Annotated in this window: 53 protein-coding genes and 1 riboswitch (1 of these 54 running past the window's edge); of the genes, 35 read left to right on the top strand and 18 right to left on the bottom strand. The window is 71.3% G+C overall.

The features are described 5' to 3' along the window. The first annotated feature begins 202 nt into the window (after positions 1-202). Positions 203-1,549: a cation:dicarboxylase symporter family transporter gene (locus tag AB0N02_RS33350; protein WP_363954538.1), complete on the top strand. Its 1,347-nt coding sequence runs from the start codon at positions 203-205 to the stop codon at positions 1,547-1,549. Here the strand turns inward: AB0N02_RS33350 and AB0N02_RS33355 are convergent. From AB0N02_RS33355 to AB0N02_RS33365, 3 genes are read right to left on the bottom strand one after another with little or no spacing between them, the layout of a single operon-like run. Next, on the bottom strand, positions 1,538-1,681 hold the full coding sequence (locus AB0N02_RS33355; protein ID WP_363954540.1) for a hypothetical protein: 144 nt from the start codon (positions 1,679-1,681) through the stop codon (positions 1,538-1,540). The genes AB0N02_RS33350 and AB0N02_RS33355 overlap by 12 nt on opposite strands. Positions 1,682-1,705: 24 nt before the next feature. Next, on the bottom strand, positions 1,706-2,239 hold the full coding sequence (locus AB0N02_RS33360; RefSeq protein WP_363954542.1) for a Clp protease N-terminal domain-containing protein: 534 nt from the start codon (positions 2,237-2,239) through the stop codon (positions 1,706-1,708). Positions 2,240-2,241: 2 nt separating this feature from the next. Then, positions 2,242-2,469, bottom strand: a complete 228-nt coding sequence (locus AB0N02_RS33365; RefSeq protein ID WP_363954544.1) for a helix-turn-helix domain-containing protein — start codon at positions 2,467-2,469, stop codon at positions 2,242-2,244. Positions 2,470-2,711: 242 nt separating this feature from the next. Here AB0N02_RS33365 and AB0N02_RS33370 point away from each other — a divergent pair, with 242 nt between their 5' ends. Both AB0N02_RS33370 and AB0N02_RS33375 read left to right on the top strand, forming a co-directional pair. Next, entirely contained in the window at positions 2,712-3,089 is a 378-nt protein-coding gene (locus tag AB0N02_RS33370) for a DUF2203 domain-containing protein (protein ID WP_363954546.1), read from the top strand. 42 nt (positions 3,090-3,131) lie between these two features. Beyond that, complete coding sequence (locus AB0N02_RS33375; protein ID WP_363954548.1) at positions 3,132-3,494, top strand: MmcQ/YjbR family DNA-binding protein; 363 nt, start codon at positions 3,132-3,134, stop codon at positions 3,492-3,494. On the opposite strand, the gene AB0N02_RS33380 is transcribed toward AB0N02_RS33375, so the two are convergent. Beyond that, a complete protein-coding gene (locus AB0N02_RS33380) occupies positions 3,478-4,431 on the bottom strand; it encodes a hypothetical protein (protein ID WP_363954550.1) in 954 nt (317 codons plus the stop codon). The genes AB0N02_RS33375 and AB0N02_RS33380 overlap by 17 nt on opposite strands. A gap of 139 nt (positions 4,432-4,570) precedes the next feature. Here AB0N02_RS33380 and AB0N02_RS33385 point away from each other — a divergent pair, with 139 nt between their 5' ends. Genes AB0N02_RS33385 through AB0N02_RS33400 form a run of 4 tightly spaced genes read left to right on the top strand, consistent with a single transcriptional unit; the run spans position 4,571 to position 9,271 of the window. Further along, positions 4,571-5,758 carry an LLM class flavin-dependent oxidoreductase gene (locus AB0N02_RS33385; protein WP_363954552.1) on the top strand — a complete coding sequence of 396 codons (1,188 nt, stop codon included), beginning with the start codon at positions 4,571-4,573 and terminating at the stop codon, positions 5,756-5,758. Beyond that, on the top strand, positions 5,755-7,077 hold the full coding sequence (locus tag AB0N02_RS33390) for an NtaA/DmoA family FMN-dependent monooxygenase (protein WP_363954554.1): 1,323 nt from the start codon (positions 5,755-5,757) through the stop codon (positions 7,075-7,077). The genes AB0N02_RS33385 and AB0N02_RS33390 overlap by 4 nt, the downstream gene beginning before the upstream one ends. After that, positions 7,074-8,147 (top strand): LLM class flavin-dependent oxidoreductase, encoded by a 1,074-nt coding sequence (locus AB0N02_RS33395; protein ID WP_363954556.1) that lies wholly within the window; start codon positions 7,074-7,076, stop codon positions 8,145-8,147. The genes AB0N02_RS33390 and AB0N02_RS33395 overlap by 4 nt, the downstream gene beginning before the upstream one ends. After that, positions 8,144-9,271 carry an MsnO8 family LLM class oxidoreductase gene (locus AB0N02_RS33400; RefSeq protein WP_363954557.1) on the top strand — a complete coding sequence of 376 codons (1,128 nt, stop codon included), beginning with the start codon at positions 8,144-8,146 and terminating at the stop codon, positions 9,269-9,271. The genes AB0N02_RS33395 and AB0N02_RS33400 overlap by 4 nt, the downstream gene beginning before the upstream one ends. A gap of 204 nt (positions 9,272-9,475) precedes the next feature. On the opposite strand, the gene AB0N02_RS33405 is transcribed toward AB0N02_RS33400, so the two are convergent. The 5 genes from AB0N02_RS33405 to AB0N02_RS33425 form a co-directional block, all read right to left on the bottom strand. Next, on the bottom strand, positions 9,476-10,465 hold the full coding sequence (locus AB0N02_RS33405; protein ID WP_363954559.1) for an alpha/beta hydrolase: 990 nt from the start codon (positions 10,463-10,465) through the stop codon (positions 9,476-9,478). Positions 10,466-10,779: 314 nt separating this feature from the next. Continuing rightward, the gene (gene pip, locus AB0N02_RS33410; RefSeq protein WP_363954561.1) at positions 10,780-11,745 is read right to left on the bottom strand and encodes a prolyl aminopeptidase; all 966 of its coding nucleotides are present in this window, start codon (positions 11,743-11,745) and stop codon (positions 10,780-10,782) included. Between the two features lie 106 nt (positions 11,746-11,851). Continuing rightward, positions 11,852-12,313 (bottom strand): cupin domain-containing protein, encoded by a 462-nt coding sequence (locus tag AB0N02_RS33415; RefSeq protein WP_363954564.1) that lies wholly within the window; start codon positions 12,311-12,313, stop codon positions 11,852-11,854. 314 nt (positions 12,314-12,627) lie between these two features. Continuing rightward, positions 12,628-13,785, bottom strand: coding sequence for a cation:proton antiporter (locus tag AB0N02_RS33420; protein ID WP_363954567.1), 1,158 nt, complete (start codon positions 13,783-13,785; stop codon positions 12,628-12,630). Positions 13,786-13,792: 7 nt separating this feature from the next. After that, positions 13,793-14,275 (bottom strand): cation:proton antiporter regulatory subunit, encoded by a 483-nt coding sequence (locus AB0N02_RS33425; RefSeq protein WP_363954570.1) that lies wholly within the window; start codon positions 14,273-14,275, stop codon positions 13,793-13,795. Between the two features lie 322 nt (positions 14,276-14,597). On the opposite strand from AB0N02_RS33425, the gene AB0N02_RS33430 reads away from it, so the two are divergent. Together AB0N02_RS33430 and AB0N02_RS33435 are read left to right on the top strand one after the other, a co-directional pair. Next, on the top strand, positions 14,598-15,746 hold the full coding sequence (locus tag AB0N02_RS33430) for an LLM class flavin-dependent oxidoreductase (protein WP_363954572.1): 1,149 nt from the start codon (positions 14,598-14,600) through the stop codon (positions 15,744-15,746). Positions 15,747-15,955: 209 nt separating this feature from the next. After that, positions 15,956-17,116, top strand: coding sequence for a saccharopine dehydrogenase NADP-binding domain-containing protein (locus AB0N02_RS33435; protein ID WP_363954575.1), 1,161 nt, complete (start codon positions 15,956-15,958; stop codon positions 17,114-17,116). On the opposite strand, the gene AB0N02_RS33440 is transcribed toward AB0N02_RS33435, so the two are convergent. The 3 genes from AB0N02_RS33440 to AB0N02_RS33450 all read right to left on the bottom strand — a co-directional run bounded on the left by AB0N02_RS33440 (position 17,025) and on the right by AB0N02_RS33450 (position 21,839). Then, positions 17,025-18,602: an MFS transporter gene (locus tag AB0N02_RS33440; RefSeq protein ID WP_363954577.1), complete on the bottom strand. Its 1,578-nt coding sequence runs from the start codon at positions 18,600-18,602 to the stop codon at positions 17,025-17,027. The two genes, AB0N02_RS33435 and AB0N02_RS33440, sit on opposite strands and share 92 nt — an antisense overlap. Positions 18,603-18,980: 378 nt before the next feature. Beyond that, positions 18,981-20,708, bottom strand: a complete 1,728-nt coding sequence (locus AB0N02_RS33445; RefSeq protein WP_363954580.1) for a M28 family peptidase — start codon at positions 20,706-20,708, stop codon at positions 18,981-18,983. 168 nt (positions 20,709-20,876) lie between these two features. Next, a complete protein-coding gene (locus AB0N02_RS33450; protein WP_363954583.1) occupies positions 20,877-21,839 on the bottom strand; it encodes a LysR family transcriptional regulator in 963 nt (320 codons plus the stop codon). A 287-nt stretch (positions 21,840-22,126) separates the two neighbouring features. On the opposite strand from AB0N02_RS33450, the gene AB0N02_RS33455 reads away from it, so the two are divergent. Continuing rightward, complete coding sequence (locus AB0N02_RS33455; RefSeq protein ID WP_363954586.1) at positions 22,127-22,597, top strand: hypothetical protein; 471 nt, start codon at positions 22,127-22,129, stop codon at positions 22,595-22,597. 34 nt (positions 22,598-22,631) lie between these two features. Here AB0N02_RS33455 and AB0N02_RS33460 read toward each other — a convergent pair whose 3' ends face one another. The 5 genes from AB0N02_RS33460 to nfi form a co-directional block, all read right to left on the bottom strand. Beyond that, complete coding sequence (locus AB0N02_RS33460; protein ID WP_363954589.1) at positions 22,632-22,820, bottom strand: hypothetical protein; 189 nt, start codon at positions 22,818-22,820, stop codon at positions 22,632-22,634. 54 nt (positions 22,821-22,874) lie between these two features. Then, positions 22,875-24,524: an NRAMP family divalent metal transporter gene (locus tag AB0N02_RS33465; protein WP_363954592.1), complete on the bottom strand. Its 1,650-nt coding sequence runs from the start codon at positions 24,522-24,524 to the stop codon at positions 22,875-22,877. 256 nt (positions 24,525-24,780) lie between these two features. Next, positions 24,781-24,955, bottom strand: a riboswitch (M-box (ykoK) riboswitch). A 52-nt stretch (positions 24,956-25,007) separates the two neighbouring features. Next, on the bottom strand, positions 25,008-25,532 hold the full coding sequence (locus tag AB0N02_RS33470) for a hypothetical protein (protein ID WP_363954595.1): 525 nt from the start codon (positions 25,530-25,532) through the stop codon (positions 25,008-25,010). A 36-nt stretch (positions 25,533-25,568) separates the two neighbouring features. Next, positions 25,569-26,552, bottom strand: a complete 984-nt coding sequence (locus AB0N02_RS33475) for an ankyrin repeat domain-containing protein (RefSeq protein ID WP_363954598.1) — start codon at positions 26,550-26,552, stop codon at positions 25,569-25,571. 34 nt (positions 26,553-26,586) lie between these two features. Then, positions 26,587-27,258: a deoxyribonuclease V gene (gene nfi, locus AB0N02_RS33480; protein ID WP_363954600.1), complete on the bottom strand. Its 672-nt coding sequence runs from the start codon at positions 27,256-27,258 to the stop codon at positions 26,587-26,589. A 255-nt stretch (positions 27,259-27,513) separates the two neighbouring features. Between nfi and AB0N02_RS33485 the strand changes: the two genes are divergently transcribed. From AB0N02_RS33485 to AB0N02_RS33515, 7 genes are all read left to right on the top strand, one after another. Continuing rightward, on the top strand, positions 27,514-27,762 hold the full coding sequence (locus AB0N02_RS33485; RefSeq protein ID WP_363954603.1) for a hypothetical protein: 249 nt from the start codon (positions 27,514-27,516) through the stop codon (positions 27,760-27,762). A 246-nt stretch (positions 27,763-28,008) separates the two neighbouring features. Continuing rightward, positions 28,009-28,308 (top strand): thiamine-binding protein, encoded by a 300-nt coding sequence (locus AB0N02_RS33490; protein ID WP_363954606.1) that lies wholly within the window; start codon positions 28,009-28,011, stop codon positions 28,306-28,308. Between the two features lie 298 nt (positions 28,309-28,606). Continuing rightward, on the top strand, positions 28,607-29,719 hold the full coding sequence (locus AB0N02_RS33495; RefSeq protein ID WP_363954609.1) for an MBL fold metallo-hydrolase: 1,113 nt from the start codon (positions 28,607-28,609) through the stop codon (positions 29,717-29,719). 367 nt (positions 29,720-30,086) lie between these two features. Then, positions 30,087-31,799 (top strand): cellulose synthase catalytic subunit, encoded by a 1,713-nt coding sequence (locus AB0N02_RS33500; RefSeq protein WP_363954612.1) that lies wholly within the window; start codon positions 30,087-30,089, stop codon positions 31,797-31,799. Then, a complete protein-coding gene (locus tag AB0N02_RS33505) occupies positions 31,796-33,820 on the top strand; it encodes a galactose oxidase-like domain-containing protein (RefSeq protein ID WP_363954615.1) in 2,025 nt (674 codons plus the stop codon). The genes AB0N02_RS33500 and AB0N02_RS33505 overlap by 4 nt, the downstream gene beginning before the upstream one ends. Positions 33,821-33,838: 18 nt before the next feature. Further along, a complete protein-coding gene (locus tag AB0N02_RS33510) occupies positions 33,839-34,858 on the top strand; it encodes a glycoside hydrolase family 6 protein (protein ID WP_363954618.1) in 1,020 nt (339 codons plus the stop codon). 108 nt (positions 34,859-34,966) lie between these two features. Continuing rightward, positions 34,967-36,922 (top strand): Xaa-Pro dipeptidyl-peptidase, encoded by a 1,956-nt coding sequence (locus AB0N02_RS33515; RefSeq protein WP_363954620.1) that lies wholly within the window; start codon positions 34,967-34,969, stop codon positions 36,920-36,922. A gap of 95 nt (positions 36,923-37,017) precedes the next feature. On the opposite strand, the gene AB0N02_RS33520 is transcribed toward AB0N02_RS33515, so the two are convergent. Beyond that, a complete protein-coding gene (locus AB0N02_RS33520; protein ID WP_363954623.1) occupies positions 37,018-38,082 on the bottom strand; it encodes a cobalamin-independent methionine synthase II family protein in 1,065 nt (354 codons plus the stop codon). Between the two features lie 214 nt (positions 38,083-38,296). Here AB0N02_RS33520 and AB0N02_RS33525 point away from each other — a divergent pair, with 214 nt between their 5' ends. From AB0N02_RS33525 to AB0N02_RS33610, 18 genes are all read left to right on the top strand, one after another. Then, a complete protein-coding gene (locus tag AB0N02_RS33525) occupies positions 38,297-38,977 on the top strand; it encodes a helix-turn-helix domain-containing protein (protein WP_363954625.1) in 681 nt (226 codons plus the stop codon). Positions 38,978-39,254: 277 nt separating this feature from the next. Then, positions 39,255-40,307 carry an acyl-CoA dehydrogenase family protein gene (locus AB0N02_RS33530; protein WP_363954628.1) on the top strand — a complete coding sequence of 351 codons (1,053 nt, stop codon included), beginning with the start codon at positions 39,255-39,257 and terminating at the stop codon, positions 40,305-40,307. A 2-nt stretch (positions 40,308-40,309) separates the two neighbouring features. After that, the gene (locus tag AB0N02_RS33535; RefSeq protein WP_363954631.1) at positions 40,310-41,437 is read left to right on the top strand and encodes an acyl-CoA dehydrogenase family protein; all 1,128 of its coding nucleotides are present in this window, start codon (positions 40,310-40,312) and stop codon (positions 41,435-41,437) included. A 185-nt stretch (positions 41,438-41,622) separates the two neighbouring features. Next, entirely contained in the window at positions 41,623-42,858 is a 1,236-nt protein-coding gene (locus tag AB0N02_RS33540) for an ABC transporter substrate-binding protein (RefSeq protein WP_363954634.1), read from the top strand. A gap of 7 nt (positions 42,859-42,865) precedes the next feature. Next, a complete protein-coding gene (locus AB0N02_RS33545) occupies positions 42,866-43,732 on the top strand; it encodes a branched-chain amino acid ABC transporter permease (protein WP_363954637.1) in 867 nt (288 codons plus the stop codon). A 2-nt stretch (positions 43,733-43,734) separates the two neighbouring features. Continuing rightward, positions 43,735-45,624: an ATP-binding cassette domain-containing protein gene (locus AB0N02_RS33550; protein ID WP_363954639.1), complete on the top strand. Its 1,890-nt coding sequence runs from the start codon at positions 43,735-43,737 to the stop codon at positions 45,622-45,624. Further along, entirely contained in the window at positions 45,624-46,373 is a 750-nt protein-coding gene (locus AB0N02_RS33555; protein ID WP_363954642.1) for an ABC transporter ATP-binding protein, read from the top strand. Before AB0N02_RS33550 ends, AB0N02_RS33555 begins: the two co-directional genes overlap by 1 nt. Before the next feature lie 17 nt (positions 46,374-46,390). Then, positions 46,391-47,137, top strand: coding sequence for a 3-oxoacyl-ACP reductase FabG (fabG, locus tag AB0N02_RS33560; RefSeq protein WP_363954645.1), 747 nt, complete (start codon positions 46,391-46,393; stop codon positions 47,135-47,137). Between the two features lie 2 nt (positions 47,138-47,139). After that, positions 47,140-48,300 (top strand): CoA transferase, encoded by a 1,161-nt coding sequence (locus tag AB0N02_RS33565; protein WP_363954648.1) that lies wholly within the window; start codon positions 47,140-47,142, stop codon positions 48,298-48,300. 136 nt (positions 48,301-48,436) lie between these two features. After that, positions 48,437-50,542 (top strand): acetate--CoA ligase family protein, encoded by a 2,106-nt coding sequence (locus AB0N02_RS33570; RefSeq protein ID WP_363954651.1) that lies wholly within the window; start codon positions 48,437-48,439, stop codon positions 50,540-50,542. After that, positions 50,535-50,981, top strand: a complete 447-nt coding sequence (locus AB0N02_RS33575; protein WP_363954654.1) for a MaoC family dehydratase N-terminal domain-containing protein — start codon at positions 50,535-50,537, stop codon at positions 50,979-50,981. Before AB0N02_RS33570 ends, AB0N02_RS33575 begins: the two co-directional genes overlap by 8 nt. Continuing rightward, complete coding sequence (locus tag AB0N02_RS33580; RefSeq protein WP_363954657.1) at positions 50,981-51,463, top strand: MaoC/PaaZ C-terminal domain-containing protein; 483 nt, start codon at positions 50,981-50,983, stop codon at positions 51,461-51,463. The genes AB0N02_RS33575 and AB0N02_RS33580 overlap by 1 nt, the downstream gene beginning before the upstream one ends. Further along, positions 51,460-51,843, top strand: a complete 384-nt coding sequence (locus AB0N02_RS33585) for an OB-fold domain-containing protein (protein WP_363954660.1) — start codon at positions 51,460-51,462, stop codon at positions 51,841-51,843. Before AB0N02_RS33580 ends, AB0N02_RS33585 begins: the two co-directional genes overlap by 4 nt. After that, positions 51,843-53,009, top strand: a complete 1,167-nt coding sequence (locus tag AB0N02_RS33590) for an acetyl-CoA acetyltransferase (protein ID WP_363954662.1) — start codon at positions 51,843-51,845, stop codon at positions 53,007-53,009. Before AB0N02_RS33585 ends, AB0N02_RS33590 begins: the two co-directional genes overlap by 1 nt. Then, the gene (locus AB0N02_RS33595; RefSeq protein WP_363954665.1) at positions 53,006-53,887 is read left to right on the top strand and encodes an enoyl-CoA hydratase-related protein; all 882 of its coding nucleotides are present in this window, start codon (positions 53,006-53,008) and stop codon (positions 53,885-53,887) included. The genes AB0N02_RS33590 and AB0N02_RS33595 overlap by 4 nt, the downstream gene beginning before the upstream one ends. Continuing rightward, complete coding sequence (locus tag AB0N02_RS33600) at positions 53,884-54,687, top strand: enoyl-CoA hydratase/isomerase family protein (RefSeq protein WP_363954668.1); 804 nt, start codon at positions 53,884-53,886, stop codon at positions 54,685-54,687. The genes AB0N02_RS33595 and AB0N02_RS33600 overlap by 4 nt, the downstream gene beginning before the upstream one ends. Positions 54,688-54,727: 40 nt before the next feature. Continuing rightward, on the top strand, positions 54,728-55,477 hold the full coding sequence (locus AB0N02_RS33605; protein WP_363954671.1) for an electron transfer flavoprotein subunit beta/FixA family protein: 750 nt from the start codon (positions 54,728-54,730) through the stop codon (positions 55,475-55,477). Between the two features lie 13 nt (positions 55,478-55,490). Beyond that, positions 55,491-56,412 carry the 5' portion of an electron transfer flavoprotein subunit alpha/FixB family protein gene (locus AB0N02_RS33610; protein WP_363954673.1) on the top strand. It continues 53 nt past the right edge of the window, so 922 of the gene's 975 nt are visible here — the first part of the coding sequence; its start codon is at positions 55,491-55,493; its stop codon lies beyond the right edge, outside the window.

A 56,412-nucleotide genomic window follows, 5' to 3' on the forward strand; every position in this document is an offset into this window, starting at 1 on the left:
CCGCGGCCCCGCGGTACGAAGACCCGCCGGCCGGGGCCGGGCGGATCGGCCGACCACCCTCCGGCGCCACGGGACGGGGCGGCGGGCCCGGGGCGGGATACCGCCGGAAGATGCGCATAACGGTGACGGTGAGTCACCGAATGGGTTCTCATGGTTACTTGACCGGAGTTTTCCCGTCGAGGCCAGGGGAGGCCGAGCGCCCATGTCCCGAGATCGAACCCGTTACCTGTACGTCGCCGTCATTGTGGCGGTGATCGCCGGTGTCGTCGTCGGCCTCGTCGCCCCCGGAGCCGGCCGGGCGCTCAAGCCGCTGGGCACCGCCTTCATCGCGCTCGTCAAGATGATGATCGGCCCGATCGTCTTCTGCACCATCGTGCTCGGTGTCGGATCGGTCGCCAGAGCGGCGAAGGTGGGCAGAATCGGCGGCCTGGCACTGGGCTACTTCCTGGTCATGTCGACCGTCGCGCTGGCCGTGGGCCTCGTCGTGGGCAATTTGATCGACCCGGGGCACGGCCTCCACCTCGCCGGCGGGCCGCACGGGAGCGCCGCGATCGGGGCCGCCGGAGGCGCGAAGGACACGGTCACCTTCCTGCTCGGCGTCATCCCGGCCACGCTGGTCTCCGCGTTCACTGAGGGGCAGGTGCTGCAGACCCTGCTGGTCGCCCTGCTGACCGGATTCGCCCTGCAGGCCATGGGGGAGCGGGGCGCCCCCCTGCTGGCCGGCGTCGGTCACGTGCAGCGGCTGATCTTCCGTATCCTCGCCATGGTCATGTGGACCGCTCCCCTGGGCACCTTCGGCGCGCTGGCCGCGGTGGTCGGCGAGACCGGCGTGGAGGCGCTCAAGGGCCTCGCCGTCATCATGCTCGCCTTCTACGCGACCTGCCTGGCGTTCGTGCTGGCCGTGCTGGGGCCATTGCTCTGGCTGGTCACCCGGGTCGGCCTGCTGTCACTGCTGCGCTATCTCGGCGGGGAGATCCTGCTGGTCCTGGCCACCTCCTCCTCCGAGCCCGTACTGCCCCGGCTGATCGCCAAGATGGAGCACCTCGGGGTGAGCCGCGCCGTCGTCGGTGTCACCGTGCCGACCGGATACTCCTTCAACCTCGACGGCACCGCCATCTATCTGACGATGGCCACCCTGTTCGTCGCCACCGCGACCGGCACGCCTCTCTCACCCGGCGAGCAGGCCTCCCTGCTCGTCTTCATGATCATCGCTTCGAAGGGGGCCGCCGGGGTCACCGGTGCCGGGCTGGCCACCCTCACGGGCGGCCTGCAGGCCCATCGTCCCGACCTGGTCGACGGCGTCGGGCTGATCGTCGGCATCGACCGCTTCATGTCCGAGGCGCGGGCGTTGACCAACTTCGCGGGCAACGCGGTCGCCACCGTCCTGATCGGCGCCTGGACCGGCGGCCTCGACCGGGAACGCGCGGCCGGGGTGCTGTCGGGGCGGATCCCGTTCGACGAGACAGCCTTCCAGGACACCCCTCTGCCGGGGAACCGGCCGGAGGGGCCGTCGGAGGACCGGCCCGACCCGGCGATGTCACCGGCCTGACCCCGGTCCCAGCCAGGCCAGGGCCGCCGCGGTCATCGCGGTCACGCCGGTCGAGAGAGTCGGCTCGACGACCGGGGCGAAGGTGGGGGAGTGGTTGGAGGGGATGTCGTCCGCGACCCTTCCTGCGGTCACCGCGGCCCGGTAGACGTCGGGGTCTCAGGCCGATGCGCGCAGGAAACGCAGGCGTGTGGCCAGGAGGGGGAGATCGACGCCGAGGCGGCGCAGGATCGAGACCGAGGTGTTCGAGCCGTCGGCCAGCAGGCCTCTCAGCAGGTCCTCCTCCGTCACCTCGGGTCCCGCGCCGTGCCAGTGCACGGCGACCTCGACGGCCTTTCTCGCCCGGCCGGTGAGCGGGAGGTCGCCGACGGGGCCGGTGAGCACCACGTGCAGCGGGCGCAGGCGGGAACGGCGTAGCCGCCACGCCGCCGGGTCGTCGCGGCGGACGGGCATCCGGCGGCGGATCTCCTCCAGGTCGACTCCCAGGGTGGCCAGCAGTTCGCGATCGTTCCCAGAAGGCCCGATTTGGGCCAGAACGGCGTCCGCCGTCACCTCGAAGCCCGTGACCGGCCACGACTCGGCCAGAGCGAGCAGCAGCATGTCCTCGTCGAGGGCGGCGCGGCCGTTGTCGAGCGACAGCAGGGCCGCCCGCACCATGACCCGCCGGGCCTCCGGGGTGAATCCGGTGAACATCCTCATCTCCCGTCGTCGATGATCCGGTGCGCGTGTTTCCGGTGCGCCGTCTGCCGTTTCACGCCCAGCGCCGCCGCGATCGTCTCCCACGACGCCCCCCGGATCCGGGCGTTGGCGACGTGTGCCGCCTCAAGCTCCTCCAGCAGCCGCCGCAGGGCCGCGACCGCGGTCAGCGCGGTCACCGGGTCCTCCCCGTCGGCGGCCCGGGCCAGCTCGGTTACCGATGCCATGGTGTCAGCTTATGCTGACACCATCTGTTTGTCAGCATAAGCTGACGCATTTGTTCTCGGAAGGGCGGGAGACGCGGGGACGCGGGGGGCGTCTTTCCCCGGCCGCCCGGCCGCCCGGCCGCCCGGCCGCCCGGCCGCCCGGCCGCCCGGCCGCCCGGCCGCCCGGCCGCCCGGCCGCCCGGCCGCCCGGCCGCCGGGCGCGCGGCGAGCGGGCGGCGCCTCCGAGACGCTAACGTTCGAGGATGGACAAGATCTTCACCGTCGAGGAGGCACGGGCGCTGCTGCCCGCGCTGCTGGAGCGGGCCGACGAGTTCGTGAGCCTGCGCGGCGACCTGGCCGAGCTCGCCCAGGACCTCCGCGAGCACGGGAGATCCGACCGCGGCGGCCTGCCCGAGGCGAAGGCGCTGGAGGCGCGCCTGGACGAGATCCTCGGCTGGTTCGAGACGCAGGGCATCGAGATCAAGGGGATCGCGCCCCTGCTGGCCGACTTCCCCGCGGTGCTCGACGGGGTTTCCGTACGGCTGTGCTGGCTCGAGGGAGACCGCGAGCTGGCCTGGTACCACCGCTCGGACACCGGGTTCGCCGGTCGCCGTCCCCTCGATTCCCCCGGCCGTGACTGAGCGCCCGGCCCGCCGTACGGCGCGCCGGGGAGAGGAGCCCCCATGATCACCGCCGACGACGTGCGCCGCGTGGCCATGGCGCTGCCCAGGACCGAGGAGAGACTCGTCCGGGACCGGGTGACGTTCCGCGTCGGCAGGATCGTCTACGCCGCGATCTCCCCCGACGAGACCTCGATGGGGTTCGCCTTCCCCAAGGAGGAGCGGGCCGCGCTGATCGCGGCCGAGCCGGAGAGGTTCCACATGCCCCGGCCCTCGGACGAGCGATACAACTGGGTGCGGGTGTGGCTGGGCGCGGTCGACGAGCCCGAGATGCGCGAGCTCGTCGAGGACGCGTGGCGGATGGCCGTGCCCAAGAGGGTCGCGGCCGCCCATTTCGGTGAGTCCGGGGTCACGAGGTCCCGCTGAGATAGACCTGCTTGGCCAGCGTGGTCGTCTGGGCGGTGGAACGGCTCCAGGTGGTCCCCGAGGGGTGCGCGGTGAGCAGGACCATGATCCAGCGCTCCCCCGGGCCGACGAGCCCGGTGGTGTGGAGCACCGGATGGCCGAGGTCGGGGACCGGGCCCGCGGCCACGACGGACGCCGAGCCGCTCCGGGCCGGGGCGGCGGGCGCGGGGACGCCCTGGCCTGCCGGGGGAGTGGCGGCCTGCTCCGGGGCGTCGGGGACGGATCCGGAGGCGGGTCCGGAGGGGGCGGCCGTCGGCCTGCACCGGGCCGGGGGCGTCGAGCCGTACCCCGACCAGCCCTGCTTGACCGCCCACGGGCGGGGGACCGCGCGGGGGATGCCGAAGAACTGGTCGAAGCCGTCCGAGCCGCACTGCCCGGCGTTGCGCAGGTGGCCCAGGACGAGGTCGCGAACCCTGGGGGAGGCGCGGTCGAGCAGGTAGCGGTAGGTCAGCGCGATGTCGGCCGCGCTGATCGAGGTGTAGCCCCAGAAGCCGGGTTTGTCGGCGGGCGGGGGAGCGGTGTCGGTCAGCCGCAGCCTGCGCACCGTCCGTTCGACGATCCTGCCCCGGCCGCCCCGGGTCCAGAAGGAGGTGGCGGCGTCGTCGTCGCTGACCCGCAGCATCTTCCCGAGCAGGGCGAGGTCGTCGCGGGGAACGCTCGGGTGTGACTCCAGATAGTCGATCGCGATCATGATCTTCACCACCGACGCCGACCGGAACCTCCGGTGCGCGTCGCGCTGGGAGGTGATCCTGCCCGTCTGCCGGTCGAGGACCACGTATCCGGCCTTCACCCCGGCCGGGACGTACGGCCTGGCGGGAGCGGAGGCGGCCGAGGCGGCGGGGCCGGTGGCGGCCAGGAGGGGAAGGGCCGCGGCGATGAGTGTCAGGAGACGGGTCACCCTCGAATGCCTACCAGATTCCGGTGTCAGGGGGCGTCCGATGACGCTTCCGGGGCCCGGGATTCGGAAAGGGATTAACCTCCGCCACATATGCAACTAAACATGTAGGAATTACGGGTTTTGGTGCTATCGTCATGACATGTCGGCAGCTCATCTCCATCTCGCCGTCGCCCTCGACGGCGCAGGATGGCATCCGGCGGCCTGGCGCGATCCCGCCGCCTCCCCGAAAGACCTGTTCACCGCCGCCTACTGGGCCGGGCTGGTGGCCGAGGCCGAGCACGGCCTGCTCGACTTCGTCACCATCGAGGACACCCTGGCCCTGCAGACGACGCGCCTGGACGGCCCGGACGGCCGCACCGACCAGGTGCGCGGCCGCTTCGACGCCGTTCTCCTGGCATCCCGAATCGCCCCGCTGACCCGGCGGATCGGCTTGGTGCCCACGGCCACGACCACCCACACCGAGCCCTTCCACATCGCCAGCGCCCTGGCCACCCTCGACCACGTCAGCGGCGGCCGCGCCGGATGGCGCGTGCAGCTGTCGGGACGGCGCAGCGAGGCAGCCCACTTCGGCCGCCGCGAGGTCCCCGAGCTCGGCCCCGCCCAGGCCGTCGCGCTGGAGGACCACCCCATCTACCACGAGCTGTTCGGCGAGGCGGGGGACGTCGTCGAGGTGGTGCGCCGCCTCTGGGACAGCTGGGAGGACGACGCGGTGATCCGCGACGTGGCCACCGGCCGCTTCGTCGACCGCGACAAGCTCCACTACGTCGACTTCGAAGGACCCCACTTCAGCGTCAGGGGCCCCTCGATCGTCCCGCGACCGCCGCAGGGACAGCCGCTGGTCACCGCGCTGGCGCACTCGCGGCTGCCGTACGAGTTCGCCGCCCGCGGCGTCGACGTGGAGTACATCACGCCGCACGACGCCGATCGGGCGCACGCCATCGTGGCGGAGATCCGCGAGATCGGCGGCGTACGGCCGAAGGTCTTCGCCGACCTGGTCGTCTTCCTGGACGAGACCGCCCAGGCAGCACGCGACCGCAGATCCCGGCTCGACGAGCTCGACGGGGCGGCGTACGCCTCCGACGCCCTGATCTTCGCGGGCACGCCGGAGCAGCTCGCCGACCTGCTCCTCGACTGGCGGGGAGCGGGCATCGAGGGCTACCGGCTGCGCCCGGCCGTACTGCCGGCGGACCTGACGGCGATCACCCGCGGCCTGGTACCCGAACTGCGCCGCCGCGGCGCCTTCCGCGGCGCGTACGAGGCGGACACGCTCCGCGGACACCTCGGGCTGCCCCGCCCCACCAGCCGCTACGCAGGGAGCAGACGATGAAGCAGGTCATCCTCGCGGCACACTTCCCGGGCGTGAACAACCAGACGGTCTGGAGCGATCCAGCCGCGGGCAGCCAGATCGACTTCTCCTCCTTCGTCCACCTCGCGCGGACCGCCGAACGCGGCCGGTTCGACTTCTTCTTCCTCGCCGACGGCCAGCGGCTGCGCGAGCAGCGCGGCAGGATCCACGATCTCGACGTGGTGGGCCGTCCCGACTCCCTCACCGTGCTCGCGGGCCTGGCGGCCGTCACCGACCACCTGGGGCTGGCCGGAACGATCAACGCCACCTTCAACGAGCCGTACGACCTCGCCCGCAGGCTCGCCACCCTCGATCACCTGTCCGGCGGCCGGGCCGGCTGGAACGTGGTCACCTCCTCCGACGCCTTCACCGGGGAGAACTTCCGCAGAGGCGGCTACCTGGACCACTCCCGGCGCTACGAGCGCGCCGAGGAGTTCGTGCGGACCGTGCGCGAGCTGTGGGACTCCTGGAAGGCCGAGGACCTCGTCGCCGACCCCGCCGGGGGAACGTTCTCCGCCGGGGACGCGGGAGCGTTCGCCCACCACGGCGCCTTCTTCGACATCGAGGGCCGTTTCAACGTACCGCGCAGCCCCCAGGGCCACCCGCTGACCATCCAGGCGGGCGACTCCGGCGAGGGCCGGGAGTTCGCCGCCGCCCACGCCGACGCGATCTTCTCCAGGCACGGCAGGCTGGAGGACGGGCAGGCGTTCTACCGCGACGTCAAGGCCAGGGCCGTCGCGCACGGCAGGTCGCCCGACTCGCTGAAGATCCTTCCCGGCGTCACGTTCGCGCTCGGCGACACCGACGCCGAGGCCCAGGAGAACGCCGACCACATCCGCAGGCAGCAGGTCAGCCCGCAGACCGCGATCCTGCTGCTGGAGCAGGTCTGGAACCGCGACCTGTCCTCCTACGACCCGGAGGGGCCGCTGCCGGAGATCGACCCCCTCGTCTCCGACGACTCCATCTCCAAGGGCCGCACCCGCCTGACTCACGACCCGCTGGAGACGGCGGCACGGTGGCGGGCGCTGGCCGAGGAGAAGCGGCTCGGCATCCGCGACCTGATCATCGAGGTCACCGGCAGGCAGTCCTTCATCGGCTCGCCCGCACGGGTGGCCGAGGAGATCAACACGTTCGTGCAGGGCGACGCCTCCGACGGCTTCATCCTGGTACCGCACCTGACGCCCGCAGGGCTGGACGAGTTCGTCGACAAGGTCGTCCCGCTGCTGCAGGAACGCGGGGTTCTGCGCACCGAGTACGAGACGACGACCCTCCGAGGCCACCTCGGTCTGGAGGACGTGTGAAGTTCCTGGCCATCACCCTGATCGTGCACGGCCCCAACCCGGTCACCGGCGAGCTGAAGTCCACCCACGCGCGCCTGCGCGAGGTGGTGGACAACGCCGTTCTCGCCGAGGAACTCGGCTTCGACGGCTTCGGCGTCGGCGAGCGGCACGAGCGTCCCTTCATCTCCTCCTCGCCGCCGGTCGTACTGAGCCACATCGCGGCCAGAACGTCCAGGATCAGGCTGTTCACCGCCGTCACCACGCTCAGCCTGCTCGACCCGGTCAGGGCCTTCGAGGACTACGCCACCCTCGACCACCTCTCGGACGGCCGCCTCGAACTGATCATCGGCAAGGGCAACGGCGCCGCGCAGGCCCAGCTCTTCCACGTGACGGCCGAGGACCAGTGGGACCGCAACCGCGAGGGCTACGAGCTGTTCCGCCGCCTGTGGCGGGAGGACAAGGTGACCTGGTCCGGTAGGTTCCGGCCCTCCCTCACCGAGGCCGAGACCTGGCCGCGCCCGCTGCAGCGGCCGATCCGCGTCTGGCACGGCAGCGCGACCAGCGAGGAGTCCGTCGACCTCGCCGCGCGGTACGGCGATCCGCTCTTCTCCGCCAACGTCACCAACCCGGTCGAGCCCTACGCCGAACTGGTCCGTCACTACCGGGAACGCTGGGAGTTCTACGGTCACGACCCCGACGGCGCCCTCGTCGGCGCCGGCAGCGCGGGCTTCTACGCGGCCAGGAACTCCCAGGACGCGATCGAGACCTACCGGCCGATCTTCGACGCCAGGATCGCGCTGTTCAAGAGAGCCGGCGTCGACCCGGTCTTCCACACGCTGGAGGACGCCGTCGAGCGCAGCTCGATCCTGGTCGGCAGTCCCCAGCAGATCGTCGACAAGATCCACCGCTACCACGAACGGCTCGGGCACGAGGTCATGCACCTGTCCGCCGACGCCGACGGCCTGACGGACAAGCAGCACCGGGCCAGCCTCGAACTCTTCCAGAGCGACGTCGCCCCCGTGCTGCGCGAGGAAATCCCCAGCAGGCCCTTCCCCTCGCACGGAAGCCCGCAGCACGAAAGGCAGCCATGACGACCCCACTGTCCATCCTCGACCTGTCCCCCGTTCTCTCGGGCGGCACGACCGGCGACGCGCTGCGCAACACCCTGGACCTGGCCAGGCGCGCCGAGGAGTTCGGGTACCGCCGCTACTGGCTGGCCGAGCACCACTTCGCCGCGGGCGTGGCCAGCGCGGCGCCCGCCGTGCTCATCGCCCTGGTGGCCGCCGCGACCAGCACGATCAGGGTCGGCGCCGGTGCCGTTCAGCTCGGCCACCAGACGGCACTGGCGGCGGTCGAGCAGTTCGGCCTGATCGACGCGCTGTATCCGGGCCGGATCGACCTCGGTCTCGGCCGCTCCGGCCAGCGCAGGACGGAACTCCTGACCGAGGCGAAGACGCCCGCGCCGCCCAAGCCCGCCAGGATCGTGGACGGGCTGCTCATCCCCGAGCCGTTCTCCTTCGCGGCGATCGCGGCCTCCCCGCTCTTCGCGCTGTACGGCTCGCTGCTGCAGCAGCCCGGCGCGCGCAGCCCCGACTTCGCCGACCAGGTGGACGACATCGTCGCCCTGCTCGCCGGGACCTACCGGTCGGCGGACGGGCTGGCGGCGCACGCCGTACCTGGGGAGGGCGCGGACGTGGAGCTGTGGATCCTGGGCAGCAGCGGCGGTCAGAGCGCGCAGGTGGCGGGGGAGCGCGGCCTGCCCTTCGCGGCGAACTACCACGTCAGCCCGGCCACGGTGCTGGAGGCGGCCGAGGCCTATCGGGAGGCGTTCAAGCCCTCGGAGACCCTGTCCGCGCCCCATCTGATCGTCTCCGCCGACGTGGTCGTGGCCGAGGACGATGAGACGGCGCGGGAGCTGGCCTCGCCGTACGGGCTGTGGGTGCGGAGCATCCGCAGCGGCGCCGGCGCGATCCCGTTCCCGTCGCCGGGGGAGGCCGCGGCCCACGAATGGACCGAGGCGGACCGCGCCCTGGTCGCCGACCGGGTGGCGACCCAGTTCGTCGGCTCGCCGCGGACCGTCGCGGAGAGGCTGCGGGTCCTGCGTGACGTCACCGGCGCCGACGAACTGCTCGTGACCACCATCACCCACGACCACGCCGACCGGGTCCGCTCCTACGAGCTGCTGGCCGGACACTGGGCGGCGTCCGCCGGATGATCCGGCGGCGGAGCCAGGGGGGCCGGTGGCCCGCGCGGTGGCCGTGACCCCGGTGGCGGCCCCCAGGAGCCGCCACCGAAGCCACCGGCGAAGTCGTTGCCGGGGCCGCCGTTCCACCGCGGCGGCCGTCACCGCTCACGGCTCGCGCTCGCCATCCCGGCGCTGGCGCGCGCGTGCCGGTGGGGCCACCGCCGTGGCCGGGGCTCAGCCGAAGAAGTCCGTCAGGTGCCTGATCACCGCCGCGGGCTGTTCCTCGACGAAGTAGTGGCCGGTGTCGTCCACCTGGGCGAGGCGGACGTCGGTCCCCTGGGTGGGCAGGACCTGGCTCATGCGCCCGTAGAAGGCGTCGTGGGCCAGCCCGAGCATCGGGGCGGTCACCTTTCCGTAGGTCTTGTAGTCCTCGATGTCCTGGCCGAAGGTCTGGTACCAGCCGTTGCCTCCGCGAACGGCGTCCGGATACGAATAGGCCTGGGCGTAAACGGCCCGGTCGCGGTCGCCGATCGCCGTTTTGTTAACCAGCAGATAATCAAACATCCAGTCGACCAGAAATCGGGACCGGCCGGAAACGAGCTGCTCGGGAAGACCGTGCACCTGGTTGAACGCGAACCACCAGGGAAAGAACGGCTGGCCGGGTTGGGGAAGCATGCGGAACTCGTAGTAGGCCGTGTCCGGATGGGTCACATCCAGCAGCGCGACCTTCTTGACGGCATCGGGGTGGTTGACGGCGAAACTGAAGGCGATCATGGAGCCGACGTCGTGCCCGGCGATGTTGACCTTGTCGTATCCGAGCCTGCGCACCAGCCCGCGGATGTCCTGCGCCATCGTCTTCTTGTCGTATCCGGTCGCGGGCTTGTCCGAGCCGCCCATGCCGCGCAGGTCGACGGCGATCACCCGGTAGCGGGCCGCCAGCGCGGGCATGACCTTGCGATACTCCCACCACGTCTCCGGCCAGCCGGGCAGCAGGATCAACGGCTCCCCCCGGCCCCCGGCCACGTAGTGCAGCCGGATCCCGTTGACCTCGGCCTGGTTGCTGGTGAAACCTCCCGCCAGGGAACGCGCCAGTTCCGCGTTGGACGGAACCGCGCCCGTGACGGCCCGGTCGTCGGCCGCGGCGGGCGAGGCGGCGCCGCCCGTCGCGGCCAGTGCGATCGCTCCCGCACCTAGTGTGATCGCGTTGCGTCTGCCTATTGACACGTCAGGCAATCCTCTCCTCGACCATCTGATGGATCCCCGATTTCGGATGGAGCCGATCCGGCCGGCCCTTTTCCGGTTGAGCGTTCGGGTAGAGCATCTCTTATTCGTCCGAGGCGAGCATTACCAATTCACTATATTGTCCCAGTCGATTATCGGAAATATCCGGATAAATACGGGTGTTTCATGTCAGCCGATGCGGACAGGGGCGGAGCCGGGACGTCCGGCGCGAAGCCGGATTCAGCCCCACCGACCTCACCGACCCCATCGGCCACGCTGGTACCCACCGATCCCACCGATCCCACCGATCCCACCGATTACGCCGGCCGGGCCGCGAAGCGGTCCATGGCCGCGATGAGGGCCTCGCCCGTGTCGATGTGACGGGTGCCGTGTCCCGCCTTGTCGATGAGGATCAGCGTCGAATCGGGCCACGCCCGTGACAGGTGCCAGGCGAAGTCCGGCGGTCCGCTGATGTCGAGGCGGCCGTGGACCAGCACGCCCGGGATGCCGGCGAGCTTTCCCGCGTCGCGCAGGAGCGCGCCGTCCTCCAGCCACGCGGCGTGCCGCCAGTAGTGGGTGACCAGGCGGGCGAAGACCATGCGGAAGGCCGGGTCCTCGTAGCTCGGGTCGGGGCGGTGGTCCCCGGCGGTGGCGACGTGGGTGTCCTCCCAGGCGCACCAGTCGCGGGCGGCCCGCTCCCGCACCGCCGGATCGGGATCGCGCAGCAGGTCCGCGTAGGCCGCGGCGAGGTCGCCGTCGCGTGCGCCGGCCGGTACCCCGTCGCGGAAGCGCGCCCATTCGGCGGGGAAGACGCGGCCCATGTCGCGCGTCATCCACTCGACCTCGCGGCGGGTGGTGCCGACCACGCTGAACAGCACGATCTCCGAGACCCGCTCGGGATGCCGCTGCGCGTAGGCCAGTCCGAGCGTGGAGCCCCACGACCCGCCGAAGAGGAGCCACCTGTCCACGCCCAGGTGCCGCCGCAGGCGCTCGATGTCGGCCAGCAGGTGCCCGGTGGTGTTGACGGACAGGTCGGCGTCCGGATCGCCCGCGCTGGGCGTGCTCCTGCCGCAGCCGCGCTGGTCGAACAGGACGATCCGGTACGCCCGCGGGTCGAAGTAGCGCCGCCAGCCCGGGGTGCACCCCGATCCCGGGCCGCCGTGCAGTACGAGGGCGGGTTTTCCCTCCGGGTTGCCGCACGTCTCCCAGTGGACGAGATGGCCGTCCCCGACGTCGAGCATCCCGCTGTCGTACGGCTCGATCTCCGGATAGAGGCCGCCCATGTGATGTCCTTCCGCTCGAAGCGTTCACCGGCAGGCAAATCTAACAGCGCTGTTGTATTTCTGCCACAGAGTGCCACAGAGGACGCGAGAGAGCGGGAGACGACGCTCAGCCCGAGGTCAGGACGGGGCCGGTCCACTTCAGCTCGTCGAGGTTGACCACGATCGCGTCCTGGGTGCTGCGGGCGATCACCACGATCGCCTCGACCTCGGGATCGGGGTTCTCCTCGCGGTGCGGGACGTAGGGCGGCACGAAGATGTAGTCGCCCGGCTTGGTGTCGATGCGCACCTCGGCGGGCTCGTCGGCGTCGATGTCGAGGAAGACGAACGACGGGGTGCCGCTGACGACGTAGATGGCGGTCTCGGACTCCCCGTGGTGATGGTTGGCCGAGACGGTGGCCGGGGCGACGTGGGTCTGGCCCATCCACAGGCGGCTGGAACCGACGGTGGCGCCGCTGATCGCCGCGCGCCTGCGCATTCCCCCGGTCTGGGCGGTCTCCGAGGTGAGACCGGCGGGCGCGATGTGGTGCAGTCTGCGGTGGAAGGGGTCCTCGGGAACGACGATCGGCATCGGATGCTCCTGCTCGGGATCGAGGGGCGCGAAACGGGTGCCCCTGAGAACACGGGCGTCCCGGAAACGTGGGCGCCCCCGGGACGCGGACGGTCCTGGGGCGCGGGCGGTCCTGGGACACGGGCGGCTCCGGGAAGAACCGGGAAGAAGAGGAATACCACGGCGGTGGCCGTCCCTGTCCTTCGTTCCATCCCTTCCCGGCGGAGCGGGTCTCCTTCACCCTGTCGCGGGGGCTCTCCGGCCCGAACGCCTCCGGCCGTGTCCGGCGGATGATCACTCGCCGGACACGGTTGGCCGGTGCCGGGCGGCCCGGTTCAGGCCCGTTTGGCGATGGCGGTGATGAGGGGCTGGACCAGGCGGGCGGCCAGCGGGCCGAACGCGGCGAGGATGAGGACGTAGGCGGCGGCCAGCGGGCCGAGGTCGGGGTGGACCCCGGCTGCGACGGCGAGTCCGGCGATCACGATGTTGAACTCGCCCCGGGGGATGAGCGCGATGCCCGCCCGCGCCCGGCCCGCCTTGGCGATCCCGGCGCGCCGGGCCGCGTAGGCGCCGGTGAGCAGCTTGGTGATCATACTGACCAGGGCCAGCAGCGCGGCCAGCCCGGCGACCGGCCCGATCTTGGTGGGGTCGGTCTGCAGGCCGAAGAAGACGAAGAACACCGCGGCGAACAGGTCGCGGAGCGGGGTCAGCAGCGCCTGGGCGTCCTCGGCCAGCTCCCCGGACAGTGCGATGCCGACGAGGAAGGCGCCGACGGCGGCCGAGACCTGCAGCTGCTGGGCCACTCCGGCGACCAGCAGTGCGAGCCCGACCACCTTCAGCAGCAGCACCTCCGAGTTGGGGCTGGCCACGAAGGCCTCGATGAAGCGGCCGTAGCGGAGCGCGACCAGGAGCACGACGCTGACCGTGCCCAGCGCGATCGCCACGGTGACCGCGCCGCCCATCAGGCTCAGCCCGGCCAGCAGGGCGGTGAGGACCGGCAGGTAGACCGCCATGGTCAGGTCCTCGAAGACCAGCAGGGACAGCACGACCGGGGTCTCCCGGTTGCCGATCCAGCCCAGGTCGGACAGGACCTTGGCGGTGATGCCCGAGGAGGTGGCGTAGGTGACCCCGGCCATGGCGACCGCGGCCACCGGGCCCCAGCCCAGCAGCAGCGCGGCGATCGCGCCCGGTGCCGCGTTCAGCACCAGGTCGACGACCCCCGCGCGGGCGTTGCCCTTCAGGCTGGTCACGAGCTCGTCGGCGTTGTACTCCAGGCCGAGCGTGAGCAGTAGCAGGATGACGCCGAGTTCGGCGCCGACTGAGATGAACTCCTCGCTGGTCGCCAGCGGAATGATGCCGCCGGTGCCGAAGGCCAGACCAGCGAGGAGATAGAGGGGAATGGGGGAGATGCCGACGCGCAGTGCGAGCGCGCCGAGGACGCCGAGTCCGAGAAGGACGGCGCCGAGTTCGAGGAAGAGTATTGCTGTGTGCACCCGATGCCTATCCGTGGGCCAGGATGTCGGAGACGGTGGAGGTACTCTCCGGGCTGCCGACGACGACCACCACGTCGCCGCCGTCGAGCACGAAGGCGGGGCCCGGGCTGGCGAACACCTGGCCGCCGCGGACGACGGCCACGATGGACGCGCCGGTACGGGTGCGGACGCGCGCGTCGCCCATCGGCCGTCCCGCGTACGGCGTGCCCGGTGAGATCGGCAGCTGCAGGCTGACCAGGCCCTCGACCTCGCGGTGCAGGTCGTTGAGGCGCTGCACGATGCGCGGGGCGCCGAGCAGTTCGGCGAGCGCGTCGGCCTCCTCGTCGTTCAGTTTGACGGTCTCGCACGCCCGGTCGGGATCGGCTGGGTCGTAGAGCACCAGGTCGCGGCGGCCGCTGCGGTGGGAGATGACTCCTACTCGCCGGCCGGACCGCGTGGTGAACTCGTGCCGTAGGCCTATCCCCGGAAGTGCCGTCTGTTCGACCTCCACTGTGTCAATCCTCCGTTTATGGGTATATCGACGGGTTTGTTGAACCTATCAACGAATAGCCCCGCCCAAGGTTCCGCATAAAACATGTATTACCGATTGACTTTGTGGGGTATTTGGCCGACGATGGGCGGGACCCGGATCCCAGCCGTGAACGAGGTCACCACGTGACCGCTCCCCGGACGCCTCCTCGCCTCGCCGGTCACGGTCGTGGCCCGCGAGCGGCCGGCGGCGGGCGTCCTCGCCGAAGCCGGGCTCATCCCGTCCTCGTCAAGATCACCGACATCGTCGACACGCGGTTCGACGCGACCCTGGAGAATCCCTCGTGAGATTTCACTGGTTCCTGCCCACCGCGGGCGACAGCCGGGTTCTCACCGGCGGCGGCCACGGTCTCGCCAGAGGGCACGGCCGCTCGGCCGCGGCGGCCTTCAGGGCGCCGGACATCGAGTACCTCGCGCAGGTCGCCCGCTCGGCCGAGCAACTCGGCTTCGAAGCCGTCCTGACCCCGACCGGGACCTGGTGCGAGGACGCCTGGCTGGTCACGGCCGCGCTCACCAGGGAGACCGAGCGGCTGAAGTTCCTGGTCGCCTTCCGGCCCGGCCTGCTGTCGCCGACCCTGGCCGCGCAGATGGCCGCGACCTACCAGCGCCTGTCGCGAGGCAGGCTCCTGCTCAACGTGGTGACCGGGGGAGAGGCGGCCGAGCAGGCCAGGTTCGGTGACCACCTGTCGAAGGACGAACGCTACGAGCGGACCGGCGAGTTCCTGTCGATCGTGCGCGGGGCGTGGAGCGGCGCGCCGTACGACTTCGCGGGCGAGCACTACCGGGTCGAGGGCGCGGCCGTGGCCGAGGTCCCCGACCCCCTGCCCGAGATCTACTTCGGCGGCTCCTCGCGGGCCGCGGGGCCGGTCGCGGCCCGGCACGTGGACGTCTACCTGACCTGGGGCGAGCCTCCCGGCCAGGTGGCGGAGAAGATCGAGTGGATCCGCGGGCTCGCCGAGGAGCGGGGGCGCAGGCTCAGGTTCGGCGTCCGGCTGCACGTGATCACCCGCGACAGCGAACGGGAGGCCTGGGCGGAGGCCGAACGGCTGCTGGCCGCGCTCGACCCCGAGGACATCAGGGCGGCCAGGAAGGCGCTCGGCCGCAGCGAGTCGGTCGGCCAGCGGCGGATGCTCGCCCTCCACGAGGGATTCGCCGGCGGTACGGCCCGCGACCTGGAGATCCACCCGAACCTCTGGGCCGGGGTCGGGCTCGTCAGGGGAGGCGCGGGCACCGCGCTGGTCGGCAGTCACGCCCAGGTGGCCGAGCGGATCGAGGAGTACGCCGCGCTCGGCATCGAGGAGTTCGTGCTGTCCGGCTACCCGCATCTGGAGGAGGCCTACTGGTTCGGGGAGGGGGTGCTCTCCCGGTTGCGCGCCCGTACCCCGGAGGACCCGGCCGCCTCCGGCCGCCGAGGCCGTGTCCCGGCCCTCTGACCGGGACGGCCGGGCCGTGATCGGATGCCGTGACCGGGCCCTGTGCCGGCACTGTGCCGGCACTGTGCCGGGCGTTGTGATCGGGTGCCGCGATCGAGTGCGATGATCGGGTGCGGTGATTCGCCGGGGTGCGCGCCGCCCCGGCTCCGGCCGTACGGTTTGCCTGTCACCCCCGTCATGAAGCCCGCCGCGAAGGAGAGCCACAGCCCATGTCCGACGACCGGCCGTACGACATCGTCCTGTTCGGCGCCACCGGCTTCACCGGGACGCTCACCGCGGACTACCTCGCCCGCAACGCGGGTCCCGGCTGCCGCTGGGCCCTGGCAGGGCGGAACCGGGCCAAGCTTGAGGCGGTCAGGAGGCGGATCGGCCTGCCGGAGCTGCCGTTGCTGCACGCCGACGCGAACGACGCCGCCTCGCTCGCGCGGGTCGCCGATCTGGCCAGGGTCGTCGTGAGCACCGTGGGCCCCTACATCTCCTACGGCGAGCCGCTCGTGGCCGCGTGCGCCGCCGCGGGCACCCACTACGCCGACATCACCGGGGAGCCGGAGTTCGTCGACCTGATGTTCGTCCGCCACCACGACCGGGCGCGGCGGACCGGGGCGAAGATCGTGCACGCCTGCGGGTTCGACTCCGTCCCGCACGACCTCGGTGTCCACTTCACGGTCGACCGGCTCCCCGAGGGGACGCCGATCGAGGTGAGCGGGTTCGTCCGGGCCAGTGGCAGGCCCTCCGGCGGCACTCTGCGCTCCGTCCTGACGGGGGTGTCCCGGACCGGGCAGACCACGCGGGCGGCCCTCGCCCGGCGCGAGGCCGAGCCGCCGCTGCGGGAGCGCCGGGTGCGGGGCGGCGCCGGATCGCTCCGCTACGTGGGCGGCTGGGCCCTGCCGCTGCCGACGATCGATCCGCAGATCGTCGCGCGCTCGGCCCGCGCCCTGGAGCGCTACGGCCCCGACTTCACCTACCGCCACCACTTCGCGGTCAGGCGCCTGCCCACCGCGCTGGGGGTCGTCGCGGGCATGGGCGCGTTCGCCGCGCTGGCCCAGGTTCCCTCGGTCAGGTCCTGGATGCTCGGCCGGATCTCCCCCGGTGACGGCCCGACCCCCGAGCAGCGGGCCAGGGGCTGGTTCAAGGTGACCTTCCTCGGCAAGGGAGGCGGCGAGCGCGTCGTCACCGAGGTCGCGGGCGGCGACCCCGGCTACGACGAGACCGCCAAGATGCTCGGCGAGTCGGCGCTCTGCCTGGCCTTCGACGACCTGCCCGAGGTCTCGGGCCAGCTCACTCCGGCCGTGGCGATGGGGCCGGCGCTGATCGACCGGCTCGTGCGGGCGGGTGTTTCCTTCCGCGTGGTGAGCGGCTCGCGGAAGTAGGCGCCGACCGCGGCGGGAGGCCCGCGGGACCGTCCGGCGGGCGGGCCCGGCGGGCGGCGATCACGTCGGCGACCGCCACGGCCAGCGCGGTCAGCACGAAGCCGATGGTGACCAGCAGGGCCTGGCGGAACGCCATGGCGTAGTCGCCGTGCGAGGAGTCGACCTCGGCGAAGAAGACGGCGCCGATCGCCGCGATGCCGATGGCGGTGCCGATCCGCTGCCCCGTCTGCAGCACGCCGCCCGCGGTGCCCGCCTCGGCGACCGGGACCTGGGACAGCGTCAGCGTCTGGTTCGGCGAGATCACCAGGCCGCTGCCCAGCCCGGCGACGAGCAGCGGCGGCGCGATCGCCCAGGCCAGGTTCTGTCCGGAGGCCAGCCGTATGGCGAACTCGGTGCCGACCAGCCCGATCGCGACCGTGAGCAGCCCCGCGGCCACCAGCGGCCTGCCGTACCGGGTGACGACCCGGCCGCCCAGCACGGAGGCGATCGCCGATCCCGCCGCGAACGGCGTGCTCGCCAGCCCCGCGGCCAGGGGGGAGTAGCCCAGCCCGTTCTGCAGGTAGAGGGTGAGGATGAAGAAGATCGAGGTGAACCCGGCGAAGTAGAGCGCCGCGATCGTGGCGCCGAAGGCGTAGGAGCGCCTGCGGAACAGCGACAGGTTGACCACAGGCTCGTGACGGCGCCCGTAGTGGCGTTCCCAGAGCGTGAAGAGCGCGATCACGACGAGCCCGGCGGCCGACAGCAGCCACTTCGCCGTGCCGTGCCACTGCTGTCCCTCGACGAGCGGCAGCAGGATCAGCATGACGCCGGCGGCCAGCAGCAGCACACCGACGGGGTCCATGCTCTTGCGGGAGCGCGTGCCGGGGGGCCGGTGCGGGAGATAGCGGTAGGCCAGCAGGATGGCCAGGACGCCGATCGGCACGTTGACGTAGAAGACGAGGCGCCATCCGTCGTGGTCACCGCCGAGGCGGATGAGCAGGCCGCCGAGCAGCGGGCCGATCGCGGTGGAGACGCTGATGGTCGCGCCCAGCAGTCCGAACGCCCTGCCTCGCTCCGCGCCCCGGAAGAGCTGCTGGATCAGCCCGCTGACCTGGGGGTTGATCACCCCGCCCGCCATGCCCTGGACGAGCCGCGCCGCGACCAGCCAGGTGGGGTCCCTGGCGATGCCGGCCGCCGCGCTGGCCAGGGTGAACAGGGCGACGCCGAAGACGAAGGCGTTGCGTCTGCCGCGCATGTCGCCGAACCGTCCCGAGGGCACCAGTACCAGCCCGAAGGTGAGCGCGTAGCCGGAGACGACCCACTGCAGGTCGCTCTGCGGGGCGTTCAGCCCGGCGCGGATCGAGGGAAGCGCCACGTTGACGATGCTGACGTCCAGCAGTGTCATGAAGCCGGCGACGAGGCAGACGGTCAGCGCCTTCCACCGGCGCGGGTCCGCCTCCTCCCGCCGCGCGACGGCCGTCCCGCCGGGACGCGCTCCGGCGCCCATCAGATCCGTCGCGGGTACGGCGCGGCGCGCTCCACCCGCCCGGGCGACGGGAACACTCGGCTGGGGACCATCATGACCGCCTCGGTCTCGACCTCCGATAGGACTTTCTAGCCTTTAGCGGCACATACCTACCCTATTCCGGCATTCCATTAATCGCCGGAGGTGTGACGCGGAAGGCCGGGTTCGCGGGTGTTCACCGGTCCCCACTCGCGTTTCCCAGGTGCCGCCCCATCATGCCGCAGGGTCCGGACGTACCGCGTCGAAATACCCGCACCGGGCGGAAAGCACAGGTACGGCGGGCGGCTGTTGGCCGCCCGCCGTACCTGTCACCCGATTTCCTGGATGGTTCTAGGGGGTTTCCCCGATCCGCTCAGCGGATCAGATCTTCTGCCAGAGAGCGGGGACGTTCGGCGGCTCCCAGCCCGGGTAGGCGGTGTGCGCCTGGATGCACCGGTAGCTGGAACCACCGTAGGTGACGATGTCACCGGCCGCGTACGACTTCCAGGCCGCCCACTCGTTGCCACCCTGCCCGCCGCTGACGGTGAGGCTGAAGGTGGCGCTGTGGGTCGCCGGTCCGGTGGCGTTGACCGTGATGGTGTAGGTGCCCGCCGGGGTGGTGGAGGACGTGGCGATGTTGACCGTGGAGCTGTCACCGCTGTTGATGGTCGAGGGGCTGAAGCTCACGGTGGTGCCCGCAGGGGCGCCGCTGGCGCTCAGCGAGAGCTGACGCGAACTGCCGGTGGTGACGGCGGTGCTGAGGGACGCCGTCGTCGAACCGCCGGGCTGGACCGTCGCCGAGGACGGGCTGAGCGACACCGAGTAGTCGTCCACCGGGGGCTGGCCGCCCACGGTGAGCCTGAACGTGGCCGACTTGGCGCCGCTGGCGGCGCTGCCGTTCAGGGTGATGGTGTAGGCGCCCGCCGGGGTGCTGGAGGACGTGGCGATGTTGACCGTCGAGCTCTGGCCGCTGTTGACGGTCGAGGGGCTGAAGCTCACCGTGGTGCCCGCAGGGGCGCCGCTCGCGCTCAGCGAGACCGACTGGGCGCTGCCCGAGGTGATCTGGGTGCTCACCGTCGCGCTGGTGGACGAGCCCGCCTGCACCGTCGCCGAGGCAGGGTTGACCGACAGCGAGTAGTCGTTGGTCTGCTGGGTGTCGTTGACGCCGAGCTTCCACACCGCGTTCGCGATGGCGTCGGCGTTGACGTCCAGCGCGGTGGCGTTGATGTTGCTGGTGGTGTCGCAGGAGGAGTGGTAGCAGCGGTCGAAGGCCACGTTGGCCTGGCCGCCCCACTTGGCCGCCTGCGCCGAGGTCTTGCGGGTCTCGGCACCGGTGAAGATGCCGCCGACCTTCACGCCCGCGTTCTTGAACGCGGTGTGGTCGCTGCGGCCGTCGCCCTCGGTCTCGATCTCGGTCGGGATGTTCTTGGTGGCGTAGAAGTCGTTGAAGACCTTCTGGATCGCCGGGACGTCGTCGTAGACGAAGTAGCCGGCGTTGGGCGAGGCGGTCATGTCGAAGTTGAGGTAGGTGTCCACCCCACTCGTGCCGGTGTTCTGCACGTAGTACTTCGAGCCGACCAGGCCGGCCTCCTCGGCGGCCCACCAGGCGAAGCGCAGGTGCTTGTTGAGGTTCGGCTTGAGGTTGGCCACGGTCAGGGCCAGCTCCAGCAGGGTGGCCGAACCCGAGCCGTTGTCGTTGATGCCCGGACCGGCGCTGACGCTGTCCAGGTGGCTGCCCATCATGAGGGTGGGGCTGGCGGGACCGGACGGCCAGTTGGCGATCAGGTTGGAGTGGGTGCGCCCGTTGTAGCTGAAGTTCTGGATCGTGGTGGTGTAACCGGCCGCGTCCAGCTTGCCCTTGACGTAGTTCAGTGACGCCGTGTAGCCGGCGGATCCGCTGTAGCGGTTGCCGCCGTTGCTGCTGGCGATCGACTGGAACTGGTTCAGGTGAGCCTGGATGTTGCTCACCGACAGGTCCGGTGACGCGAGTGCGGCCTGGGCGCCCTTCGCCGGCGCCGCGACGGCGGTTGTGGCGCTCGCCACGGACGATGCGGCCACGGCGACGGCGGCCAGTGCGGCGACCGCGCCGATCTTGACCTTGGGATTCACGCGGGGTGACTCCTCTCGGTGTCCCTTGGGGGGTTAGAGGGATGCAAGGAGCCCTACGGTTTGGGCTGGACCAAAGCTCGCATCGGGAGCATCAGGCGGAGTACCCCACGAAAGTGCATAACTTAGAGGTATGGTCGCCGAAACCGGCAGGGAAAAGGATATGGTCGTCTAGACCGGCGGGGACAGAGGAACGTGACGTCTCAGCCAGGAGGCGTAGACGGGCGCCCGTCGAACCTCCGACCAGTAGGTCTTGGTCACCGCCTGAACCAGGTCGGGCCCGTGCCTGGCGATGGGGCCGTGTTCGGTCCATCCGATCATGTGCCGGAACCTCAGCGGGGTTCCGGCGAGTGGCCGGATGACGATTCCGGGGTAACCCTTGGTGGTCGCCTGGAACATGCCGACACACCTGTTCGCCGAGATCAGGTCGATGGCGAGACTGAGGTCGGCGGAGTAGGCGATCTTCGGCGCGAATCCCTGCCGGGCACAGGCGGCCCAGAAGTGTTCGCGGTGCCCCGCCTCCGCCAGCGCGTGCAGGGTCCAGTCCTCGCAGGCGAGATCGCGTAGCTCGATCTCCTCCTGCTGGGCGAGCGGGTGGGTGGCGGCGAGCCCGACGAAGATCGGTTCGACGGCCACGCCCGCGTAGACCACCCCGGCAGGTGGGGTGAGCTCGTGCCCCGGATAGTCGCCCAGGGTCGCGAGCTCCAGCCGCTCGGACTCCAGCAGTCCGGGCAGCAGGTCCATGGCCTCCTCGGTGCGGACGGTGATGTCGGCACCGGTCAGCAGCTCATGAAGGCATTTGATGACATTTATTGCTAGATGGCTGGACATGCAGCCCACCCGAATTTTCAGCTTCTCCGCGGCCTGCTCGGCATAGCGCATGCCGTCCCGTCGCAGCTCGTCGAACGCCGGCAAGAGGGAGCGTGAACGGACCAGCACCCACATGCCGAGCTGTGTGGGCCGTGCTCCTTCCCGGCCCCGCTCGAACAGCGGTCCACCGAACATACGTTCGATCCGCCGCAGTTGCGTGGCGAGCGCGGGCTGCGACATCTTGAGTGCTGCCGCCGCCTTGGAAATGCTGCCTGAGTCGGCGATCGCGCAGATCGCCCGTAAATGACGCACTTCTAGGTCCACACCAGAAGGTTAATAGTAAAGAACCTTTCCGGTAAGGCCCAACTTTGTGACGCCCCGTTTTGGTGGGTGAAATATTGTCATCTGTGCTGCGTGTGGCGTTGCGGATCCGCATACCAAATCGCATATGACCACTCGATATGGAGCCTCCAGAGGGAACAAAAGGGACATTTTCACACCTTGTTCGCACGGTGAACGGCGTTCGGTCCACTGCCGGAACCCGTGGAATCGGACGGCGACGACGGGGGAGGACGGCGTTGATGTTGGTCCGAGAGGCTTGGGCCACGGCTTTGCAAGCGAGACCTGCCGAGACCGGGGACGGGCACAGCGCCAGGCAGGTCGAACGCCTGCTCGTCGAGGCTGAGCGCTCGCATGCCCAAGGCGCCACCGACCGCGATCCCGAGTGGACGGTCATGTACGGGGTGGAGGAGTTGAACGCCGAGGCGGGTAACTGCTGGCGTCTGCTCGGCGCACACCACCGGGCGGCGGCCTGCGCGGAGGCGGCCGTGAGCGAGTTCAACGAACGCCTTCCCCGATCGGCGCAGCTCAACCGGGTCCACGCCGCCGAGGCGTATCTGGAGATGGGGGAGCTGGAGCAGGCCCTCATCTCGGTTCGGACCGCCATTCCGGTGAGCAAGGCCCTGTCATCGGCCCGCTCGGTCGAGCTCATCCGGCGGTTCGACGATCGGCTTGAGCCGTACGGCGACAGCGTGACGGTGCGGGAGTTCCGCGACCACCTGAACGCCGAACTCGCCGCCTGACCGGGCGCGAGCCGGACTGTGGTCGGTCTTCTCGTCATTTCTTCCTGGGGCGGAAGAAAGCGATCATGAGGACGACGAGGACGGCCAGGAACACCAGGAGGCCGATCGGGGCCGCGGCGTGGCCGTAGTGCGGCAGGTGCGCGTGCAGGGCGAGGCCGGTGACGGCCGTACCGGCGATCTGGACGTGTGGGCGGGACCAGGGCGGATGCGTTCGAGTGGACATGAGAGTCTCCTACCCCGTCGTGGCGGCGGGACCGGGCGGCCCGGCCCGCGAGTGTCAGTGGACGAGCGCCATCTGGACGATCTTGAAGATGACGAGCACCGTGGCGAGGCTGAGATACAGCCGCAGGACGCTCATGCCGACCCGGCGCGCGCCGGACAGGGCCGGTCCGCCGAGATCGGCCAGCGGCGGCATCCGCCAGTTCTCCCTTCCGGCGCGGTCGACGGGCTCGGCGGCGGCGCGGTGACGGCACGCGACGATATAGCCCGCGGAGACCGCTCCGGCGACGCCGCACATGGCCATGATCATGAGGATCTGGGCCTCGGTGACGCCGGGGAACAGCACCGCCACGGTGAGGATGACCGACAGGGTGACCAGTACACCGACGACCGCCGAGGTGAACAGGTTGGTCAGCCGTCCGTTGACCCACGGCCCGAGGATCCGCCTGTCGTTGCACAGCAGCAGCAGGAAGACAGAGGCGCTCGGCAGAAGCACTCCGGCCAGCGCCTGCACGCCCTCGGTGAGCAGGCCGAGGGGGGAACCGGGGACGAGCACGACGGTGGCCGCGGCGGCGACCAGACCGGCGTACACGGCGTAGAACCCCTTGGCGTGCCGGATCCCGCGATGCAGCGAGTGGTTGAGGCTGAGGACGTCTCCGACGGCGTAGGCGGTCGACAGGGAGACGGCGAAGGCGCCGATGACGCAGGCGTCCAGCAGCGCGACCGCGAACAGCGCCCCGGCGGTACGGCCCGCGTACGCCTCCAGGCCGTGCGCGATGCCCGCCGAGTCGGTGAAGTTCCCGGCGCCCCCGGTCCCGGCGAAGACGGCGGCGGTGAGCCCCATCATGGCGGCCGCACCGATGATCACCACGGCGATGCCGATCCACAGGTCGGCCTTCTCGTACCTGACGAAGCGCGGGGTGATGCGCTTGTCGATGACGTAGGACTGCTGGAAGAACAGCTGCCAGGGCGCGACGGTCGTGCCGACGATGCCGATGACGAGCAGCAGCAGCGCGGCCATGCCGCCGGACCCCGCGGGCAGCGAGGGGACGAGGAGGCCGTGGGCCATCTGCGAGGCGGTCGGGTGCGCCATGACGTAGACGGGCACGAGCAGAAGGGAGGCGCCGCACAGGGCGACGGCGATCCGCTCGAAACGGCGGAACGAACCGGTGGAGGCCGCCGCCATGATGACCAGCCCGGCGAGGATCACCGCGGGGATCTTCGGCAGGCCCAGGTACCCGGCGGCCAGCGTGATGCCGATGAACTCGGTCACGAGGGTGAGGGCGTTGAGAATGAAGAGGTCGGCGACGCTGAACGCACCCCAGAACCGGCCGAACCGCTCCATGATGAGCCGGGCGTGGCCGACACCGGTGACGGCGCCGAGACGCAGCACCATCTCCTGGTTGACGTACAGCACCGGCACGAGCAGCAGCAACGTCCACAGCAGGGCGGTGCCGTAGTTCTGGCCGGCCTGCCCGTAGGTGGCGAACGCGCCGGCGTCGTTGTCGCCGACCATCACGATCAGGCCGGGACCGATGATCGCCAGTAGCGTCTTGAACTTGGCGGACAGGCCCGAAGGGGCCGTCTCGCCGTGCCGGATGGTGCCCAGTGCTCCTCGGATGTCCCCGGTGCGGATGTCGCCCGGCGCCGGGTCGCGGCGACCGGCGGTGACGTCTCCGCGGGGCACGGCGGACTCTGTGAAGGTCATGATGAGCCCCTCTCAGCCCGGTAGGGCTGCCGGGGCACGCGTTCAGCCGCCGTCTCCCACGCCCGCCGCAGGCGACCGGACGGTGGAGGAGGCGCGGGAAGCGGCTATCGCATGCCGGAGGCGGATGAGGTCATGCGATCCGTGGGCCGACTTCGACCCGAACTACTCTCAGACACGTCCTCACCTCCGTCCGGCCGGGCACCGCGGCGTCGCGGCGCTGCATCCAAGACGGGGCCCGCCTCGTGACAGGCGGCGCACCCCACATCTCGTAAGAGCTTTGGCACTGCCCGGCGTATGCCCGCGGAACTCGCGGGAAGCCACCTGGCCTCACCCCTTAAGCCGGGGAGAGGTGTCCTGACCCTGGGCGTCTCTCGACGTCGTGGGGTCAGTGGCCTGTATCCGGACAGACGCCTCACCTAACGAGGTGTCTCCCTCCAGGCTAGGCCGCTCCACCGGATGCGACAACCGCGGAACCCGGGCCGATCATCTGGGGGCGTGCTGCCAGGAGGGGTCGCGGTAGAGCACGACGGTGGTGCCGCGGAGCAGTTCGTCCGGGGCGGAGACCATGATGAGCTCGCCCGCGGCCTCCAGCTGGCGCAGGACGTCGCGGACGCGGGGGCCGACGGGCAGGCGGCCGACCGGTAGACGAAGGTTGTCGCGGACGGTGTCGGCCACCTGGGAGAGCCGGAACGATCCGGTCAACGGGGCGATCACCTTGCGGACGAGGTCGACGGTGATCGTCTGCTCGGCCTCGGCGTAGGCGAGCTCCCAGACGAGCTGCACCTTGCGTTTGCCGGTCCCGGCGCACGCGGTGCAGCTCTGCGAGAAGTCCGGCACGATCACCTCGGTCGCGGTGCCCAGGCACGTGGTGCACTGGTCGGTCTCCATCGCGTGGAGCTCGGCGGCCTCCCGGTCGGCCAGGTGCTTGCCGCAGAGACACAGATATCTTCGGAAGCCGCCACGGACCAGGACGAGATCGTCTGCGTCCTCCGGAACCTCATCCCACATCGCGGTTATGGTGTGCTTTTTCATGGTTTTGCGACTCTATCGACCTTGGCTCCCGTGCCGCAGTTCAACGGGGACCACCCGTGCGGGAGCGCTCCACAGCCACTCCTCGGTGATGTAGGTCGCGGTCAGCAGCGTCATCAGGGCCAGGATCCGTTCCGCCGGGGTGGAGGGGTGGGCCCCGCGGTCGCCGAACCGGCACATCCACAGCTCGAACGGGCTGTTGTCGCGGAGCTGGTCGTAGACCGAGGGGCGTGCGACGCTGAGGCCGTTCCGCCAGATGTCCACCGAGACGCCGGTGAGCGGGAACCCGCCCGCCAGGGTTCCGCCCCCGGTGGTGACGAGGCGGGCGACGACGTCGTGCACGGGCAGTATGCCCTCCGCCTGGAAGAGCACGACCCCGCCGCCCGGCGGGCTCGCGACCCGCAGGGCCTCGATGGGAGAGGTGTGCTCCGCCTCCCACAGCGCCTCGGCCCTGATCGGCGGGCAGTGCTCCGGTACGGCTCCCAGGCGGCGGACGACCTCCTCCTCGGCCACCCCGCCGACGAAGGCGACGCAGAACTCCTCGTGGTAGCTCTCGTAGGAGAACATCATCTCGTCGACGGTGTCCTGGATCTCACGGAGCCTGGAGCCGATGCGGGGGGCGCCGGGGAGGTGGGCGAACAGGTCCGCCAGGTCGGTGAAGAGCGCCTGGAAGCCGGGGGAGCGTCCCGCCACGCAGGGTCTCCAGGGGTCGGCTCCGGCGGCCAGCAGAAGCCGGACGGCGTCGTCCTGGCCGTGGCGTACCGCCTCCCAGAGCGGGGTCACCCCGTCGCCGTCGACAAGATCGACCTGCGCCCCGCAGGCCAGCAGCAGCTCGAGCACCCGGACGGCGCCCTCCTGGGCGGCCTGGTGCAGGGGTGTCGATCTCAGCCAGGGAAGCCGTTGCCCGGGATCGAACCCGTGCGCCAGCCGTTCACGGATCTCCGCCAGGTTGGTGTCACGCCAGACGCCAACGATCTCGCCCCACTCTGTGTCGCCCACTGTCACCCCATTCCATCGAGATGACTGGATCAAATCACCCTAAGCCGACATTTTCGATCAAACCTGTACGTGACAGTCGGTCAGAGACCCGAGTGGTCTCCGGCAGACGGTAGCGCGGGGTCAGGTTCAGGACGTTGTGGCATGCGGTGTCCAGGGCGACGCGGTGGCCCACCGAGACGAAGACCGGTTTGACGCCGTCCCTCGTGCGGAGCACGCGGCCGACGACGTCGCCGTCCAGGGTCAGCTCGCTCCAGGACCCCCGCTCGGGGCCAGGCTCGGGGTAGGTGCCGACGAAGGCGGTCTTGCCGACCCCGATCGTGGGCAGGCCGGTCAGCACGCCCAGATGGCAGGCCAGGCCGAACCGGCGGGGGTGGGCCAGGCCGTACCCGTCGCAGACGACCAGGTCGGGGGCGGCGCTCAGGCGCCCGAGGGCGTCGAGAAGGGCGGGCACCTCCCGGAAGGCGAGCAGGCCGGGAACGTAGCCGAAGGCCACCCGGCCGCGGACGACGACCTCCTCGACGACCTCCAGCGTGGTCCCGTCCAGTACGGCGACCGCCGCCGCGAGCCGTTCCCCGTCATAGGCCACGTCCACCCCCGCGACCCTGGCCGGCTCGCGAGGGCCCGGCCCGGTCAGGTCGACGAGCGGCCGTAGCTCGTCCTGGATCGCCTCGGCCTCGGCGACGGTGCGGGGGGCTCGTACTCTCACATACCCATGATCGCTGTTTCCGGGAGATGACGACGTGCGGGGGCTCTGCGTGATCATGCGGCGACCGGACCCGATGCCGCCCGGCCGGGCGACCGTTTCCCGGCGCGCTCACCGGAGATACTGTTCCGTCCTTTTCGGGACTACGTTCCACGAACCGCCCATGTCAGGATGTTCGGTGTTCCTCATCATGTTCGTAGCGGAGAAACGGGAGACGGCCGCCGGTCGGGAGGGGTTTCCCGTCGAAGGGAGCATGAAGTGACCGAACGGCGAGTGCGTCTCGCGGTGCTGACTGCGATCCTGGTCAGCCTGTTCGCGGTGTCCACCGGAATCGCGAACGCGGCCCCCGGCCGCACCTACAGGGTCACCTACCAAGGACCGTACGGTACCCAGGCCGTCTGTAACAACTACAGCGCCTCCTTCAACGACCCGCCGGACGCCTACACCGGTCCCTGTTTCCAGGACACCGGCGGCTGGTTCTTCCGCTACGTGTACTCCATCGACTAGGAAAGGGCCGGACCACCGCCTTTCACGGCCTGTGGGGCCGGGTTCCGGAAGGCCGCCGGGCGGAGGTGCCCGCCCGGCCGGCGTCCGCGGCCGGTGATCATGCCGGCCACCCCGCCGTGCCGGGCCACGCTCTCGCGCGGCCGTCCCCGATCTCGGCGACGACGGCCGGGGGCGGACCACGAGCCGAGGGCGGCCGCCGGACTCATTTAGAGTGCGTGAGCAGGCACTCTTGTGAAGAGGTGTGACATGTCGGTTCTCGTGGCATTCAGTGTGACCCCGGTCGGGGCCGGGGAGGACGTCGGCGAGCTCGTCGCCGAGGCCGTACGGGTGGTGCGCGCCTCCGGGCTGCCGAACCGGACGGACGCCATGTTCACCACGGTCGAGGGGGAGACCTGGGATGAGGTCATGGCGGTGGTGAAGGGCGCGGTCGCCGCCGTCGAGGCCCGGTGCGGGCGGGTCAGCCTCGTGCTCAAGGCCGATATCCGGCAGGGGCGGGAGGGTGGCCTGGACGCCAAGGTCGCCACCGTCGAGCGCTACCTCGTCTAGCGCGTCGTCAAACGGGCGGAGCCGATGGGCGGCGGTGCTTCGGCGGATCCCGCGTCCGGGAGCCCGGCCGCCCGCGTCGACGTGTCGGCCCGGAGCGCGGACGGGCCGGAGTCCGTGACCCGCGACGGGAAGTCTCTCTTTCCGGGTATCCCGAAGCGGGGAACGATACTCCTGTGACCAGCCGAAACGCGGGCGTAACCGATTCCGTGCCGCAGTACCGGGAACACCGGGAGATTCACGTCGGTTAGAAGGTCGAGTCACTTCGGGCGTGCGGGGCGGACCTCGGGAGCGTGGGCGGATGGCGGGAAACAGGTCGGTGGGGCGTCTTGTCGCGGGCGGGCTGGCGCTGGCCGCGGCCGGGTGGGCACTGCGGGACATTCCCGCCGCCCTGGGAGGCAGAGCCGAGGGCGAGCGGCTGGCACGGATGCGCCGCTCACCGCAGTTCGGCGCGGGCGCCTTCCGCAATCCCGTGCCCGGCGCCGTGGCGCCGACGGGCGGCGCGCCCGGCCTTCTCACCGAGTTGCTCTTCGAGCGTGACGGACGCCGCCCGCCGGGGCCCATCCCGCTGGTGACCTCCCCGGTCGTCCAGCCGGCCGCCGACGGACTGAGCGTCGTCTGGTACGGCCACGCCACCACACTGGTGGAGATCGAGGGGCGGCGGGTGCTGTTCGACCCGGTGTGGAGCGACAGGTGCTCCCCGTCGTCGCTGGTGGGCCCGAAGCGGCTGCATCCGCTGCCGGTTCCGCTGGCCGCCCTCCCGGCCGTCGACGCCGTGGTGATCTCACATGACCACTACGACCACCTCGACATGGCGACGGTCCGCGCGCTGACCACGCTCCAGACGGCCCCCTTCCTGGTTCCGCTGGGGATCGGCGCGCACCTGGAACGCTGGGGCGTTCCTCCGTCGCGGATCGTCGAGCTCGACTGGGAGGAGGAGACGCGCGTGGCGGGCCTGCGCTTCGTCGCGACCGCCGCCAGGCACTTCTCCGGCCGCACCCTGACGCGCAACACGACGCTGTGGGGATCCTGGGTGGTCGCGGGGGAGAACCGCAGGGTCTTCTACGCCGGAGACTCCGGATACTTCGACGGCTACGCCAAGATCGGCGCCGCACACGGCCCCTTCGACCTGACGCTCATGCCCATCGGCGCCTACAGCCCCAGCTGGCCGGACATCCACATGAACCCCGAGGAGGCGGTCAACGCCCACCTCGACCTGGGAGGCGGGCTGTTCCTGCCCGTCCACTGGGCGACCTTCACCCTCGCCTTCCACCCGTGGGCCGAGCCCGTCGACCGTCTGTGGCACGAGGCCAAGGCCCGCGACGTCCGCCTGGTGGTGCCCCGCCCCGGCGATCGGATCGACGTCGACGACGCGCCCGCGCCGGACAGCTGGTGGGAACTGCTCGGCGGCTGAAAGGGCCGAGGGGCCGAAGGACGGCCTTCCGATACGGGTTTTCCAGGCCGCCGGGCCCTCGGGCGGTGCCCGGCCGGCCGCGGGGCGGACGGCGGCGGACCCGCCGCCGGGCCCTGAGAACGGCACACGTCCTCACGGTGAGGCCTTTCCCCGGCTCCTTTCACCGAAGATCCAGACGTCTTCCTTTGGAATGGTCCAAAATCTCCTGTGACAGGTGATGTCAGGCTTATCGCTGAGAATATGATGTGTCACTGTTTACCGATCTGCGGGCCGATGGTGACCACGCTTTCGAGTGGGACGGCCGCTGTGATCCACCTGGGGGGACAGTGCCGGGTTTCGTCGTGCGCGCGGTGAGGTCGCCGAACCGATGAGAGCCTCCACGGGCACCGCGATGATCACCCTCTACGACTATGAACGGTTCAGTCGGCTGGCGGGTCCCGTGACCGAGGTGGAACCCGGCAGGCCGTACCGGGTCCGCTACCGCTCGCTGCTGTCGAGCGAGCCGCACCGGGTGCGGGCGGTGCTGCTGATGATCGCGGCACTCATCGTGGAGTTCACCCTGATGGTGTGGCTGCTCCTGCCGGAGCACTGGACGGTCCGTCCGGATCCATACGGCGTGCTTCCGTGGTACCTGCCGGTCGCCGACCGGTTCATGCTCGTGGCGATCGCCATGATAGAGCTGTTCCGCCTGGTCAGCGTGGTGTCCAACGTCCACGCCATGCTCGCGGCCAGGGATCCGGTCCCGGTCGCGCCCGAGCCGGGCAGCCGGGTGGCCTTCGTCACGACCTGTGTGCCGGGCAAGGAACCGCTGGAGATGGTCAGGGGGACCCTGGAGGCGGCACTGAAGATCCGCCACGACGGCGTGCTCGACGTGTGGCTGCTGGACGAGGGCGACGACCCCGACATCCACGAGCTCTGCGACTGGCTGGGCGCGCACCACTTCACCCGCAAGGGCGTGCCCGAGTGGAACCGGCCGAAGGGCCCGTTCAGGGCGAAGACCAAGCACGGCAACTACAACAGCTGGCTGGCGGCCCACGGCGACGACTACGACTTCCTCGTCTCCGTCGACACCGACCACGTGCCCCTGCCGGAGTTCTGCGAGCGCATGCTCGGCTACTTCCGTGACCCCCGGGTGGCCTTCGTCGTCGGCCCCCAGGTCTACGGCAACTACACCGCCGGGGTCACCAAGGCGGCCGAGAGCCAGCAGTTCCTCTTCCACTCCCTGATCCAGCGGGCGGGAAACCTGTACGGGTCACCGATGTTCGTCGGCACCAACAACGCGGTGCGGATCCGGGCGCTCAAGCAGATCGGCGGCCTGTACGACTCGATCACCGAGGACATGGCGACCGGCATCGAGTTCCACCGCGCCCGCGATCCCGAGACCGGGCGGCGCTGGATGTCGGTCTACACCCCGGACGTGCTGGCCGTGGGCGAGGGGCCGTCGTCGTGGACCGATTTCTTCAGCCAGCAGCTGCGCTGGAGCCGGGGCACCTACGAGACGCTGCTCACCCAGTTCTGGCGGGCGGCGTTCCGCCTGTCACCCGGCAGGCTGTTCAACTACACCCTGATGGTGACGTTCTATCCGATGTCAGCGTTCAACTGGTTGCTGGCCGGGCTGAGCGCCGTCCTCTTCATGGCGGTGGGAGGCTCCGGCGTGACCGTGCCGATGGACGTGTGGCTGATGCTGTACGGCGACGCCGCGCTGTTGCAGGTCATGCTCTACACCTGGAATCGGCGGCACAACGTCAGCCCGCACGAGCCCGAGGGCTCCTCCGGGGTCGCGGGAATGGTCATGTCGGCCCTGTCCGCGCCGATCTACGCGGCGTCGCTGGCCGCGGCCGCGTTGCGTCGGCCGAGCCGGTTCGTGGTCACCCCCAAGGGTGACTCGGCCAGCCCCGACCGGATCGCCACCTTCCGCATCCACCTTTGGTGGGCCGCGATCTTCGGCGGGGGGCTGCTGCTCAACGTGTTCTGGACCGGCCACGTGCACCCGGTCATGACCTTCTGGGGAATCCTCGCACTCGTGATCTGCCTGGGCCCTCTGGCGGCTTGGGCGTGGACCCTCAGGGAGGGGCGTTGAGCCGCCTGCGCAAGAACCTGGTCGCCGCCGCCGTCGTGGCCGTCGTCGTCGGGGTCAACCTGCCCGCCGTCGGCGGGTTCGCCATCAGGCAATGGCACGACTACCAGATCAACCAGGACGACTACAAGGCACTTTACGGCCACTGGAGCTTCCTGGAGGTCCCCGACCGGTTCAAGGTGAACGCCATCCACGCGGCCCTGCTGCACACCGGCAAGGTGCTCATCGTCGCGGGTTCGGGCAACAACGCCGCCAACTTCGCCAAGGGTACCTTCAAGACCCTCCTCTGGGATCCGGCCAGGCAGGGACAGCCCGGTGAGTTCAAGATGATCGACACGCCCGTCGACTTCTTCTGCGCGGGTCACGTGATGCTGCCCGACGGCAAGCTCCTCATCGCGGGTGGCACGCTGCGCTTCGAGGTGCTCAAGGACAAGGTCAAGCGGGCCGGCGGGGCCCTGGTGGTGAAGAACGAGGACCCGCACCTCACCCGGCACCTGCCCGCCGGCACGCTGGTCGCCGCCCCCGGCGGGCGGCTCTACCGCACCACCGCCCACATCACGGTGCCGCCCGCCACGAAGACCGAGACCGGTGTGCGCGGCAGGGCGAAGGTCACGCCGAGTGAGACCAAGGTGTTCGCCGAAGCCGTGACCGAGGGCGCGTCCGGCGTGTTCACCTCGCCGGGCGGTTACGTCAAGTACGAGATCCAGGGACTGACGACCGAGCGGGAGAAGCGCAACCTGTACGCCATGGGCGCGAGTATGACGCTCGACAAGCAGGACTTCCAGGGCATCAGGGACGCCTACGAGTTCGATCCCGTGACCGAACGCTACGACAAGGTCCAGGACATGGCCGAGGGCCGCTGGTACCCGACGATGACCGCCCTGCCGGACGGCAGGGTGATGACGGTCTCGGGCCTCGACACCGTGGGACAGATCACCCGGGACAACGAGATCTACGACCCCCGGACCAGGACGTGGCGGCCCGGGCCCAAACGCTTCTTCCCCACCTATCCGGCGCTGTTCCTGCTGGACGACGACACGCTCTTCTTCTCCGGGATGAGCGCGGGATACGGTCCGGGACAGCTGGCGCTGCGGCCCCCCGGCGTGTGGGACTACCGCCACGACACCGACCGTTCGGTGCGGGCCGCCGACGGCATCGGCGGCATGGCGCCGGACGAGATGGAGGCCTTCACCCCGGTCCCCGGCCTGCCGGAGCCCGAGCTCAACGAGACCGGCGCCTCGGTGATGCTGCCTCCCGCACAGGACCAGAGGATCATGGTGATGGGCGGCGGCCCGGTCGGTGAGCGCCAGCCGGGCCAGAAGAACGCCACCGACCGGACCGCCATCGTCGACCTCAAGCAGCCCGCACCCCGCTACGTCCGCGGCCCCGACCTCTCCGACCCCGTGCGCTATCCGTCGGCGGTGCTGCTTCCCGACGACACCGTGCTCTCCTTCAACGGATCCGGCGACTACCGGGGCCGGGGCGACAGCGACGTCCTGCGGGCGGAGGTCTACGACCCGGCGCGTAACGCCTTCCGCGAGGCCGCCGCGCCCGCGGTCGGTCGCAACTACCACGCGGAGGGCCTGCTGCTGCCCGACGGCAGGGTGCTCAGCATGGGTTCGGACCCGCTCTTCGCCGACGAGGACGGCTCGATCCCCGGCACCTTCGACCAGCGGGTCGAGATCTACACCCCCGCCTACCTGCACAACGGCGAGGGGGCCCCGGTGTTCACCGGCGGACGCGTGAGGCTGAAGCCGGGTGGCAGGGCGGGCTTCAAAACGCCGGACGCCCAGCGCATCGCGAAGGTGCGGCTGATGCGGCCGAGCGCGGTCACCCACGTCACGGACGTGGAGCAGCGCTCCATCGAGGTCGGCTTCACCCGGGTGCCCAGCGGCATCATCGTCACGCTCCCGGCCAACCCCGCGCTGATGCCGCCCGGCTGGTACATGATGTTCGGGGTAACGGAAAAGGGAACCCCGTCCCAGGCCCGCTGGGTCCGCGTCCTGGGTCCACGTCCGAGGTGACCGACTCCGAGGAGTTCGATGAACAGGTACGGCCGTGCCGGCGTCGCGCTGGTCCTCGCCCTCGCGGTGACGGCCTGCACGGGGAACCCCGCCCCACGGACGGGGCGTGACCGGCCCGAGGGACAGACGTCCTCGGCGGGTTCCCCGGACTCCGGGACCGTCCGGTTCTACGTCGACTCCGAGGGCGCCGCGGCCCAGGAGGCCGGCAGGCTGCAGCGGGAGGGCAAGGCCGAGGAGGCCGCGCTGGTCCGCAGGATCGCCGACCGGCCGAACGCCGTCTGGATCGGCGACCCCGATCCGCTGGCCAGGGTCGCCGACATCACCGAGAAGGCGCGGCGGGCGGGCCAGGTGCCGGTCCTGGTGGCTTACCACATCCCCGACCGCGACTGCGGCCAGTTCTCCGCGGGCGGCGCCGCGAGCCCCGACGAGTATCGCGCCTGGATCGGCCGATTCGCCGAGGGGCTCGGTGGCCGGCCCGCCTGGGTCGTCCTCGAACCCGACGCGCTGGCGCACGTCCTGGACAACTGCACCCGGGGCGGCAAGGCGGCCGAGCGTCTCGACCTGCTCAGGGGGGCCGTCGAGACGCTGAAGAGACAGCCGGGCGCCAGGGTCTACCTCGACGCGGGTAACGCGGGCTGGATCAGGAACCCGGATGAGTGGATCGACCCGATGCGGCGGGCCGGGATCGACAGGGCCGACGGCTTCGCCTTCAACGTCAGCAACTTCTTCACCACGGAGGAGAGCGTCGCCATCGCCGGGCGGCTCTCCGAGGGGCTCGGCGGGACGCCGTACGTGATCGACACCTCGCGCAACGGCAACGGCCCGCTCCGCGGGGCACAGGGCGACGACGCCTGGTGCAATCCGGCCGGCCGGGCACTGGGGGCGGAGCCGACGACCCGGACCGGCCACGAACGGGTGGACGCCTTCCTGTGGGTCAAGCGGCCCGGGGAGTCCGACGGCGAGTGCCACCGCGGTGAGCCCGGAGCGGGGCAGTGGTTCCACGCCTACGCGCTGGATCTCGCCCGCAACGCGAGGTAGCCGTCGAATTCGTTATCTCCCCGATCTTGCCAGTGAAGTTTCCATTGCAGGACTCTGACCACAGTTGTCAATGTCATCGACCCATCGACCCTTCGGGAGTCCCCCTCGATGAACAGATGGAAGACAGTCCTCATCGCGCTGGCGGTCGCCGTACCCTCCGGCGCCCTGCCGGTCGCGGCCGCGGGATCCACGGCCGCCCCGATCGAGCACGAGGAGACCCAGCCGGTCTACTCACGCGCCGACGCCCTGACCGAGACCGTGTTCGTCGAGGTCGCCGGGGTCGACAGCGACCGTGACGGTGCCCCCGACCGGGTCGCCGTCGACATCATGCGGCCCAAGGAGACCGCCTCCGGCCTGAAGGTCCCGGTCGTCATGGAGTCCAGCCCCTACTACGCGGGCGGCAACACGGTGACCAACCACGTGGTCGACCTCGACGGCTCCGATCCCTCCGGCATGGAGTACCGCCGCGACAAGTTCACCGACCTGAAGGACACGATGTTCGGCCGTGAGGAGGGGACGAGCACCTCCCGCGCGGCCGCGCCGGCCTTCCGCGGCTACTACGACAACTACTTCGTCCCGCGAGGCTACGCCGTCGCGCTGGTGGAGAACCTCGGCTCCGGACGGGCGACCGGCTGCCCGACGACCGGCCTGGAGAACGAGACCGCCGGGCCCAAGGCCGTGATCGACTGGCTCAACGGCAGGGCCCGCGGGTTCGACGCCTCGGGAAAGCGGGTCACGGCCGACTGGTCCACCGGGAACGTCGGCATGATCGGCGTCTCCTACAACGGGACGCTCGCCAACGCCGTCGCCGCGACCGGGGTCAAGGGGCTCAAGACCATCGTGCCGATCGCCGCGATCTCCTCCTGGTACGACTACTACCGCGCCAACGGAGGCGTCCTCGCCCCCGGCGGCTACCAGGGTGAGGACACCGACATCCTGGCCCGCTACGTGCTCACCAGGCAGAACGCCGAACAGGCCTGTGGCGCGCTGATCAGCGGGCTCGAACGCGACCAGGACCGGGTGACCGGCGACTACTCCGGCTACTGGGACCAGCGCAACTATCTCAACGACGTGCGCAAGGTCCGCGCCTCCGTCTTCGCGGTGGCCGGGCTCAACGACTGGAACGTCAAGACCAAGCAGACCGTCCAGTGGTGGAACGCGCTCGCCCGCCAGGGCGTGCAGCGCAAGATCTGGCTGCACCAGGGGCCCCACTTCAACCCCTTCTCCTTCGCCCAGCGCAACGCCGAGTGGCTGCGCCAGCTCCACCGCTGGTTCGACCACTACCTGTACGGCCTGCGCAACGGCATCCTGAACGAGCCGCAGGCGGATGTGGAGTCGGGGCCGGGACAGTGGGCCCAGTACGCCTCCTGGCCGCTGCCCGGCACCCGTGACGTCCGGCTGAACCTGGCCGCGGGAACCGGCGGCGGCAACGGCACCCTGGGCAGGGGGCGCGCGTCCGGCCACGCCGTCGAGTCGTTCACCGACCAGGGCGCCCGCACCGCCGAGCAGCTCGCCGAGAACGTCACCGGCGCCGACCCGAACCGCCTGGCCTATCTGTCCGGTGCCCTGCCCGGGGAGGTCCGCCTCTCCGGCACGCCGAAGGTCTCGGTCAGGGCCGCGTTCGCCGGGGGGCGCTCGCCGTACCTGACGGCGCTGCTGGTCGACTACGGCACCGACACCCGCGCCACGGGCGACCTGGTCTTCGGCGACACCCCGGTCTGCTACGGCCAGGGCGTGCCGGGTGACACCGGCTGCGCCTACCTCGCCGAGCACGTCACGGCGACCGCGCCATACAAGATCATCACCAGGGGCTGGATCGACGTGCGCAACCGTCGTTCGGTCTCCAGGACCGACCTGCTCCGCGAGGGCCGGTTCTACGACTTCGACTTCGACCTCCAGCCCAGCGACTACGTCCTCAAGGCGGGTCACCGGCTCGGCGTCGTGCTCGTCTCCACCGACCACGACTTCACCCTCCGGCTGCCCGCCGGGACCAGGGTCTCGGTCGAACCCGGCGCGAGCTCGGTCGAGCTTCCCCTCGTCGGCGGCCCCGCCGCCCTCGGCTGATCCGGACCGGAGACCGGGTGACGCCGTGGCAGCCACGGCGTCACCCGCCCCGCCGTACCCGCTCCGCGAACGGCGGGGCGTGGGCGGCCGCGGACCTACAGGCCCAGCTCCCGCGCGGCGAGCGCGGTCCCGTCCACCCGGGCGGTGATCTTGGCGAACGCCGTCTCGCGGGAGGTGGAGGTGTCGTCGGCGAAGGGGGAGAAGCCGCAGTCGTCGCAGGTTCCGAGCCGGTCGGCGGGGATGTGGCGGGCGGCGGCCAGCACCCGGTCGCGCACCTGCTCCGGCGTCTCCACACGCGGGTCGATCGGGTCGGTGACGCCGACGAAGACCCTGGCGCCTGAGCGGAGGCTGTCGCCGACGAGGCGCAGCACCCGGTCGGGATCGGGCTCGCTCGCGAGCTGGACGTAGAAGTTGCCGGCCTGGAGGCGGAAGAGCCTCGGCAGCAGCTCCGCGTAGTCGACGTCCAGGCTGTGCGTGGAGTCCTGGTCGCCGCCGGGACAGGTGTGCACGCCGATCCGGGCCCGTTCGGCCGCGCTGAAGCGCTCCAGGACCCGGTTGTTGAGCGCGATGAAGTCCTCCAGCAGGCCGCCGCCGGGATCGAGCTTGAGCGACAGCCGTCCCTCGGTGAAGTCGAGCTGCACCACGTGCGCGCCCGCGTCCAGGCAGCCGCGGATGTCGGCCTCGGCCTCGGCGACGAGGTCGTCGAGGAAGGCCTTGCGGGGGTAGTCCTCGATGCCCTCGGCGGGGTACAGCAGGCTCAGCGCGGACGGGGCGATGACCGCCTGCTTGACCGGCAGGTCCGTGTGGCGCCGGGCCTGGCGGAGGTAGGTCTCCGCGCGCACCGCGTAGCCGAACGGCCCCGAGGTGAGAGACGGCAGCCGCCGGGTGTGGCCGTCCGCGAAGGGGATGACCGCGCCCTCGGGGCGCAGGTTCTCCAGGCCGGCGATCGGGTAGGTGGCGAAACTCGGTTTCGACTGCTCGCCGTCGACGAGGACCGGGGAGCCGGTCCGTTCGAGGCGGGCGATCGTGTCGGCGACGGCCTCGGACCGCCGTGCCGCCAGTTCGTCGTCGCCGATCCGGCCCTCGGCGTGGTCGGCCAGCGCGGCCAGCAGGGCGGGTGGTCTGGGGATGCTGCCGATCGGTTCGGTGGGGATCTCCATGCCGCGAGCGTAGATAACGATCCGTCCTCCAGCAATCACTCACGGGCATGTGATCCGCCCGGCCGTCCGGCTCGCCCCGGCGCCGGGAAACGAGTGCGCTGGGGGTGGCCCGCGGCGTAGACTGAATGATATTCAGAGATTCCGCGTATGCTGGGCGCTCGTCAACCGCAGCCGCCGCCGATCCGGATCGGAGAATTACGTGGTAAAGGCCGGAGTGAAGTCGAGGAAGCAGGGGGAGCCGCCTCAGCTGAGCGGGGAGGCCGAGCCGAACATCGATCTTGATGATCCGCGGCTGCAGACCGCGGCCGCCCAGAGCCTGATGGCCGCGGCCCGCGATCTGTTCGTCAAACAGGGCTTCTCGGCGACGAGTGTCAGTGACATCACCGAGCGGGCCGGCATGAGCGTGGGCTCGCTCTACTACCACTACGGCAGCAAGACCAACGTCTACCTGGCCATATGGCTGCAGTATCAGCGGAGTCAGGAGATACGCGCCCGGGAGGCGGTGGCGGCGGTGCGTGCGGCGGGGGTCACCGACGGGCTGCGCCTGTACCTGTCCGGCACCCGCGCCTACCTGCTGGGCTCGTGGGAGCACCGGGACGTGGTGCGGCTGGTCGCCGACGGCGACACACCCCCGGGGTTCGGGCTGCGGATGCGCCGGATCAACGAGGAGTGGCTGCGGCGCAACGGCGCGCTGCTCAGCGAGAACACGAACCTGTTCGCGCGGGACGACTCGCTGGGCGCCCGCGCGCTGGTCGCGATCGTCACCGACGCCATGAGCGGGATCTGCCGCGAGGTGGCGGCCTGCTCCTCCCATGAGGAGGCCGAGGAACTGGTGGCCAGGGCGATCGACGTCTTCGCGCGGCTGGCCGACGTCCAGTTGGAGGGCCACTCCTAGGGGTAGACCATCGTCTGAATCTCGTTCACCGTCGGCACTGGGTGTCGGCGGTGATTTTTTTGTCCCATTCGCGATGAGCGTCCGTATGTGCTGGGGGAACAAAACCCCTGGTAGAAGCCCAGTTTTCGGCTGACGTGCCGACTTTTCGGTTTGTTGCGTCAAGGTAACGACCCTGTTTCCATTGACGCCCTTCGCGGCCGCATGTTAGACCTCATCTGAACATCATTCAGTGGCCGTCCGGCCCTGGAGGGTTCGGTGGAGCAGGAGGAGGTTCGGCGTGCACGCATTGCTCAGTGACGAGCAACGGATGCTCAAAGAGGTTGCCGATCAGATCGCCGGTTCGGCGGGACTGGCGAACCCGAGCGATCTGGCCACCCGTGATCGGGCCGCGGCCTGGCAGGCGCTGGCGCAGGCGGGCCTGCTGGCGTTGAGGGTGCGCGACGAGGACGGGCGGCCGACCGGTTCCGGGGTCGAGGTCGCCGTGGTGGCCGAGGCACTGGGCGCCGGGCTGGTGCCGGTGCCGTACCTGGGCTCGGCCGTCCTCGCCACGGAGCTGCTGGTGCTGGCCGGTGCCGAGGAGGAGGCCGGGGAACTGGCCGACGGGGTGTCGCGGACCGGGGTGCTGCTGGACCGGCAGCTGTACGGCCTGGCCCGGCTGCCGGGCGGCGACGGCCGGTGGTACGGCTGGGACGTCGACGGGGCGGCGGAGGCGCTGGCCCTGGTGGACTCGCCCGAGGGCCCCCGGGTGGCGCGGGTCCCGCTGGACACCGGTTTCACCCAGGTCGAGGGCGCCGACCTCACCCGCGTGCTGACCCGCCGCGACGCCCCGATCGACCCGGCCGGGCTGCGGACGGTGGGCCGCCCGCTCCAGGCCGCGGACCTGCTCCGCTGGGAGGCGCTCGCGCTGGCCGCGATCTGCGCCGACACGGTCGGCGTGATGCGCGCCGCGGTGACGCGGGCCGTCGACTACGCCAAGGAACGCGTGCAGTACGGCGTGCTCATCGGATCGTTCCAAGCGGTGCAGCACTTGTGCGCCGAGGCGTACGTGAGCGCCGAGGCGGCGGCGAGCGCCACCAACTACGCCGCGTGGGCGGTGGACGAGCTGGAGCCGGCGGAGGCGCTGCTGGCCGCGCGGACCGCCAAGGCCCACGTCGCGAGCGTCGCCCGCGACGTGACCGAGACGGTCATGCAGGTCTTCGGCGGCATCGGCCAGACCTACGAGCACATCGCGCACGTGCACACCCGCCGCGCCCTGATGAACCGCCAGCTTCTCGGTGACGAGGGCACCCAGCTGCTGCGCATCGCCGACGTCCGGTTGACGGGAGAGTGACCATGGATTATCGAGACACCCCGGAAGAGGCGGAGTTCCGCGCCTCCCTGCGTCAGTGGCTGACCGAGAACATCCCGGTCGGCTGGGACAAGATCGAGGACCCGGAGACGGCCGCGCAGCTGCGCAGGACCTGGCAGCGCACCCTGTACCAGGCCGGATACGTGGGCATGAGCTGGCCGGAGGAGTACGGCGGCCGCGGGCTGAGCGCCGCCTACGACGCCATCCTCAACGAGGAGGCCGGCAACCTGAACTCGCCCCCCCTGCCCTCGGTGGGATACATGGGACGGGCCATCTACACCTACGGCTCGGAGGAGCAGAAGAAGCACTTCCTGCCCACCCTGCTCTCCGGCGAGGTGCAGTGGTGCCAGGGGTTCAGCGAGCCGGAGGCCGGCTCCGACCTCGCCTCGCTGCGCACGACGGCCCGGCTGGACGGCGACCACTACGTGATCAACGGGCAGAAGATGTGGACCAGCGGCGGCCAGTACGCCGACTGGTGCCTGCTGCTGGCCCGCACCGACTCCGACGTTCCCAAGCACAAGGGCATCTCGTGCTTCCTGGTATCGATGAAGGAGCCCGGCATCACGGTGCGGCCCATCATCATCGCCAGCGGGGAGGCGGAGACCACCGAGGTCTTCTGGGACGGGGTGCGCGTCCCGGCCGCCCAGCGGCTCGGGCAGCCCGGTGAGGGCTGGCGGATCGCGATGACCACGGTGGCCTACGAGCGCGGCCCTGCCGACATCGGCTTCATCGCCTCCTACCGCCGCACGCTGACCAAGATCGAGCGGATCGCCGCCGAGCGCGGCCTGCTGGACCAGCCCGAGACGCGCAAGCAGCTGGCCCGAGCCTACGTGCGCGGCGAGGTGCTGCGCCTCAACAGCGTCGAGCAGCTGGCGGCGCGGATCTCCGGGCAGCAGCCGGGCCCGGAGGGCTCGGTCGCCAAGCTTCTGTGGGCCGACGCCGAGCAGTCCCTCCAGCACCTGGCCATGGACATCCTCGGCGCCGACGAGCTGACCGGCACCGAGAGCGGATGGCTCAGCTCCTACTTCACCTCCCGCCCGGTCAGCGTGTACGGCGGGTCGGCGCAGATCCAGAAGAACATCATCGCGCGGATGCTCGGCCTACCCCGCTGAGTCCGGTTCCACCCCCTTGCCGCCCGGACCGGTGATCCGGGCGACGGTGCCACGCGCCCGGCCTGAGCGGCGCATCCCCGGCGGCCTTCGAGAGCCGCCCGTTTCCCGCGCACAGCGCGGTCCCGGAAAAACCCCCTGAACGTCATTCAGTCGCAGAATCCCCCCACTCGGCTGAGGAGGCCGTTATGACATCACGGCGCACCCGTTTCGCGACGTTACTGACCACCCTGGTGGTGACGCTTCCCCTCGCCGCGTGCGGCGACGGCGGCGGCACCGAATCCGCCGGCGGTGACAAGCCCTTCGTCGTCTACTTCACCGGCGACTACTCCGGCGCCGTCTCGACCAACAACGCCAGCCTGGAGGCGGGCATCAAGATCGCCGCGGAGGAGTTCAACGCCTCCGGTGGCATCGAGGGCCGGAAGATCGTGGTCGAGACGGCCAACGACCAGAACGACCCCACCAAGGCGGTCAGCCTGCTGCAGCAGCGGCTGTCCTCGGGCACCAAGCCGGACCTGGTGTATCCCGGCGGATCGAGCGCGGTCTCGCTGTCGCTGCTGCCCATCCTGACCCGGCAGAAGGTCCTGTCCGTCGGCGGCACGGTGAGCACGCTGCTCAACGACCCGGCCAAGTACCCCTACCACTTCGGCGTCTCCTCGCCCGGCAAGGACTACGCGCCCGCGCTGATCTCGGTCGCGCAGTCCAAGGGCTACAAGAAGATCGCCATGCTGTACTCCAACGACGCCACCGGCCAGAGCTCCGCGGCGATCTACAAGGCGGCCGTGGAAGGCGCCGGCATGGAGTTCGTCGAGGCCCGCTACGAGGCGACCTCCCTGGACATGAGCTCCCAGCTCAACCAGCTGCGCTCGCAGAACCCGGACGCGCTGGTGCTCAACGGCTACGGCACCGCCGCGCTCTACACGATGCGCAGCCGGGCCCAGATCGGCTGGGACGTCCCCACCTACTGCGACCAGCTGGGTTCGAGCTTCCCCTACCTGAAGAACCTCGGCGCGGACCAGCTCAAGGGCGTCAACGTGGTGCTCTCCTCGGCGACCCTGACCACCAGCGAGCATCACCCGGGCCTGGCCGGCTTCATCGGGAAGATCAAGTCCAGTCCCGCGGCCGCCGGGATGTCCAGCACCGGCTGGGGCCTGTACGCCACCGGGCACGACGCGCTCGCCGTGGTCGTCTACGCGGCCCGGCAGGCCAAGTCCACCGACCCCGAGAAGCTCAAGGCGGCGATGGAGAGCCTGGCCAAGCCGACCGAGGCGCCGCTGTGGTTCAACGCCGGACCGGCCGGCCAGTACCTGCAGTACGCCTACTCGGGCACGAACCACTTCCCGACCGCCGGAGCCGACACCTTCCAGTACGTCTCGCCCGGCACCTACGACGGCGACGGCTTCTACTCGCCCGGCAAGGCGTGAGGCAGCGATGACGACGGTATGGGCGGGCCTGGCGACGGGCGCGATCTACTCACTGGTCGCGATCGGCTACAACGTGGTGCTGCTCGCCTCGGGCACGTTCAACTTCGCGCACGCCCAGCTGCTGATGATCGGCACCTTCCTGGCCTACACGGGGGCGGTCACCCTCGGGCTGCCGGCCATCCCGACCGTGCTGCTGGCCGCGGTGGGCACGGGGCTGGTGGCCCTGATCGAGGAGCGGATCGCGATCCGGCCGCTCCTCGGCAGGTCCGACGCGCACGGCGCGCTGATCACCACTGTCGGCGCCGCGACGATCCTGGACGGCCTGGCCGCCGCGATCTGGGGCAGGCAGCCCCTGACCGTGCCGTCGGGCCTGCCGGAGCGGCCGCTGGAACTGCTCGGCGGCGCGGTCCGGCCGATCGACCTGGTGCTGATCGTGCTCACCCTGGTGGTCGGCATCGGGCTGCACGTGTGGTCCCGGCATACCCTCACCGGCCTCGCCTCGCTCGCCTCCGCCGAGGACCGGCACGCGGCCTCGGCCCGCGGCATCAACGTACGGCTGCTCGGCGTCGGCGCCTTCATACTGGCCGGCGCCATCGCCGGGGCGTTCGGGCTGCTGGTCGGGGCGCGCACCTACGCGGTCTTCGACCTCGGGCACGCGCTGGCCCTCTTCGGCTTCGTGGCGATCGCGATCGGCGGCTCGGGCAGCCAGCTGGGCGGCCTGATCGGCGGCTTCGCCACCGGACTCATCTACGCGTTCGCCGTCCGCTACATCGGCGCGGCGTACCCGCAGCTCGTGGTCTTCGGGGTGTTCCTGCTGATCCTCTTCCTACGACCGCGCGGTCTCTTCGGCGCCGCGCTCGAACGGCGGGTGTAGCCATGAACGCATTGGCCGCATTCATCCAGCGGTTCCGCCCGCTGAGCGCTCTGCTCCTGCTGGCACTCCTGATGGCCGGACCCGCGACGGGCCTGATCAACGCCTACTGGTCGCGCACGGTGATGCTGATCGCGATCCTGAGCCTGCTCGTCAGCGGCCTCAACGTCGTCCTCGGCTACGCCGGGGAGCTGGCCATGGGGCAGGTCGCGCTCTACGCCGTCGGCGCCTACGTCGCCGGTTACCTGGGCGTCCAGTTCGGCACGGCGAACGTGGTGCTGGCGCTGGGCGCGGCGATCGTCGCGGCGGTCCTGGTCGGGCTGGTGACCGGGATACCCGGTCTGCGGCTCGGCGGCTGGTCGCTGGCGATGGTGACGTTCTTCCTCGTCATCCTGGTGCCGAACCTGATCGACGTCTTCGAGCACTTCACCGGTGGCACGCTCGGCCTGGCCGCGGCGGTCCCGACGCTGTTCGGGATGGAGATCACCGGCAACCGGCTGTACGTGCTGATCCTCGTGGTCACCGCGCTGTGGTTCGCCGTGGCCCGCAACCTGCTGCTCTCCCGGCACGGGAACATGTTCCTGGTGCTGAGGCAGAGCCCGATCCTCGCCTCGATCCTGGGCGTGTCGGTGTACCGGCTGAAGCTGCTCGTGTACGTCGTCGGCGCGATCCCGGCGGCCCTGGCAGGCGCGCTGTTCTCGATGCTCGACGGGTTCATCGCGCCGGAGACCTTCACCTTCTCCCTGGCGCTCAGCGTGCTGGCCGCCTCGGTCGTCGGCGGCGCGACGTCCGTCTACGGCGCCCTGGCGGGCGCGGCGGTGATGCAGCTCGGCCAGCAGACCTTCACCCAGTTCCAGGACTGGCAGCTGGTCATCTACGGTGCCTTCCTGCTGCTGGCCGGTGTCCTGTTCAACCGCGGTCTCGCCGGGCTCGTCAACGACGGCCTGGCCGCGGCCCGCCGCCGCGGCTGGCTGCCGCCGGGCCCGTCCGCCGCCGCGGCGGCCGCCGCCTCCGCCCAGGCGGAGCCGGAACTCGGGCAGCTGCGCGGTGCGGTGCTGCGGACCGAGGGGCTGAGCAAGTCCTTCGGCGGCAACAAGGCACTGCAGGACGTCTCGATCGAGGCGCGTCCCGGCGAGGTGACCGCCCTGATCGGGCCCAACGGGTCGGGCAAGACCACCCTGCTCAACCTGATCTGCGGCTTCTACAAGCCGTCCGGCGGGCGGCTGCTGCTGGACGACGAGGAGATCGGCGGGCAGCCGACGTACCGGATCGCCCGGCTCGGGGTGGCCAGGACCTTCCAGACCCCGCTGATCCCCAAGGACATGAACACGCTCGCCTTCGTCGCCACCGGCAGGTACGTGACGCACCGGGTCGGGCTCCTGTCGGCGGTGCTGCGGCTGCCCGCCTTCCGGCGCGGATACGCCGACGACAACGCCGAGGCGCTCGCGCTGCTGCGGCTGCTGGGCATCGAGGACATCGCCGACCAGCCGGTGGACTCGCTCGCGCTGGGCACCCGCCGGCTGGTCGAGGTGGCCCGATCGCTCGCCTCCGGCCCCCGGGTCTTCCTCTTCGACGAGGTCGGCTCGGGACTGGACGAGAGCGACCTGGTGGTCCTGGAACAGTCGATCGAGATGATCCGCCGGGCGGGCGGCACCGTGATCCTCGTCGAGCACAACTTCCCGCTGGTGCTCAAACTGGCCGACCGCATCCACGTGCTGAGCCAGGGACAGCTGATCGCCTCCGGCACCCCGGCGGAGATCCAGGCCAACCGCCGCGTGCTCGCCGAGTACACCGGCGCGACCGACGAGGAGCCGGAGACCGGGCCCGCCGGACCGGACACCGGGCCGGAAACGGCCGTGATCGCCGAACCCGCCGCGCGGAAGGGAGGCCAGTGATGCTGTCGGCCGTCGGAATCACCGGTGGATACGGAGACCTGCGGGTGCTCTGGGGCGTGGACGTGGCGGTCAGCCCCGGACGGACCACCGTCGTGCTCGGGCGCAACGGCGCGGGCAAGACCTCGCTGCTCTGCGCCATCGCGGGACTGCTGCCGACCGTCAGCCAGGGCACGGTGGTGCTCGACGGGCGGGACCTCAGCGGGACCCCGGCGCACCGGCGGATCCGCGCCGGGCTGGCGCTGGTGCAGGAGAACAAACGGGTCTTCCACGCCCGCACGGTCGAGGAGAACCTGCTCCTGGGCGGATACGCGCTGGGCGGCCTCAGGCTGCGCAGCGCGGCCAGGCGCGAGGCGCTGGAGAAGGCCTACGAGCGCTTCCCCGTGCTCGCGCAGCGGCGCAGGATGCCGGCGGGCAGCATGTCCGGCGGCCAGCAGCAGATGCTCGCCATCGGCCAGGCCCTGATGCCCGGGCCGAAGCTGCTGATGCTCGACGAGCCCTCGGCCGGCCTGGCGCCCGCCATCGTCGACGAGGTCCTCACGATGGTCGCCGCGCTGCGCGACGAGGGACTGTCCATCCTGCTCGTCGAGCAACGGGTGGAGAACGCGTTGGCGATAGCCGACGACGTGGTGGTGATGGAGAACGGACGCGTCGTCACCGCCGGCCCCAAGGCCGACTTCGACGACGGCGCCGTGATCCGCGAAGTGTACCTGGGCCGGTCGGACGAGCAGTTGACCACCGGCAACCGGTGAGAAGTAGGAGCAGAGGAATGCAACTGAAGGACAAGGTCGCCGTCGTGACCGGCGCGGCCCAGGGAATCGGCCGCGCGATCGCCGAGGCCTACGCCGCCGAGGGCGCGCGGGTGGCGGTCGTCGACGTGCAGGAGGAGGCCGCCGAGAAGGTGGCCGCCGGGATTCGCGAGGCTGGCGGGCAGGCGCTCGCCGTGGCGTGCGACGTGTCGAGCCGGGCGGAGGTGAACCGGACCGCGGCGACCGTCAAGGAGGCCTACGGGCCGATCGACGTCCTGGTGAACAACGCGGGCATCACCCGCCCCGCGATGCTGCACAAGATGACCGACGAGCAGTGGGACCAGGTCATCGCGGTGCACCTGTCCGGCTCGTTCTACTGGCTGCAGGCCGTGGTCCACGACATGATCGAGCGGGAGAGCGGGCGGATCATCTTCACCTCCTCCTCCACCGCGCAGAACGGTTCCATCGGGCAGGTCAACTACGCTGCCGCGAAGTCCGGCATGCTCGGCATGATGCGCTCCGCGGCGCGCGAACTCGGCCGCTACAACATCCTCGTCAACGCGGTGGCCCCCGCCGCGGCGACCGAGATGACGCTCAAGGTGCGCACCGACCCGCGCTTCGCCGACGGGATCAAACGGCTGCCGCTGCGCCGCCACGCCGAGCCCGAGGAGATCGCGCCCACCTTCGTCTACCTCGCCTCGGCGGCCTCCGGCTACGTCACCGGCCAGGTGATCTCGGTGGACGGCGGCGGGATGATGGTGCGTTGACGATGGCGGTGAGCTCGGGGCGCCGGCCACTGGACGGGATACGGGTGGTCACCTTCGCCCCGCTGTACCAGGGACCGTACGCGACGATGATGCTCGCCGACCTCGGCGCCGACGTGATCGTGGTCGAACGGCCGGGCACCGGGGACCCGGCCCGCGGTCAGGGCGTCATGTTCGACGCCCTGAACCGGGGCAAGCGCTCGGTGACCCTGGACCTCAAACAGCCGGCCGACCAGGAGACGGCGCTGCGGCTGGTACGCACCGCCGACGTCCTGTTCGAGGCGTACCGGCCGGGAACCATGGAGCGCTTCGGCCTCGGCTACCCCCGGGTGAGCGCCCTCCACCCCGGGCTGGTCTACGTTTCCCTCTCCGGATTCGGTCAGGACGGGCCGTACCGCGACAGGCCCGGGCACGACCTGATGTTCCAGGCGGTGGCCGGTCTGCTGGGCGGCCTGTGCGACCGGCCCGAGGCGGTGCTCCCGCCTCCCGACCTGGAGACGGGCGCCATCGTCGGCGCGCTGTACGCCGCCCTGGGCGCACTGGCCGGCCTGGTCGGCCGGGCCGCGACCGGGCGGGGCACGCACGTCGACCTGTCCACCCAGGAGGCGCTGATGTCGATCCTGTCGCTCCGGTACGAACCGGTGCTCAACGGGCCGGACGGCTCCGCTGCGGCACCGGGCCGCGAACCCGGATACGGGATGTACCGGTGCGCCGACGGGCTGCTGATCGCGCTGGGCATCGGCTTCGAGGACCACTTCTGGGCGGCGCTGTGCCAGGTGACCGGACTGACCGCCCACGCGCGGCTGAGCCAGGCCGAACGCCTGGCCAGGGGCGACGAGCTCGCCGGTGAGGTGGCCGGGGCGCTGGCCACCCGCCCCCGCGCGGAGTGGCAGGAGACGTTCGACCGGATCGGGGTCCCGGCCTGCCCGGTCCACCGGCCCGAGGACGCGCTCGACGACCCCCAGGTGACGGCCCGCGGGACGATCCGGCCGCTGTCGGACCGGCCGCTGCCCGACCGGCCGCGGCGCTACGTGCGCCAGCCGCTGCGCATGAGCGGATACCCCGACCCCGACTCCGCCGCGGCCCCGCTCCTGGGCGAGCACACCGCTTCGATCCTGGGTGAGCTGACGCCTCGACCGCACGCCGAGGAGGCGACCCGGCCGTGACCTCCCACGACCCCCCGAACATCCCCGGATTCGGCCACCTGTCAGAAGGCGGCCGGACCACGAGCACCACCGCGCCCCCGAAAGGCGGCCGGAGCATGACCAAGACCAGTACCGAACTCCGAGGGGTGACCGAGCCATGACGGCCAACGAATCCCGTTCCGCACTCGACAGGCTCCTTTCCCCCCGCTCGATCGCGATGGTGGGCGCCTCCAACAGCCCGACCCGCATCGGCGGCACCGTCTTCGCCAACCTGCTGCGCGCCTTCTCCGGTGACGTGCACCCGGTCCACCCCAAGGACGAGGTGGTCCAGGGCCGGCAGGCCTTCCGCACCGTCGCCGACCTGCCCGAGCCCGTGGACATGGCGGTGATCGCCGTGCCCGCCCCCGCCGTGGTGGACGTGGTCGCCGAGTGCGCCGCGCGCGGCATCGGCGGCGCGACCGTCATCACCTCCGGCTTCGCCGAGGCGGGGCCGGAGGGGCGGGCCCTGCAGGACCGGCTCGCCGAGGTCTCGCGTGAGACCGGCATCCGGGTCATCGGCCCCAACTGCATCGGATACATGAACACCCACGGCGGGGTGATGGCGAACTTCATGGTCACCGTGGACCAGCCGTTGCCGATGCCGGGACCGGTGGCCCTCGTCTCGCAGAGCGGCGGCTTCGGCTCCTACATCACCAACAAGGCGGTGCTCGCCGGGCTCCGGCTCGGCTGGTTCGTCTCCACCGGCAACGAGGTCGACGTGAACGTGGCGGCCGTGCTGCGTCACCTGGTCGAGCGGCCCGAGGTGGGGGTGCTGCTGTCGTTCGCCGAGACGCTGCGCGACCCGGAGGTCTTCATCGAGACCGCGCGGCGCGCCGCCGAGCTGGACAAGCCGCTGGTGCTGCTCAAGGCCGGGCGTTCCGAGGAAGCGGCGCGGGCGGCGATGAGCCACACCGCCTCGATCGTGGGCTCGGCGGGGGTGCTCGACGCGGTCTGCCGGCAGTACGGCGTCTTCGTCGCCTCGACGATGGAGGAGCTGCTCGACCTGGGCACCATCTTCCAGGACGGCCGCCGCGCCCGGGGCGACCGGGTGGCCGTGATGACCTCCTCGGGCGGCGCCGGAGTGCTGCTCGCCGACGAGGCGGGCCTGGCCGGGCTGTCGGTTCCGGTGCTGCCGGAGGAGGAGCAGCAGTCCCTGGCCGAGAAGATGCCGGTGCCGTTCTACGGCAGCACCGCCAACCCGGTCGACACCACCGCGCAGACCACCGCGATGCCCGAGGCGTACCGGAAGGTGCTGTTCTCGGTGGCGGAGAGCCCGTCCACCGACATGGTCGCGGCGGTCACCTGGGCCGGGCCCGGACCGGCCAACGACGCGATCGTGGAGATGTACCAGAGCATCGACAAGCCGGTCGCGATCCTGTCCACCGCCTGGAGCGAGCAGTTCCAGGAGGCCGGGGTGCCCACCTACACCGACCCGCGCCGGGCCATGGTCGCGCTCGCCGCGCTCGCCCGGCAGTCGCGCCGCCGGCCGGTGCCCGGCCCGGCGGGCTTCACCGCCGACGGCGACCGGGCGCGCCGCGTCCGCGAGCTGCTGGCGGGCGCCGGTACGGAGACGACCCTGCTGGAGTCGACCGGAAAGCGGATCCTGGCCGAGTACGGCGTGCCGGTGACCCGCGAGGAACAGGTCTCCACCGCCGACGCCGCCGTCGAGGCGGCCGAGCGCATCGGCGGGCCGGTCGCGCTCAAGGTGATGTCGTACCAGCTGCCGCACAAGTCCGACGTCGGGGCGATCCGGCTCGGCCTGCGCGGAGCGGACGCGGTCCGGGCCGGATACCTGGAGATGCTCGCCGAGGTCACCGCCCGGGAACCGGAGGCGCGCATCGAGGGCGTGCTGGTCCAGCAGATGGTGCCCGCGCGGATGGAGCTGACCTGCGGGGTGAACCGCGACCCGGTCTTCGGCCCGATGGTCGCGCTCGGACTCGGCGGTGTGCTCGTGGAGGTGCTCAGCGAGGCCGTACTGCTCCGCCCGCCGTTCGACGCCGACACCGCGCAGGCGGCCCTGCGGGAACTGCTCGGCGGCCGCCTGGTGACCGGGCGGCGCGGCCTGTCCGAGCCGGAGCGGGAGGCGGTGGCCAGGGTCATGGTCGGCCTCGGCGAGCTCGCGCTGGAACTGGACGAGGTGACCGAGGTCGACGTGAACCCGCTGCGCGTCGCCGACGACGCGGTGTACGCCGCCGACGCCCTGATCGTGGTGAGTCATGGTTGATCGCAGCGGCCTGATCGGCCACGAGTACCCGAGCTACAGCTTCCCGGTGGAGCACGGCAAGGTGCGCGAGTTCGCGCTCGCGGTCAAGAACGACGATCCGGTGCACCACGACGTCGAGGCGGCGCGGGCGGCCGGGTACGCGCACCTGCCCGTCTCGCCCACCTTCTCCGCGGTGACCAGCCACTGGGCCGTGCGGAGCGGCCCCGACGTCCTCGGCATGGACCTGAAGCGGGTGCTGGCCGGGGGCGCCGAGTGGGAGTACCTCGGCGACATCGTCGCCGGCGACGTGCTGACCGTCCGGTCGCGGATCGCCGACGTGCTGAGCAAGAACGGAAGCCGCGGCCCGATGACGCTGGTGGTCACCGAGTACACCTTCGTCAACCAACGCGACGAGACCGTGCTGCGGCTGCGCAGCACGGTGATCGAACTGGGGGAGTGATGATCAAGCAGGAGACCGCGGCGGACACCGCGCCGCAGGCGCCACCGGCGGGCCCGGTGACGCCCGCCCCGGCCCACAGGGTCGGCCCGCTGACCCGTACCGACTTTGTGCGGTACGCCGGGGCGGGCGGGGACTTCAACCCCATCCACCACGACGAGACCTTCGCCCGCGCCGCCGGATACCCCTCGGTGTTCGGGCACGGGCTGCTCACGGCCGGTGTCCTCGGCGGATACGCCGCCGCCTGGCTCGGCCGCCGGAACCTGCGCCGTTTCACGGTGCGGTACGTGGACCAGGTCTGGCCCGGCGACACCCTGGTGCTCACCGGCGAGGTGCTCCGCTCCGGCGGCACCCCGGACGGCGCCACCGAGGTCGAGGTGGCGCTCGCCGTGCACAGCGAGGCCGAGGGGCGCGGGCCGAGGCTCGTGCTCCGCGGCGGCGCGACCGCGACCTACCCCGCCGGGGCGCCGGAGGAGGAGGCATGACCGAGCTCGCCCCGCACGGGGGCTACCTCGAACGGCTCGTCTCGGGCCCCGAGGGCACCGTGCCGTTCCAGCTGTGCGACAACTGCCGGGCCGCGGTGTTCTACCCCAGGGTGCTCTGCCCCGAGTGCGGCTCGACCGAGCTGCGCTGGAGCGAGAGCGCCGGTCTCGGCACGGTCTACTCCACCAGCGTGCTCTCCCCGCGCGACAGCTTGCCGTACCCGGTCGTGCTGGTCGACCTCGACGAGGGGTTCCGCATGATGAGCACCGTGGTCGGCGTCCCCGCCGAGGACGTGCGGATCGGGACGCGGGTACGCGCCCGGGTCGAGCCGGACGGGCCGCGCGTCGTGTTCACCGTCGAAGCCGATCCGGAGGAAGCGTGATGAACGGATCCGACCTGCGCGGCGCGGCCGCGATCGTGGGAGTCGCCGAGTCCGACCTCGGCGAGGTCGGCCCCGACCGGTACGCCATCGACCTGGCGGCACAGGCCGCCGGCGCCGCGCTCGCCGAGGCCGGGCTGTCCACACGGGACGTCGACGGACTGTTCTGCGCGATCGCCGGACGCGGCATGGCGCCGCTCGACGTGGGCGAGTATCTGGGCGTCCGGCCCCGCTACACCGACGGCACGATGGTCGGCGGCAGCTCGTTCGTCTCGCACCTGTACCACGCCGCGCTGGCGATCGAGGCGGGGGCGTGCGAGGTCGCGCTGATCGTCTACGGCAGCACCGCCCGCTCCGACAGCGGCCGGGGCCGGCTCGCCATGGGGCCGCCGGAGCTGCCCTCCTACGAGGCGGCCTACCGGCCCCGCATGCCGATCACCGGGTACGCGCTGGCCGCCGCCCGCCACATGCACCAGTACGGCACCACCCGCACCCACCTCGCCGAGGTGGCGGTCGCCGCCCGCCGGTGGGCGATGCTCAACCCCAAGGCGTTCGCCCGCGACCCGCTGACCGTCGAGGACGTCCTCGCCGCGCGGATCGTCTCCAGCCCGCTGTCGACCCTGGACTGCTGCCTGGTCACCGACGGCGGCGGCGCGGTCGTGGTGACCCGCGCCGACCGCGCCCGGGACCTGCCCCGCCCGCCGGTGTACCTGCTGGGGGCGGGGGAGGCGCACTGGCACCGCACCATCTCCCAGATGCCCGACCTCACCGTCACCGCCGCGACCGAGTCCTCGGCCCGCGCGTACGCCATGGCGAAGCTGGGGCCCGCGGACGTCGACGTCGTGCAGCTCTACGACGCCTTCACCATCAACACCGTCATGTTCCTGGAGGACCTGGGCTTCTGCGCCAAGGGCGAGGGAGGCGACTTCGTCTCCGGCGGCCGGATCGCGCCCGGCGGGGCGCTGCCGGTCAACACCAACGGCGGCGGCCTGTCCTACTGCCACCCCGGGATGTACGGCATCTTCACCATCATCGAGGCGACCCGCCAGCTCCGGGGCGAGGCGGGGGAGAGGCAGCGGCCCGGCGCCACCGTCGCGCTCGCGCACGGCAACGGCGGCCAGTTCTCCAGCCAGGTGACCGCGATCCTCGGAACGGAGCAGAGCCTATGAGCCCCGCGGACCCCACGGGCCCGGCGGACCACGCGAGCCCGGCGGATCCCGCGGGGCCGGTGGACTCCGCGGGGGCCGAGGGATCCGTGGGCCCGGCGGACTCCGCCGGTGCGGACCCCGTCCTGACCGGGCGGGACGGTGCGGTGCTCACCGTCACGCTCAACCGCCCCGACCGGCTCAACGCGCTGGACGCGGCGACCCTGTACGCGCTCGCCGACGCCTGGCACGAGGCGGCCGACCCGGCCGTCCGGGCGGTCGTCGTCACCGGCGCGGGCCGCGGATTCTGCGCGGGCGCCGACCTGCGCGCCCCGCGGGACACCTCCGGCCCCCGCGGCGGGCTGCGCCACGCCTACCACCCGCACGTGCTGGCCATGGCGGCCCTGGAGAAACCCGTGATCGCCGCGGTGAACGGACCGGCCGCCGGTGCCGGGCTGTCCCTGGCCGCCGCCGCGGACCTGCGGATCGCGGCCGAGGGGGCGAAGTTCGTCCCGGCCTTCACCGCGATCGGCCTGGTGCCGGACGCGGGCGGCGCCTACTTCCTGCCGCGCCTGCTCGGCTACGCCCGCGCCTACGAGTGGCTGGCGACCGGCGGGCCGCTCACCGCGGCCGAGGCGCTCGCCTGGGGACTCGTCTCGGAGGTGGTACCCGCCGCCGAGCTGCTGCCCCGCGCCACCGAACTCGCCCACCGGATGGCCGGCACGCCGGGCATCGCGGTGGGACTCACCAAACGACTGCTCAACCACGGCCTGAACGTCGGGCTGGCCGAACTGCTCGACGAGGAGGCGCGGCTGCAGGTCCTGGCCGCCGCCGCGCCGGGACGGGATCAGGCCCGCAACCAGATGATCAGCCGCATATCCATGACCCGGGAGGATCGATGAGCGAGTACGCAACGGTGCTGGTCGACCGTAAGGACGGCCTGGCCATCATCGCGCTGAACCGCCCCGAGCGGCTCAACGCGATCGGCGGCGGGCTGGAGCGGGACCTCGGCCGGGCACTGGCCGACGTCGCCGCCGACCCGACGGTGCGGGCCGTACTGCTCCGCGGCGAGGGCCGGGCGTTCTGCGCCGGAGGCGACATCAAGGACATGGCGGACCAGGCCGCCGACAAGGTCGGGCCCAGCCCGGCCCAGCAGGTCTACCAGCTCCTGCACGGCCGCGACATCCTGGAGACCATCCTGTCGGTGCCGCAGCCGATCGTCGCCGCCGTGCAGGGCTACGCCATGGGGCTGGGCGCGACGATAGCCCTGTTCTGCGACGTGGTGATCGCCGCCGAGGACGCCCAGTTCGCCGACACGCACGTCTCGGTCGGGCTGGTCGCCGGCGACGGCGGAGCGGTCGCCTGGCCGCTGGCCATGCCGCTGGGAGCCGCCAGGTACTACCTGATGACCGGCGACCGGCTCAACGGGACCGAGGCGGCCCGGCTGGGGCTGGCGCTGCGGGCCGTACCGGCCGACCGGCTGCTGGACGAGGCGACCGCGGTCGCGCGCCGGCTGGCGGACGCCGCGCCGCTGGCGGTCCAGGGCACCAAGGCCACGGTCAACAAGATCGTGCGGGAGCGGCTGAACCTCCTGCTCGACCTGGGGCTCGTCCTGGAGGGCGGCACCTTCGTCAGCGAGGACCACAAGGAGGCGGCCGCCGCGTTCGTCGCCAAGCGCAAGCCCAACTTCCAGGGACGGTGAATCAGTGAAGATCGTTGTCTGTGTCAAGCATGTTCCCGACATGGCGTCGGAGCCCGGGTTCACCGCGGACCACACGGTCGACCGCGACGGCGTCCAGGGACGGCTGTCCGAACTGGACGAGCACGCCGTCGAGCAGGCGCTGCGCGTCGTGGACGCGGCGCCGGACACGCACCTCACCTACCTGACCGTCGGACCGGCCGCGGCGGCGGAGGCGCTGCGCAGGGCGCTCGCGATGGGAGGTCACGCCGCGGTGCACGTCAGCGACGACGCGATCGCGGGCTCGGACGCCCCGGCCACCGCGCTGGTGCTCGCCGCCGCGCTGCGCCGGCTGGAGCCGGACCTCGTGCTCTGCGCGATGGCCTCGACCGACGGCGCCACCTCGCTGGTGCCGGCGATGCTCGCCGAGCACCTGGCGCTGCCGCAGCTCACCTTCGCCGCCGAGCTGACCGTCGAGCCCGCGACCGCCACCGTGCGCGTCCGGCGCGACGGCTCGGAGGCGACGGAGCAGCTGGAGACGCCGCTGCCCGCGGTGGTCTCGGTGACCGACCGCACCGGCGAGGCGCGGTACCCGTCCTTCAAGGGGATCATGGCGGCGAAGAAGAAGCCCCTGGAGACCTGGAGCCTCGCCGACCTGGGGGTGCCCGCCGACCAGGTGGGCGCCGCCGCGGCCCGCACGGTGGTCGACGAGATCACCGCCCGCCCGCCCAGGACGGCCGGCGTCGCACTGCCCGACGAGGGCGAGGGCGGGCTGCGGCTCGCCGACTTCCTGTCCGGCCAGAAGTTCATCTGAGGGAGGGGTTGCCATGGCAGAGGTCGTGGTGCTCGTAGGACACGTCGCGGGACAGGTCCGCAAGCCGAGTCTGGAACTGCTCACCCTGGCCCGCCGGCTCGGCACGCCGGTCGCCGTGTGCGCGGGCGCCGGACCGGGCACCGAACTGGGCGCTGAGGCGCTCGAGACGCTCGGCCGGTACGGCGCGCGGCGCGTGCACCTGGTCGAGGCGGACAACCTCGAGGAACACCCGGTCGGCTGGGTGCAGATCCTGGCCGACCTGGCCGGTGACACGGCGCCGGAGGCCGTCCTGGTGGAGTCCACCCCGGAGGGCAGGGAGGTCGCGGCGCGCCTGGCGGTACGGCTGGGCAGCGGTGTGCTCACCGACGCCGTGGACGTGCGGCCGGGCCCGTCGGGCCCGGTCGTCAGCCAGTGGGCCTTCGCGGCCGGTTACCAGGTCACTTCCCGGGTGACCCGCAGTGTCCCGATCATCGCCGTCAAGCCGAACGCCGTCGCGCCCGTGCCGGAGCCGGTCGAGCCGTCGGTCGGCCGGGGCGGGCTGGAGCTCGACGAGGCGTCCCTGCGCACCCGCGTGACCTCGCGCGCCGTACGGCAGAGCACCGGCCGGCCGCAGCTGACCGAGGCTGAGGTCGTGGTGTCCGGCGGGCGGGGACTGGGCGGCGCCGAGCACTTCGGGCTCGTCGAGCGGCTCGCCGACGCCCTGGGCGGCGCGGTGGGCGCCTCCCGGGCGGCGGTCGACGCGGGCTGGTATCCCCACGCCTACCAGGTCGGCCAGACGGGCGTCACCGTGTCGCCGCAGCTCTACCTGGCCCTCGGGATCTCCGGCGCCATTCAGCACCGCGCCGGGATGCAGACCAGCAAGACGATCGTGGCGGTGAACAAGGATCCGGAGGCGCCCATCTTCGAGCTGGCCGACCACGGCGTGGTGGGGGACC

Origin of the sequence: Streptosporangium sp. NPDC051022 (assembly GCF_040683035.1) — a bacterium.
Taxonomy (GTDB): domain Bacteria; phylum Actinomycetota; class Actinomycetes; order Streptosporangiales; family Streptosporangiaceae; genus Streptosporangium.

Excerpts from the sequence above, each read along its gene's own strand:
- AB0N02_RS33350 (WP_363954538.1), top strand. The coding sequence starts at position 203 with ATGTCCCGAGATCGAACCCGTTACCTGTACGTCGCCGTCATTGTGGCG.
- AB0N02_RS33360 (WP_363954542.1), bottom strand. The coding sequence starts at position 2,239 with ATGTTCACCGGATTCACCCCGGAGGCCCGGCGGGTCATGGTGCGGGCG.
- AB0N02_RS33365 (WP_363954544.1), bottom strand. The coding sequence starts at position 2,469 with ATGGCATCGGTAACCGAGCTGGCCCGGGCCGCCGACGGGGAGGACCCG.
- AB0N02_RS33370 (WP_363954546.1), top strand. The coding sequence starts at position 2,712 with ATGGACAAGATCTTCACCGTCGAGGAGGCACGGGCGCTGCTGCCCGCG.
- AB0N02_RS33375 (WP_363954548.1), top strand. The coding sequence starts at position 3,132 with ATGATCACCGCCGACGACGTGCGCCGCGTGGCCATGGCGCTGCCCAGG.
- AB0N02_RS33385 (WP_363954552.1), top strand. The coding sequence starts at position 4,571 with ATGTCGGCAGCTCATCTCCATCTCGCCGTCGCCCTCGACGGCGCAGGA.
- AB0N02_RS33390 (WP_363954554.1), top strand. The coding sequence starts at position 5,755 with ATGAAGCAGGTCATCCTCGCGGCACACTTCCCGGGCGTGAACAACCAG.
- AB0N02_RS33400 (WP_363954557.1), top strand. The coding sequence starts at position 8,144 with ATGACGACCCCACTGTCCATCCTCGACCTGTCCCCCGTTCTCTCGGGC.
- pip (WP_363954561.1), bottom strand. The coding sequence starts at position 11,745 with ATGGGCGGCCTCTATCCGGAGATCGAGCCGTACGACAGCGGGATGCTC.
- AB0N02_RS33415 (WP_363954564.1), bottom strand. The coding sequence starts at position 12,313 with ATGCCGATCGTCGTTCCCGAGGACCCCTTCCACCGCAGACTGCACCAC.
- AB0N02_RS33435 (WP_363954575.1), top strand. The coding sequence starts at position 15,956 with ATGTCCGACGACCGGCCGTACGACATCGTCCTGTTCGGCGCCACCGGC.
- AB0N02_RS33440 (WP_363954577.1), bottom strand. The coding sequence starts at position 18,602 with ATGGGCGCCGGAGCGCGTCCCGGCGGGACGGCCGTCGCGCGGCGGGAG.
- AB0N02_RS33460 (WP_363954589.1), bottom strand. The coding sequence starts at position 22,820 with ATGTCCACTCGAACGCATCCGCCCTGGTCCCGCCCACACGTCCAGATC.
- AB0N02_RS33465 (WP_363954592.1), bottom strand. The coding sequence starts at position 24,524 with ATGACCTTCACAGAGTCCGCCGTGCCCCGCGGAGACGTCACCGCCGGT.
- AB0N02_RS33470 (WP_363954595.1), bottom strand. The coding sequence starts at position 25,532 with ATGTGGGATGAGGTTCCGGAGGACGCAGACGATCTCGTCCTGGTCCGT.
- AB0N02_RS33490 (WP_363954606.1), top strand. The coding sequence starts at position 28,009 with ATGTCGGTTCTCGTGGCATTCAGTGTGACCCCGGTCGGGGCCGGGGAG.
- AB0N02_RS33495 (WP_363954609.1), top strand. The coding sequence starts at position 28,607 with ATGGCGGGAAACAGGTCGGTGGGGCGTCTTGTCGCGGGCGGGCTGGCG.
- AB0N02_RS33500 (WP_363954612.1), top strand. The coding sequence starts at position 30,087 with ATGAGAGCCTCCACGGGCACCGCGATGATCACCCTCTACGACTATGAA.
- AB0N02_RS33510 (WP_363954618.1), top strand. The coding sequence starts at position 33,839 with ATGAACAGGTACGGCCGTGCCGGCGTCGCGCTGGTCCTCGCCCTCGCG.
- AB0N02_RS33515 (WP_363954620.1), top strand. The coding sequence starts at position 34,967 with ATGAACAGATGGAAGACAGTCCTCATCGCGCTGGCGGTCGCCGTACCC.
- AB0N02_RS33520 (WP_363954623.1), bottom strand. The coding sequence starts at position 38,082 with ATGGAGATCCCCACCGAACCGATCGGCAGCATCCCCAGACCACCCGCC.
- AB0N02_RS33535 (WP_363954631.1), top strand. The coding sequence starts at position 40,310 with ATGGATTATCGAGACACCCCGGAAGAGGCGGAGTTCCGCGCCTCCCTG.
- AB0N02_RS33540 (WP_363954634.1), top strand. The coding sequence starts at position 41,623 with ATGACATCACGGCGCACCCGTTTCGCGACGTTACTGACCACCCTGGTG.
- AB0N02_RS33545 (WP_363954637.1), top strand. The coding sequence starts at position 42,866 with ATGACGACGGTATGGGCGGGCCTGGCGACGGGCGCGATCTACTCACTG.
- AB0N02_RS33550 (WP_363954639.1), top strand. The coding sequence starts at position 43,735 with ATGAACGCATTGGCCGCATTCATCCAGCGGTTCCGCCCGCTGAGCGCT.
- AB0N02_RS33555 (WP_363954642.1), top strand. The coding sequence starts at position 45,624 with ATGCTGTCGGCCGTCGGAATCACCGGTGGATACGGAGACCTGCGGGTG.
- fabG (WP_363954645.1), top strand. The coding sequence starts at position 46,391 with ATGCAACTGAAGGACAAGGTCGCCGTCGTGACCGGCGCGGCCCAGGGA.
- AB0N02_RS33565 (WP_363954648.1), top strand. The coding sequence starts at position 47,140 with ATGGCGGTGAGCTCGGGGCGCCGGCCACTGGACGGGATACGGGTGGTC.
- AB0N02_RS33570 (WP_363954651.1), top strand. The coding sequence starts at position 48,437 with ATGACGGCCAACGAATCCCGTTCCGCACTCGACAGGCTCCTTTCCCCC.
- AB0N02_RS33575 (WP_363954654.1), top strand. The coding sequence starts at position 50,535 with ATGGTTGATCGCAGCGGCCTGATCGGCCACGAGTACCCGAGCTACAGC.
- AB0N02_RS33580 (WP_363954657.1), top strand. The coding sequence starts at position 50,981 with ATGATCAAGCAGGAGACCGCGGCGGACACCGCGCCGCAGGCGCCACCG.
- AB0N02_RS33585 (WP_363954660.1), top strand. The coding sequence starts at position 51,460 with ATGACCGAGCTCGCCCCGCACGGGGGCTACCTCGAACGGCTCGTCTCG.
- AB0N02_RS33590 (WP_363954662.1), top strand. The coding sequence starts at position 51,843 with ATGAACGGATCCGACCTGCGCGGCGCGGCCGCGATCGTGGGAGTCGCC.
- AB0N02_RS33595 (WP_363954665.1), top strand. The coding sequence starts at position 53,006 with ATGAGCCCCGCGGACCCCACGGGCCCGGCGGACCACGCGAGCCCGGCG.
- AB0N02_RS33600 (WP_363954668.1), top strand. The coding sequence starts at position 53,884 with ATGAGCGAGTACGCAACGGTGCTGGTCGACCGTAAGGACGGCCTGGCC.
- AB0N02_RS33605 (WP_363954671.1), top strand. The coding sequence starts at position 54,728 with ATGGCGTCGGAGCCCGGGTTCACCGCGGACCACACGGTCGACCGCGAC.